The organism is Streptomyces sp. NBC_01012 (assembly GCF_045162755.1).
Lineage (GTDB): Bacteria > Actinomycetota > Actinomycetes > Streptomycetales > Streptomycetaceae > Streptomyces.
Window position 1 is genome coordinate 6,396,098 of the sequence record NZ_CP108688.1, and the last position, 57,102, is coordinate 6,453,199.

Annotated in this window: 53 protein-coding genes, 1 tRNA gene and 1 pseudogene (2 of these 55 only partly in view); 37 read left to right on the plus strand and 18 right to left on the minus strand. The window is 70.5% G+C overall.

Annotation, left to right across the window (positions count from 1 at the left end):
• Positions 1-384: the 3' portion of an MBL fold metallo-hydrolase gene (locus tag OG623_RS28785; RefSeq protein WP_406150431.1), read on the plus strand. The gene continues 246 nt to the left of window position 1, outside the view; only the last 384 of its 630 coding nucleotides appear in the window; its start codon lies beyond the left edge, outside the window; its stop codon occupies positions 382-384.
• Positions 385-403: 19 nt separating this feature from the next.
• Here the strand turns inward: OG623_RS28785 and OG623_RS28790 are convergent, their stop codons facing one another.
• Together OG623_RS28790 and OG623_RS28795 are read right to left on the minus strand one after the other, a co-directional pair.
• The gene (locus OG623_RS28790; RefSeq protein WP_406150433.1) at positions 404-1,342 is read right to left on the minus strand and encodes a pseudouridine synthase; all 939 of its coding nucleotides are present in this window, start codon (positions 1,340-1,342) and stop codon (positions 404-406) included.
• A gap of 50 nt (positions 1,343-1,392) precedes the next feature.
• Positions 1,393-1,480, minus strand: a tRNA-Leu gene (locus OG623_RS28795).
• A gap of 184 nt (positions 1,481-1,664) precedes the next feature.
• Here OG623_RS28795 and OG623_RS28800 point away from each other — a divergent pair.
• The 3 genes from OG623_RS28800 (at position 1,665) to OG623_RS28810 (ending at position 4,276) form a co-directional block, all read left to right on the plus strand.
• Positions 1,665-2,999: a M20/M25/M40 family metallo-hydrolase gene (locus OG623_RS28800; RefSeq protein WP_406150434.1), complete on the plus strand. Its 1,335-nt coding sequence runs from the start codon at positions 1,665-1,667 to the stop codon at positions 2,997-2,999.
• 145 nt (positions 3,000-3,144) lie between these two features.
• Positions 3,145-3,378 carry a chaplin ChpH gene (chpH, locus tag OG623_RS28805; RefSeq protein ID WP_406150435.1) on the plus strand — a complete coding sequence of 78 codons (234 nt, stop codon included), beginning with the start codon at positions 3,145-3,147 and terminating at the stop codon, positions 3,376-3,378.
• Positions 3,379-3,517: 139 nt separating this feature from the next.
• Positions 3,518-4,276, plus strand: coding sequence for a chaplin (locus OG623_RS28810; protein WP_406150436.1), 759 nt, complete (start codon positions 3,518-3,520; stop codon positions 4,274-4,276).
• A 51-nt stretch (positions 4,277-4,327) separates the two neighbouring features.
• Here the strand turns inward: OG623_RS28810 and OG623_RS28815 are convergent, their stop codons facing one another.
• The gene (locus tag OG623_RS28815) at positions 4,328-4,516 is read right to left on the minus strand and encodes a DUF5703 family protein (RefSeq protein ID WP_362889366.1); all 189 of its coding nucleotides are present in this window, start codon (positions 4,514-4,516) and stop codon (positions 4,328-4,330) included.
• Between the two features lie 47 nt (positions 4,517-4,563).
• Between OG623_RS28815 and OG623_RS28820 the strand changes: the two genes are divergently transcribed.
• A complete protein-coding gene (locus OG623_RS28820; protein ID WP_406150438.1) occupies positions 4,564-5,226 on the plus strand; it encodes a hypothetical protein in 663 nt (220 codons plus the stop codon).
• 37 nt (positions 5,227-5,263) lie between these two features.
• Here OG623_RS28820 and OG623_RS28825 read toward each other — a convergent pair whose 3' ends face one another.
• Together OG623_RS28825 and OG623_RS28830 are read right to left on the minus strand one after the other, a co-directional pair.
• The gene (locus tag OG623_RS28825; protein WP_406150439.1) at positions 5,264-7,504 is read right to left on the minus strand and encodes a helix-hairpin-helix domain-containing protein; all 2,241 of its coding nucleotides are present in this window, start codon (positions 7,502-7,504) and stop codon (positions 5,264-5,266) included.
• Entirely contained in the window at positions 7,501-8,484 is a 984-nt protein-coding gene (locus OG623_RS28830) for an aldo/keto reductase (protein WP_406150441.1), read from the minus strand. Before OG623_RS28830 ends, OG623_RS28825 begins: the two co-directional genes overlap by 4 nt.
• Positions 8,485-8,627: 143 nt before the next feature.
• Here OG623_RS28830 and OG623_RS28835 point away from each other — a divergent pair, with 143 nt between their 5' ends.
• Both OG623_RS28835 and OG623_RS28840 read left to right on the plus strand, forming a co-directional pair.
• Complete coding sequence (locus OG623_RS28835) at positions 8,628-9,680, plus strand: LLM class F420-dependent oxidoreductase (protein ID WP_406150442.1); 1,053 nt, start codon at positions 8,628-8,630, stop codon at positions 9,678-9,680.
• A gap of 287 nt (positions 9,681-9,967) precedes the next feature.
• A complete protein-coding gene (locus tag OG623_RS28840) occupies positions 9,968-10,762 on the plus strand; it encodes a ferritin-like domain-containing protein (RefSeq protein WP_406150444.1) in 795 nt (264 codons plus the stop codon).
• Positions 10,763-10,790: 28 nt separating this feature from the next.
• Here the strand turns inward: OG623_RS28840 and corA are convergent, their stop codons facing one another.
• On the minus strand, positions 10,791-11,777 hold the full coding sequence (corA, locus tag OG623_RS28845; RefSeq protein WP_406152041.1) for a magnesium/cobalt transporter CorA: 987 nt from the start codon (positions 11,775-11,777) through the stop codon (positions 10,791-10,793).
• Between the two features lie 52 nt (positions 11,778-11,829).
• Between corA and OG623_RS28850 the strand changes: the two genes are divergently transcribed.
• The 4 genes from OG623_RS28850 to mshC all read left to right on the plus strand — a co-directional run bounded on the left by OG623_RS28850 (position 11,830) and on the right by mshC (position 15,446).
• Positions 11,830-12,540, plus strand: a complete 711-nt coding sequence (locus OG623_RS28850; protein WP_406150446.1) for a histidine phosphatase family protein — start codon at positions 11,830-11,832, stop codon at positions 12,538-12,540.
• Between the two features lie 107 nt (positions 12,541-12,647).
• The gene (locus tag OG623_RS28855) at positions 12,648-13,238 is read left to right on the plus strand and encodes a DUF3090 domain-containing protein (RefSeq protein WP_406150447.1); all 591 of its coding nucleotides are present in this window, start codon (positions 12,648-12,650) and stop codon (positions 13,236-13,238) included.
• The gene (locus OG623_RS28860; protein WP_406150449.1) at positions 13,202-14,074 is read left to right on the plus strand and encodes an SCO1664 family protein; all 873 of its coding nucleotides are present in this window, start codon (positions 13,202-13,204) and stop codon (positions 14,072-14,074) included. The genes OG623_RS28855 and OG623_RS28860 overlap by 37 nt, the downstream gene beginning before the upstream one ends.
• A 142-nt stretch (positions 14,075-14,216) precedes the next feature.
• The gene (gene mshC / locus OG623_RS28865; protein WP_406150450.1) at positions 14,217-15,446 is read left to right on the plus strand and encodes a cysteine--1-D-myo-inosityl 2-amino-2-deoxy-alpha-D-glucopyranoside ligase; all 1,230 of its coding nucleotides are present in this window, start codon (positions 14,217-14,219) and stop codon (positions 15,444-15,446) included.
• 92 nt (positions 15,447-15,538) lie between these two features.
• On the opposite strand, the gene OG623_RS28870 is transcribed toward mshC, so the two are convergent.
• A complete protein-coding gene (locus tag OG623_RS28870; RefSeq protein WP_406150452.1) occupies positions 15,539-16,579 on the minus strand; it encodes a PAC2 family protein in 1,041 nt (346 codons plus the stop codon).
• Positions 16,580-16,808: 229 nt separating this feature from the next.
• On the opposite strand from OG623_RS28870, the gene OG623_RS28875 reads away from it, so the two are divergent.
• Both OG623_RS28875 and OG623_RS28880 read left to right on the plus strand, forming a co-directional pair.
• Positions 16,809-18,131, plus strand: coding sequence for an L-fuconate dehydratase (locus OG623_RS28875; protein WP_406150453.1), 1,323 nt, complete (start codon positions 16,809-16,811; stop codon positions 18,129-18,131).
• A complete protein-coding gene (locus tag OG623_RS28880) occupies positions 18,128-18,916 on the plus strand; it encodes an SDR family NAD(P)-dependent oxidoreductase (RefSeq protein ID WP_406150454.1) in 789 nt (262 codons plus the stop codon). Before OG623_RS28875 ends, OG623_RS28880 begins: the two co-directional genes overlap by 4 nt.
• On the opposite strand, the gene OG623_RS28885 is transcribed toward OG623_RS28880, so the two are convergent.
• Both OG623_RS28885 and OG623_RS28890 read right to left on the minus strand, forming a co-directional pair.
• Positions 18,905-19,576 (minus strand): FadR/GntR family transcriptional regulator, encoded by a 672-nt coding sequence (locus OG623_RS28885; protein WP_406150455.1) that lies wholly within the window; start codon positions 19,574-19,576, stop codon positions 18,905-18,907. The two genes, OG623_RS28880 and OG623_RS28885, sit on opposite strands and share 12 nt — an antisense overlap.
• 79 nt (positions 19,577-19,655) lie before the next feature.
• Complete coding sequence (locus tag OG623_RS28890; protein WP_406150457.1) at positions 19,656-20,552, minus strand: LysR family transcriptional regulator; 897 nt, start codon at positions 20,550-20,552, stop codon at positions 19,656-19,658.
• A 121-nt stretch (positions 20,553-20,673) separates the two neighbouring features.
• Here OG623_RS28890 and OG623_RS28895 point away from each other — a divergent pair, with 121 nt between their 5' ends.
• The 6 genes from OG623_RS28895 (at position 20,674) to OG623_RS28920 (ending at position 26,371) form a co-directional block, all read left to right on the plus strand.
• The gene (locus tag OG623_RS28895; protein ID WP_352265432.1) at positions 20,674-20,757 is read left to right on the plus strand and encodes a putative leader peptide; all 84 of its coding nucleotides are present in this window, start codon (positions 20,674-20,676) and stop codon (positions 20,755-20,757) included.
• A 255-nt stretch (positions 20,758-21,012) separates the two neighbouring features.
• Positions 21,013-22,134: a dimethylsulfone monooxygenase SfnG gene (gene sfnG, locus OG623_RS28900; RefSeq protein WP_406150458.1), complete on the plus strand. Its 1,122-nt coding sequence runs from the start codon at positions 21,013-21,015 to the stop codon at positions 22,132-22,134.
• 30 nt (positions 22,135-22,164) lie between these two features.
• Entirely contained in the window at positions 22,165-23,382 is a 1,218-nt protein-coding gene (locus tag OG623_RS28905) for an acyl-CoA dehydrogenase family protein (RefSeq protein WP_406150460.1), read from the plus strand.
• An 80-nt stretch (positions 23,383-23,462) separates the two neighbouring features.
• Positions 23,463-24,017: an NADPH-dependent FMN reductase gene (gene ssuE / locus OG623_RS28910; RefSeq protein WP_406150461.1), complete on the plus strand. Its 555-nt coding sequence runs from the start codon at positions 23,463-23,465 to the stop codon at positions 24,015-24,017.
• Positions 24,010-25,191, plus strand: a complete 1,182-nt coding sequence (locus OG623_RS28915) for an SfnB family sulfur acquisition oxidoreductase (protein WP_406150463.1) — start codon at positions 24,010-24,012, stop codon at positions 25,189-25,191. Before ssuE ends, OG623_RS28915 begins: the two co-directional genes overlap by 8 nt.
• Before the next feature lie 22 nt (positions 25,192-25,213).
• Complete coding sequence (locus OG623_RS28920) at positions 25,214-26,371, plus strand: LLM class flavin-dependent oxidoreductase (protein WP_406150465.1); 1,158 nt, start codon at positions 25,214-25,216, stop codon at positions 26,369-26,371.
• 34 nt (positions 26,372-26,405) lie between these two features.
• Here OG623_RS28920 and OG623_RS28925 read toward each other — a convergent pair whose 3' ends face one another.
• The 5 genes from OG623_RS28925 to OG623_RS28945 form a co-directional block, all read right to left on the minus strand.
• Complete coding sequence (locus OG623_RS28925; protein WP_406150466.1) at positions 26,406-27,464, minus strand: LLM class flavin-dependent oxidoreductase; 1,059 nt, start codon at positions 27,462-27,464, stop codon at positions 26,406-26,408.
• A gap of 216 nt (positions 27,465-27,680) precedes the next feature.
• Positions 27,681-29,291: an FAD-dependent oxidoreductase gene (locus OG623_RS28930; protein ID WP_406150467.1), complete on the minus strand. Its 1,611-nt coding sequence runs from the start codon at positions 29,289-29,291 to the stop codon at positions 27,681-27,683.
• A gap of 12 nt (positions 29,292-29,303) precedes the next feature.
• Entirely contained in the window at positions 29,304-30,833 is a 1,530-nt protein-coding gene (gene glpK, locus OG623_RS28935) for a glycerol kinase GlpK (RefSeq protein WP_406150468.1), read from the minus strand.
• 40 nt (positions 30,834-30,873) lie between these two features.
• A complete protein-coding gene (locus tag OG623_RS28940; protein ID WP_406150469.1) occupies positions 30,874-31,665 on the minus strand; it encodes an MIP/aquaporin family protein in 792 nt (263 codons plus the stop codon).
• A gap of 258 nt (positions 31,666-31,923) precedes the next feature.
• Positions 31,924-32,688, minus strand: a complete 765-nt coding sequence (locus OG623_RS28945; RefSeq protein ID WP_406150471.1) for an IclR family transcriptional regulator — start codon at positions 32,686-32,688, stop codon at positions 31,924-31,926.
• Between the two features lie 240 nt (positions 32,689-32,928).
• Between OG623_RS28945 and metH the strand changes: the two genes are divergently transcribed.
• From metH to OG623_RS28960, 3 genes are all read left to right on the plus strand, one after another.
• Complete coding sequence (gene metH, locus OG623_RS28950) at positions 32,929-36,441, plus strand: methionine synthase (protein WP_406150473.1); 3,513 nt, start codon at positions 32,929-32,931, stop codon at positions 36,439-36,441.
• Between the two features lie 140 nt (positions 36,442-36,581).
• Complete coding sequence (locus OG623_RS28955; protein ID WP_406150475.1) at positions 36,582-37,280, plus strand: HAD-IA family hydrolase; 699 nt, start codon at positions 36,582-36,584, stop codon at positions 37,278-37,280.
• A gap of 366 nt (positions 37,281-37,646) precedes the next feature.
• Positions 37,647-39,236: an ABC transporter substrate-binding protein gene (locus OG623_RS28960; RefSeq protein WP_406150476.1), complete on the plus strand. Its 1,590-nt coding sequence runs from the start codon at positions 37,647-37,649 to the stop codon at positions 39,234-39,236.
• A 78-nt stretch (positions 39,237-39,314) separates the two neighbouring features.
• On the opposite strand, the gene OG623_RS28965 is transcribed toward OG623_RS28960, so the two are convergent.
• Together OG623_RS28965 and OG623_RS28970 are read right to left on the minus strand one after the other, a co-directional pair.
• On the minus strand, positions 39,315-39,986 hold the full coding sequence (locus tag OG623_RS28965; protein WP_329421941.1) for a response regulator transcription factor: 672 nt from the start codon (positions 39,984-39,986) through the stop codon (positions 39,315-39,317).
• A gap of 9 nt (positions 39,987-39,995) precedes the next feature.
• Positions 39,996-40,841, minus strand: a complete 846-nt coding sequence (locus OG623_RS28970) for a RecB family exonuclease (protein ID WP_406152043.1) — start codon at positions 40,839-40,841, stop codon at positions 39,996-39,998.
• A gap of 172 nt (positions 40,842-41,013) precedes the next feature.
• On the opposite strand from OG623_RS28970, the gene OG623_RS28975 reads away from it, so the two are divergent.
• The 3 genes from OG623_RS28975 to OG623_RS28985 all read left to right on the plus strand — a co-directional run bounded on the left by OG623_RS28975 (position 41,014) and on the right by OG623_RS28985 (position 44,006).
• Positions 41,014-42,264 carry a site-2 protease family protein gene (locus OG623_RS28975; protein WP_406150477.1) on the plus strand — a complete coding sequence of 417 codons (1,251 nt, stop codon included), beginning with the start codon at positions 41,014-41,016 and terminating at the stop codon, positions 42,262-42,264.
• A gap of 41 nt (positions 42,265-42,305) precedes the next feature.
• Positions 42,306-43,211, plus strand: a complete 906-nt coding sequence (locus OG623_RS28980; RefSeq protein ID WP_406150479.1) for a tRNA (adenine-N1)-methyltransferase — start codon at positions 42,306-42,308, stop codon at positions 43,209-43,211.
• A 198-nt stretch (positions 43,212-43,409) separates the two neighbouring features.
• The gene (locus OG623_RS28985; protein ID WP_406152045.1) at positions 43,410-44,006 is read left to right on the plus strand and encodes a hypothetical protein; all 597 of its coding nucleotides are present in this window, start codon (positions 43,410-43,412) and stop codon (positions 44,004-44,006) included.
• A gap of 39 nt (positions 44,007-44,045) precedes the next feature.
• Here the strand turns inward: OG623_RS28985 and OG623_RS28990 are convergent, their stop codons facing one another.
• Positions 44,046-44,357 (minus strand): ferredoxin, encoded by a 312-nt coding sequence (locus tag OG623_RS28990; RefSeq protein WP_362889304.1) that lies wholly within the window; start codon positions 44,355-44,357, stop codon positions 44,046-44,048.
• 241 nt (positions 44,358-44,598) lie between these two features.
• On the opposite strand from OG623_RS28990, the gene arc reads away from it, so the two are divergent.
• From arc to prcA, 6 genes and pseudogenes are all read left to right on the plus strand, one after another.
• Positions 44,599-46,365: a proteasome ATPase gene (gene arc, locus OG623_RS28995; protein WP_406150481.1), complete on the plus strand. Its 1,767-nt coding sequence runs from the start codon at positions 44,599-44,601 to the stop codon at positions 46,363-46,365.
• 227 nt (positions 46,366-46,592) lie between these two features.
• Positions 46,593-48,104: a depupylase/deamidase Dop gene (dop, locus tag OG623_RS29000; protein ID WP_406150483.1), complete on the plus strand. Its 1,512-nt coding sequence runs from the start codon at positions 46,593-46,595 to the stop codon at positions 48,102-48,104.
• A gap of 120 nt (positions 48,105-48,224) precedes the next feature.
• Positions 48,225-48,443, plus strand: a complete 219-nt coding sequence (locus OG623_RS29005) for a ubiquitin-like protein Pup (RefSeq protein WP_277334824.1) — start codon at positions 48,225-48,227, stop codon at positions 48,441-48,443.
• Positions 48,444-48,556: 113 nt separating this feature from the next.
• Positions 48,557-48,734: pseudogene (locus tag OG623_RS29010) on the plus strand (endonuclease domain-containing protein); the annotation flags it as partial.
• A complete protein-coding gene (gene prcB / locus OG623_RS29015; protein ID WP_406150484.1) occupies positions 48,686-49,531 on the plus strand; it encodes a proteasome subunit beta in 846 nt (281 codons plus the stop codon). The pseudogene OG623_RS29010 and the gene prcB, both read left to right, overlap by 49 nt.
• Before the next feature lie 55 nt (positions 49,532-49,586).
• Positions 49,587-50,435, plus strand: a complete 849-nt coding sequence (gene prcA, locus OG623_RS29020; RefSeq protein WP_406150485.1) for a proteasome subunit alpha — start codon at positions 49,587-49,589, stop codon at positions 50,433-50,435.
• Between the two features lie 46 nt (positions 50,436-50,481).
• Here prcA and OG623_RS29025 read toward each other — a convergent pair whose 3' ends face one another.
• The gene (locus OG623_RS29025) at positions 50,482-51,510 is read right to left on the minus strand and encodes a LacI family DNA-binding transcriptional regulator (RefSeq protein ID WP_406150487.1); all 1,029 of its coding nucleotides are present in this window, start codon (positions 51,508-51,510) and stop codon (positions 50,482-50,484) included.
• A gap of 141 nt (positions 51,511-51,651) precedes the next feature.
• On the opposite strand from OG623_RS29025, the gene OG623_RS29030 reads away from it, so the two are divergent.
• From OG623_RS29030 to OG623_RS29055, 6 genes are all read left to right on the plus strand, one after another.
• Entirely contained in the window at positions 51,652-52,911 is a 1,260-nt protein-coding gene (locus tag OG623_RS29030) for an MFS transporter (RefSeq protein ID WP_406150488.1), read from the plus strand.
• A 9-nt stretch (positions 52,912-52,920) separates the two neighbouring features.
• Positions 52,921-54,282 (plus strand): Pup--protein ligase, encoded by a 1,362-nt coding sequence (gene pafA / locus OG623_RS29035; protein WP_406150489.1) that lies wholly within the window; start codon positions 52,921-52,923, stop codon positions 54,280-54,282.
• Between the two features lie 130 nt (positions 54,283-54,412).
• Positions 54,413-55,348, plus strand: coding sequence for an FKBP-type peptidyl-prolyl cis-trans isomerase (locus OG623_RS29040; RefSeq protein ID WP_406150491.1), 936 nt, complete (start codon positions 54,413-54,415; stop codon positions 55,346-55,348).
• 44 nt (positions 55,349-55,392) lie between these two features.
• Positions 55,393-55,767, plus strand: a complete 375-nt coding sequence (locus OG623_RS29045) for an FKBP-type peptidyl-prolyl cis-trans isomerase (protein WP_406150493.1) — start codon at positions 55,393-55,395, stop codon at positions 55,765-55,767.
• A 116-nt stretch (positions 55,768-55,883) separates the two neighbouring features.
• A complete protein-coding gene (locus OG623_RS29050; protein WP_406150495.1) occupies positions 55,884-56,837 on the plus strand; it encodes a helix-turn-helix transcriptional regulator in 954 nt (317 codons plus the stop codon).
• 14 nt (positions 56,838-56,851) lie between these two features.
• Positions 56,852-57,102, plus strand: partial view of a helix-turn-helix transcriptional regulator gene (locus OG623_RS29055; protein WP_406150496.1) — the 5' portion only. Its footprint extends 706 nt past the window's final position; the window shows 251 of its 957 coding nt (coding positions 1-251); it begins with the start codon at positions 56,852-56,854; the stop codon falls past the right edge of the window.

The following is a 57,102-nucleotide window of genomic DNA, read 5'->3' on the forward strand; positions in this document are numbered from 1 at the left end:
CCGATCCTGCTGCACCCCGACGACCTGGAGCTGTGGCGGCAGACCCATCCGGACCGCACCCCCGACGCCGAACTGGCCGACGGGCAGGAGCTGGAGGTCGCCGGAACCCGGCTGACGGTCCTGCACACCCCCGGCCACGCCCCGGGAGCCGTCTGCCTCCACGCTCCGGAGCTCGCCACCGTCTTCACGGGCGACACCCTCTTCCAGGGCGGTCCCGGAGCCACCGGGCGGTCCTTCTCGCACTTCCCGACGATCATCGACTCGATCAGGGACCGGCTGCTCACCCTGCCGCCGGAGACCGCCGTACGCACCGGACACGGGGACCCCACCACCATCGGAGCCGAGGCCCCGCAGCTTCAGGACTGGATCGCCCGCGGTCACTGAACAGCGACCGCGGCGGGGTTCACCGGTCCGGCCACCCGGAGAGCCGCAGGGCGCTCTCGAAGCGGTGCGCGGCGCCCGTGACCGGATCGGTGAACTCCAGGACCTTCGCCAGCAGTTGCAGGGGGTGCCCGTGGTCCACCCGCTCGGGATCGGGCTCCACCACCGGATAGACCGGATCGTTCGCCAACGGCAGCCCCAGCGCGTTCATATGGACCCGCAGCTGATGGGTGCGGCCGGTCGCGGGCAGCAGTCGGTAGCGGCCCAGGCCGCCCCGGTGTCCGATGAGCTCGATCCGGCTCTCGCTGTTCGCCGGGCCCGGCTCCTCGCGCGCGGCGATGACCCCGCGCTCCTTCACGATCCGGCTGTGCACGGTGCGCGGGAGCGTGACCTCCGGGTCGTACGGAGCCACCGCCTCGTACTCCTTGCGCACCAGCCGGTCCCGGAACAGCGTCTGATAGGCGCCCCGGTCCGCCGCCCGTACGACGCAGAGCACCAGGCCCGCCGTGAGCCGGTCCAGCCGGTGCGCGGGCTGGAGCTCCGGCAGCCCCAGCCCGTCGCGCAGCCGGGCGACCAGGGTCTCGGTGACATGCCGGCCACGTGGAGTGGTGGCCAGGAAGTGCGGCTTGTCCGCGATCAGCAGACGCTCGTCGCGGTACACGATGCCGACGGGGAAGGGCACCGGCTCCTCGGGTGCGAAGTCCCGGTGGAACCAGAGATACCGCCCGGCCGTATACGGCTCGTCCGCGCCCACCGCACCGCCGTCGGCCCCGACGAACCGGCCGTCGGCCAGCATGGTGTCCACCCTCGCGGCGCCGATCGCCCCCGCGAACCGGTCCAGCAGATGGTCCCGCACGGTGGGCCAGGCCGCCGCCGGATCCACCGGGAGCCGCACCCGCACCGGGTCGACGCCCGCACGCTGGGGGAGCGGGGCGGCGGGAGGTCTCGCCCGTCCTCTCATCTTCCCTCCGGAAAAGGCGAAAACCCCCAGGTGACCTGGGGGTTTTCCGCTGGTGTCCGAGGGGGGACTTGAACCCCCACGCCCGATAAAGGGCACTAGCACCTCAAGCTAGCGCGTCTGCCATTCCGCCACCCGGACCGGGTGTCGTCGTCCGGGCCTGGCCCGTTCCGACGTGGAAAACCATAGCAAACATTCGGGGGTGCTCGATCACGCCCTCGGTCATGTGAAGGGCGCATGACGGGAGGCGGGCGGTCTTGGGTGCGCGGGGTCGGGCGCGCGAGTATGAGGGGGGAGCACCACCGCGACAGTGGAAGGAAGCAGCGTGAGCGAGACCAAGACGGCCCGGGCCGGCATCGGCGAGACCGCCGAGAACGAGGTCGTGGACCTCTGTCGTGACCTGATCCGGATCGACACCAGCAATTACGGCGACCACTCGGGCCCCGGCGAGCGGGCCGCCGCGGAGTACGTGGCCGAGAAGCTCGCCGAGGTCGGGCTCGAACCGCAGATCTTCGAGTCCCACAAGGGCCGTGCCTCGACGGTGGCCCGGATCGAGGGCGAGGACCCCTCCAAGCCGGCCCTGCTGATCCACGGGCACACCGACGTCGTGCCGGCCAACGCGGCGGACTGGACGCACGACCCGTTCTCCGGTGAGATCGCGGACGGCTGCGTCTGGGGACGTGGCGCGGTCGACATGAAGGACATGGACGCGATGACCCTCGCGGTGGTCCGTGAGCGCATGCGCAGCGGCCGTAAGCCCCCGCGCGACATCGTGCTGGCCTTCCTGGCCGACGAGGAGGCGGGCGGCACGTTCGGCGCGCGCCACCTCGTCGACAACCACCGTGACCTCTTCGACGGCGTCACCGAGGCGATCGGTGAGGTCGGCGGCTTCTCGTTCACCGTCAACGAGAACCTGCGCCTCTACCTGGTGGAGACCGCGCAGAAGGGCATGCACTGGATGCGGCTCACGGTGGACGGCACCGCCGGGCACGGCTCGATGACCAACGACGACAACGCCATCACCGAGCTCTGCGAGGCCGTCGGCCGGCTGGGACGGCACAAGTGGCCGGTCAGGGTGACCAAGACCGTGCGGTCCTTCCTCGACGAGCTGTCCGACGCCCTGGGCACCCCGCTGGACCCCGAGGACATGGAGGCCACGCTCGCCAAGCTCGGCGGGATCGCCAAGATGGTCGGCGCCACCCTGCGGAACTCCGCGGCCCCCACCATGCTCGGCGCCGGCTACAAGGTGAACGTGATCCCCGGACAGGCCACCGCACACGTGGACGGCCGCTTCCTGCCCGGTTACGAGGAGGAGTTCCTGGCCGACCTCGACCGGATCCTCGGACCGCGGGTGCGGCGTGAGGACGTGCACGGCGACAAGGCGCTGGAGACCGGCTTCGACGGATCGCTGGTGGACGCCATCCAGCTCGCGCTCAAGGCCGAGGACCCGATCGCCCGCGCCGTGCCGTACATGCTGTCCGGCGGTACCGACGCCAAGTCCTTCGACGACCTCGGGATCCGCTGCTTCGGCTTCGCCCCGCTGAAGCTGCCGCCGGAGCTGGACTTCGCGGGCATGTTCCACGGCGTCGACGAGCGGGTGCCGGTGGACGGCCTGAAGTTCGGCACCCGGGTGCTCGACCGGTTCATCGACCACTCCTGAGCCCCGGGTCCACCAAAATCGCCAGCCTGTACGTATCTCACCGGAAAGGGTGAAAGGGGTCGCGCACTCGTAGCCCCGTCACTTCCTCCTCGTTACACGTGATGCGGTCCGCGGCTGGGACCGCACTTGTCAACCAGGAGGAATAATGATCAAGAAGGTCGTCGCAATCGCGGCTGCTACCGGTGGTCTCGTGCTCGCGGGTGCGGGTATGGCTGCCGCCGACTCCGGTGCCCAGGGTGCCGCCATCGGCAGCCCCGGCGTGCTCTCGGGCAACGTCGTTCAGGTTCCGGTCCACGTTCCGGTGAACCTGTGCGGCAACACCGTTTCCGTGATCGGGCTGCTGAACCCCGCCTTCGGCAACACCTGCGTCAACGCGTGACGATGCGCGTCAACCCGTGAGGGTTTGAGTCCGGTCGGCCTCGGGGTGCGCGCCATGCGCCCCGGGGCCGCTGGGCATTCGGCCCCCCGCACGGCTGTGCCCGGGGCATTTCGGTAGGCAGAAGGCAGGAAGACAACCTATGCGACAGGTCACACGTAAAGGCCTGATCACCATGGCAGCGGCGGGCGGAGTGCTCGCGCTCGGCGGCGGTTACGCGCACGCCGACGCGGGTGCGGCCGGCGCCGCGTCGAATTCCCCGGGAGTGCTCTCGGGCAATTCGATCCAGGTCCCGATCGATGTACCCGTCAACGCCTGCGGAAACTCCGTGGACGTCGGCGGTCTGCTCAACCCCACGAGCGGAAACGACTGCGGGAACGGCTCGTCGGAGGCCGCCCAGGACTCCGGACACGGAGCCGCCCGGACGTCAGGACACGGCGCCGCCCAGGCGTCAGGACACGAGGAGGCCGCCGACAGCGGGGCGGGCACCGGTCGGCACCGTGCCCCGGGCACCTCGGGCACCTCGGCCCAGGCGGTGACGAAGGGGTCACCCGGGATCCTCTCCGGCAACCAGGTCCAGGCGCCGGTCGAGGTCCCCCTCAACGTCTGCGGCAACAGCGTCACCGTCGGCGGACTGCTCAACCCGGTCTTCGGCAACGACTGCGAGAACGACACGGGGACGGTCCCGCCCCCCGTCGTCCCGCAGACGCCGCACACCCCGGAGAAGCCGGCCACGCCGGACGCCCCTCCGGCTCCTGAGCCCCAGATCGTGGGCGAACAGCTGGCGCACACCGGTGCGGGCGGGCTCGACCTGCTCATCCCGGCGAGCGCGGGTCTGCTGCTCGCAGGCGCGGGCACGGTCCTGTACCGGCGTTCGCGCGGCGCCGCCGCACAGCGGTAGCGCGGGGCAGGTACGACGAGCGGGTTCCGCGCACGCGGGACCCGCTTTCCCTTACCAGGTGGGCCGCAGCTGGCGGATGATGCGGCGGCGCAGCCGTACCCTGCGGCTGCCGTCGCGGCGCAGCGTCAACCGGTCCAACTCCCAGTGCCCGTACTCGGCATGGTCGGTCAGCAGGCGGGCCGCCTCCTTGCGGGACACCCCGCGCGGCACGTACACATCGACAAATTCGTATTCCGGCATCGCATCTATTGTGCGGGCAGACCCCCGGTACGGATAGCGTCTGTCCTATGTCTGATGCTGCGCAGCCCACCGCTGCCGAGGTACGCGCCGCCGCCGATGCAGTCAAAACCGCGCTCGACCGCCACCTCCAGGCAGTCGAACGCCGTACCGGGGACGACGACCCCGCCGTCTACGACGCGTTCAACGCACTGGCCGCTGCGGCCGAGGTCTACGACGAACTCCTCTACGACCGTCACGACGAGGTCACCCCCTTCGAGATCCCGGCCGCGCAGGACTCCCTCCCGCCCTACGCGGGACCCGAGGAACCCCATGCGGTCAGCGTGCTGATCAGGCGCGACTACGCGGTGGCGGAGCCCACCCGGCTGCTCGCCCAGGCGCAGCGGCTCGCCGACCTCGATCCGGAGGGGCAGGAGGACGGCGTGGTGGCGACCGCGGGCGCCGGTGTGCATGCCGCGCTCGGCGTGGTGTTCGGCGAGTACGAGGCGGACGAAATCGCCTCCCGGCACAAGGAGTTCGGCCTGGAGGAGGGGGACTCCACCCTCTGGGTCTGTGCCGTGGACGAGCTTCCGGAGCCGGGGGAGTGGCTCGGGGCGCCCTTCGACGAGGCGGACCCCGCGATGGTGGTCTGCCGCTTCGATGTCAGCTCGGTCTTCGACGAGGAGGACGAGCTGGACGAGGAACCGGAGGACGTCGTCGCGGATCTCACCTGATCCCGCCGCCCTCCGGGCCCGGTCCTGACGAAACCCCCTACGAGGCGTCCGGGGTCGGCAGCGCCTCCAGCAGGGGGCGCAGCCGGGTCGTCCGCTCCTGGGCGGGCACATCGGCCACCGCGCGGGGCAGGGCCTGGTCCACGCCGTGCACCACGGACAGGTGCCGCTCCCCGCGGCTGAACGCGGTGTACACCCAGGGCCTGCTGAGCCCCTGCGCGGCGTCGCCGGGCAGGACGACGACCACGGCGGGCCAGCGCATCCCGGCCGCCTGGTGGGCGCTGAGCGCCCAGCCGTGGCGCACCGAGGCCTCCACCCGGTCCTGGGGGATGACGACCGGAGTGCCCGCGCAGTCCAGGCGCAGGCCGTCGGCGTCGGCCGAGACGACCGTGGCGGGCACCACCCTGCCGGGTGCCGGTACGTGGACCACCCGGTCGCCGGGGTCGAAGCCGCCGAACCGGCCGGGCCCGGGGTTGAGCCGCTGCTTGAGCGCGGCGTTCAGCGCGGTCGTGCCCGCGGAGCCGCCGTGCCCGACCGTGATCACCTGGGTGTCGGACGTGGGTACGCCGATGGCGCGCGGCACCGAGTCGGCCACCAGCTGCACGGTGCGGTGGACGGCCTCGCCGGCGTCCCGGACGGGCACGATCACCACTTCCTTGCCCGGCGCCTCGACCTGGCCGAGCTCGCCGACGCCGATCCCGGAGACCAGCTCGCCGATCGGGCCGGGGTCGGGGGTGCGCGAGACCACGTGCGGGCAGGCGCGCGCCGCGACGACATCGGCGAAGACCCGGCCCGCACCGGCGGACCCGAGCACGCCCGGGTCGCCGCTCAGGATCAGCCGCGTCCCGTCGCCGAGCGACTCCACCAGCATCGCGGCCGTCTCGACGTCGACCTGCGGGGCGTCCAGCACCACCAGCAGGTCCACGGCGAACGCGCCCTCCGGGTCCCGGCCCGGCCCGTCCTCGCCCGAGAGCAGGGCGGAGAGTGTGACGGCGGCCCCGGGATCACCGGCAGCGGCCGCGAGCCTGCGCTGCCCGTCCGCGCTGTGGGTGGTGCCCAGCGCCCGCAGCCCGAGACCGCGGGCCGCCGCGATGAGGGCCGCCGGCTCGTCCCGGGCGCACTCGCCCCCGCTGTGGACCACCAGACCGGCGGTCGCCGCGGCTCTGATCAGCTCCCCCGCCGACGGGGTCGGGGCAGCGGCAGCCGCATCCGTCCAGTCGGCGCCCTTCTCGCAGGAATTGACCAGCCGGGCCAGTCCGTCGGCGAGGCTCTCCTCCGCCAGGGCGTACCGGTCGAGACCGAGCAGGACCCGCACCGGCTCCGTGTCGCTCCGCGTCCCGTCCCCGGCCTCGTACCCGTCGCCGCCCCCGGACGGCTCTCCGGCGTCCTGCGCCCCCTCGGGCTCCATGACAGCGTCCTCGGCTTCGTCCTCCTGGAAGACAAGGACGACGCCTTCGGCCACGGCGTGCTGGACGGCTTCCCCGGGATCGCTCACAGCGAAGCCGGCCAGTGCCGTCCGCACCTCGTCGGCGTCCATCGCGGTGTGGCCCCGCAGCGCCGCCTGCTCCAGCAGCCGGCCCACCAGGGCCGCGGTGCGCCGCCCGTCGTCGGGGCCGCACCCGGCACCCAGCAGCGCCCGCGCGAAACCGTCCGCCTGCTCGGGCCGTACACCGGGCAGGGACAGCAGCTGCCAGGGGTCGTCGCGCAGGCGGGCGGCGGCGCCCTCGCCGAGCGTCGCGGCGGCCGGGCGTGCCAGGGCCTCGGGGGCCCCGCCCTCGGCGAGCACCTCCGCGACCGCCGCGGCGGCCTCGAGGGAGGCACCCCGCTGCGCGGGCCGCTCCGGGGCGGGCGCGGGACGGGCGGGCGCGGCAGCGGCCGCGGGGGCCGTCCTGCGGGGCGCGGGCGCCGACGCCGGGGAGTCGAAGAAGGCGTTGGCCGGCTTCTCGCCGCTCTCCACCGCGCGCACCGCCGCGAGCAGATCGGCCGCAGGGCCGCTCAGCTTCGCACCGGCCGCGATCGGCCCTTCCTTCTCGGCCTTGCGCTGTTCGATCCGCTCACGGAGCTCGCGCTGCGCGGCCAGCTCCGCCTCGGCCTCCGAAGGAGCGCTCTCCGCGCTCTTCGCGCCGTCCGTGGCCCCCTCCGCGCTCCCCGCGCCGCCTTCGGCGTGGCTGCCGGGCGTGTCGGCGGCCTCGGTACCGGCGTCGTCGACGCCCTCGACGCCCTCGGCCGTGGTGTCATCGGCCGTGAGGTCCGGGGTCTCTCCCCGGGGGTGCGCAGTCACAGCGTGCTCCAGTCCTGGTCGGGATAGCGGTGCACGGGCGCCGACACATCGTCGAGCGCCTGGCAGATCTCGTCAGGAAGACTAAGCGCCTCCACTGACAACGCCTCGGTCAGCTGCTGCGCGTTCCGCGCGCCGACGACCGGGGCCGTCACCCCGGGCCGGTCCCGCACCCAGGCGAGCGCGACCTGGAGGGGCGTCGTGGCGAGCCCGTCGGCGGCCGTGGCCACCGCGTCCACGATCCGGCCCGCCGCCTCGTCGAGGTAGGGCTCGACGAACGGAGCCAGCTGCTCCGATGCCCCCCGGGAGTCGGACGGTGTGCCCGTGCGGTACTTGCCCGTCAGCACCCCACGGCCCAGCGGGGACGAGGGGAGCAGTCCCACCCCGAGGTCGAGCGCGGCCGGCAGCACCTCACGCTCGACCCCCCGCTGGAGCAGCGAGTACTCCATCTGCGTGGAGGCCAGCCGGGTCCGGGGTCCGGGCGCGGCGAGCTGCCAGGTGGCCGCCTTGGCCAGCTGCCATCCGCTGAAGTTGGACACTCCCGCGTACCGGACGCGCCCCGACGAGACGGCCAGGTCCAGCGCCTGGAGGGTCTCGTCCAGAGGCGTCACGGGATCGAAGGCATGGACCTGCCACAGATCGACGTAGTCGGTCCCGAGCCTCCGCAGGGACGCGTCGAGCGCCGCGATCAGGTGCCCGCGCGATCCGTCGAACCTGCGGTAGGGGTCGGGCACGCTGCCCGCCTTGGTCGCGACGATCAGATCCTGCCGGGGCACCAGACTGTCCAGGAGGCGCCCCAGCAGGTATTCGGCCTCCCCGCCGCCGTAGACGTCGGCGGTGTCGACGAGGGTGCCGCCCATGTCCCAGAAGACCTTGAGCTGGTCGGCGGCGTCGTGTTCGTCGGTGTCCCGGCCCCAGGTGAGGGTGCCGAGACCGATCCGGGACACGCGAAGGCCCGTACGGCCGAGATGCCTCTGCTCCATGGGCGCTGAGATTACTGGCCAAGGCCCCACGGGGTGGAGGCCCCTGGGCAACGGCTGTCTCCTCCGGGAGCCTGCCGCAATCCGGAACCCCGCGCTAGAGTCCCGGTCAAAGGAACGTTACTGATCAGTAGAGGAGCGTGGGTATGCGGCTCGGCATCAATCTCGGTTACTGGGGTGCGGGGATGGACGACGACAATCTCGCCGTCGCCCAGGAGGCCGACCGGCTCGGCTACGACGTCTGCTGGGCGGCGGAGGCCTACGGCTCCGACGTACCGACCGTGCTCGCCTGGGTCGCGGCCAGGACCGAGTCCATCGACGTGGGCTCCGCGATCATGCAGATCCCGGCCCGTCAGCCGGCCATGACGGCCATGACGGCCGCCACCCTCGACTCGCTCTCCGGAGGCCGCTTCCGCCTCGGCCTCGGCGTCTCGGGACCGCAGGTATCCGAGGGCTGGTACGGCGTCAAGTTCGACAAGCCGCTGGCCCGCACCCGTGAGTACGTCGAGATCGTGCGCAAGGCCATGTCCCGGGAGCGGCTGTCCTACGAGGGCGAGCACTGGACGCTGCCGCTGCCGGACGGCCCCGGCAAGCCCATCAAGCTGACCGTCCACCCGCAGCGCGAGCACATCCCGCTCTACATCGCGGCGATCGGCCCGAAGAACCTGGAGCAGACCGGCGAGATCGCCGACGGAGCCCTGCTGATCTTCCCGTCGGCCGACCACCTGGAGGAGACCGCGGTCAAGCACCTGCGGGCCGGGCGGGAGAAGGCGGGCAGGACGATGGACGGCTTCGACGTCTGTCCCACCCTGCCGCTCGCGGTCGGTGACGACATCAACGGCCTCGCCGACATGTTCCGCCCGTACACCGCGCTCTACGTCGGCGGCATGGGCAGCAGGAAGCAGAACTTCTACAACCAGCTCGCCCAGCGCATGGGCTACGAGAAGGAGGCCGCCGAGATCCAGGACAAGTACCTGGCCGGCGACAAGTCCGGCGCCGCAGCCGCCGTACCGCACCAGCTCATCGACCAGACCACGCTGCTCGGCCCGGTGGACCGGATCGCCGACCGGATGCAGGCGTACGCCGCCGCGGGTGTCACGACGCTGACCCTCGCCCCGGCCGGCTTCACGCTCGACGAGCGGATCGCCGCCCTGCGCGCCGGAACCGACGCCCTGGAGCGCTCCGGCCTCGCCGCGTGACCGTCCGAGCCGCTCCCCGTCCCGCCGGGGCGTGGGTGCCGGCGGCAGTTTGACGACACACCCTACGGCCGTGGTGGGGGCTCGGGGGTCCTCCCCGCCACGGCCGTCACACGGAACAACGTGCCGCGGGCCGACGGGTTACGCCCCGTACTCCTCCCGGGACGCCCGGGCAGGTCCGGCCGCCGGGAGGCGCCCGTTCGGCCCTGGCGGGCCCTGCTCCTGTTGCCTACCGACGCGTACCGAATTTGACTGTGCCTCTGCGGACACCGGTGCGAAAGGTGACAGTCATGCTCTCGGCAAAGAGCCTGTTCCAGGAGATCCTCGACAACGACGAGTCGTTCCGGCTCTTCTGCTCGATCGCCGCCGGCGGAGAGACACAGGGCGGCTGGGAGAACGGGCGTATCGCCGCACTCGTCCCCCCGGGACTGCGCGAGCTGGCACCCAAGATCGCCCGGCACGGCGCCGACGAGGACAAGCACGGCCGCATCTTCAACGCCCTGCTGAAGCAGCGCGGACTCCAGCCCGTGGTCGTGCCGTACGAGACCGACTACACCCTCCTGCTGGAGCGCCGGGGCATCGGCCTGGCCCATGACCGGCTCAGCCGCGACGAGCCGCTCACCGAGCGGGAGATCATCGTCTACCTGGCCCACAGCAGGGTCACCGAGCAGCGGGCGTCGGAAGAGATGCGGCTCCTGCTCAAGCACTTCGCCGCGCACCCCGCGCTCGGCCGCGCCGTGAGGATGATCTCGCGGGACGAGGACACCCATCTCGCCTACTGCCACGAGGAGCTCCTGCGCTTCGCCCGCGCCGGACACGGCCGGACGATCCAGTCCGTCCTGCGGGAGTGCGCACGGGCCGAGATCCGCGTGTACCGCGACGTCAGCCTCGCCGTGATGAGCCAGATGGGCACCGTGCTGCGCTGGCCCCGCCCCAAGGCCGCCGCACTCGCCGCCGGCATCCACGCGATGTACGCCTACGAGCGGCTCGGCGGCTGGCGGCGCATGGTCAGCCTCGAACAGCCCGCCCCCGCCCTGCGCGACGCACTGGGCGGCCCCGCCCTGCCCGAGACCGAGTACGCCTGAGGCGGCCCGGCCCCGCATCCGGCCCGCCCTACATCCAGCCGCGGCGCTTGAACAGCCGGTACAGACCGATGACCGCGATGCCCATCAGCGCGATCACCGCCGGATACGTCCACACCCAGTCGAGCTCCGGCATGTGGTGGAAGTTCATCCCGTAGATCCCGGCCACCATGGTCGGCACGGCGGCCATGGCGGCCCACGCCGAGATCTTCCGCATGTCGTCGTTCTGCCGGACGCCGACCTGAGCCAGGTGCGCCGACAGAATGTCCGAGAGCAGCCGGTCGAGCCCCTCCACATGCTCGACGGCCCGCGTCAGGTGGTCGTCCACGTCCCGGAAGAACGGCTGCGAACCCGTGTCGACGAACGGCACGCCCGCGCTCGACAGCCGCGCCATCGGAGCGCCCAGCGGATTGGTCGCCCGGCGGAATTCGAGCACCTGCCGCTTGAAGGTGTAGATGCTCGCCGCCGTGTTCGTGGAGTCCCCGGACCCGGTCGGGGCGAAGACCTGGGCCTCCAGCTCCTCCAGGTCGGACTGGAGCTCCGACGCCACCTCCAGGTAGTGGTCCACCACCGCGTCGCTGACCGCGTAGAGCACCGATGTGGGGCCGTGCCTGAGGACCTCGGGCTCCGCCTCGAGACGGCGGCGTACCGCCGTGAGGGGAGCGCCCTCGCCGTGCCGCACCGTCACCACGAAGGAGTCGCCCATGAACAGCATCAGCTCACCGGCGGTCACGGTGTCGCTCTCCGGCTCGTAGACCACCGGCTTGATGACCACGAACACGGAGTCGTCGTAGATCTCCAGCTTGGGCCGCTGGTGGGCGCGCAGGGCGTCCTCCACCGCCAGCGGGTGCAGCCCGAACTCGGCGCTGACCCGGCCGAACTCCTTCTCCGTCGGCTCGTGCAGCCCGATCCAGACGAACGCGTCCCCGGTGGCACGTGCCTCGTCGAGGGCGTCGGAGAAGTCGGCGGGGCCCTCGGTCCTGCGCCCGTCCCGGTAAATTCCGCAGTCGACGATCACCCGCGCATTCTTCCCTGCCGCGAAGTGTTCACGCACCTCTACGCTGGCAGGTATGCCCACGCTCATCCTTGTACGTCACGGACGCTCGACCGCCAACACCTCCGGGGTGCTCGCCGGCCGGACCCCCGGTGTCTCCCTCGACGAACGCGGCGCGGAACAGGCCGCCGCGCTCCCCGGCCGACTGTCGGCCCTCACGTTCGCGGCGGCCGTCAGCAGCCCGCTCCAGCGGTGCCACGAGACGCTCCAGCCCCTGCTGGACGCCCGCCCGGACCTCCCGCTGCACACCGAGGAGCGGATCAGCGAATGCGACTACGGGGACTGGTCGGGCCGCAAGCTCGCCGAGCTCTCCGACGAACCGCTGATGAGGGTCGTCCAGCAGCACCCCTCGGCCGCGGCCTTCCCCGGCGGTGAGTCCATGCGGGCCATGCAGGCCAGGGCGGTCGAGGCCGTACGCGACTGGAACGCCCGGATCGAGGCGGAGCACGGCGAGGACGCCACCTATGTGATGTGCTCGCACGGCGACATCATCAAGGCGCTCGTCGCCGACGCGCTCGGCATGCACCTCGACCTCTTCCAGCGCCTGCACGCCGACCCGTGTTCGGTCACCGCGATCCGCTACACCCCGCTGCGGCCGTTCCTCCTCCGGCTCGGCGACACCGGCGACTTCGCGTCACTCGCCCCACGCGAACAGGCCATCGGGGCCGACGCCACGGGGGACACGGCGGCGGACGCGGCCGTGGGGGGCGGCGCTGGGGCACCGTGATCGCTCGGCGCAGTAGGGTGGACGCGCCGTAGAGGCCTTGTGGGGCATCCCACCGGGCCCCCGGGCCCGCGCCCCATCCGCCATCACATTCTCAAGGGAGACAGGACGTGTCCCGTCAGGTGTTCCTCTACGACCCACCGGACCGTTTCGTGGCCGGCACGGTCGGGCTGCCTGGCCGCCGTACGTTTTTCCTCCAGGCGACCCAGCTCGGCCGGGTCACCAGCGTGGCCCTGGAGAAGACCCAGGTCGCCGCGCTCGCCGAACGGATCGACGAGCTTCTCGACGAGGTCGTCCGGCGGACCGGCGGCAACTCACCGGTGCCCGCGGTGGCGCCCATGGACGTCGCCGACACAGCGCCCCTGGACGTCCCCGTCGAGGAGGAGTTCAGGGTCGGCACGATGGCGCTCGCCTGGGACGGCGAGGAGCAGCGCATGATCGTCGAGGCGCAGGCACTCGTCGAGCTGGACGCCGACTCCGAGGACGACCTCGCCGAGGCGGAGGAAAGGCTCCTGCAGGACGAGGAGAACGGCCCGCCGATGCTGCGCGTCCGGCTGAGCGGCGCCCAGGCGCGGGCGTTCGCCAAGCGCGCGCTGGACGTCGTGAACGCGGGCCGCCCGCCCTGCCCGCTGTGCAGCCTGCCGCTCGACCCGGAAGGACACGTATGCCCGCGCCAGAACGGATACCGTCGCGGGGCCTGACGGAGGAGGGGCTGCGCACCCTGCTCGCCGAGGGGGAGCTCACGGTCCTCGGACAGGTCCGTGGCGCCTCGAACGCCGTGCTGTACTGCACGGTCGCCCACGAGGGCGAGGTACGCCACTGCGTCTACAAGCCGGTCGCGGGCGAGCAGCCGCTGTGGGACTTCCCGGACGGCACACTCGCCCGGCGCGAGGTCGCCGCGTACGAGATCTCCGAGGCCACCGGCTGGGGTCTCGTACCGCCGACGGTGCTGCGCGAGGGCCCCTACGGCGAGGGGATGTGCCAGCTGTGGATCGAGGCGGAGCCCGAGGCCGGCGAGGGCGACGAGGCCACCGCGGCGTCCTCCCAGGGTCTGCCGCCCCTGCTCGCGCTCGTCGAGGACGAGGAGCCGGGCGAGGGCTGGAAGGCCGTCGGCTTCGCCGATGTGGGGGAGGGCAGAACGGCCCTGCTGGTGCACGCCGACGATCCCCGGCTGCGCAGGCTCGCGGTGCTGGACGCGGTGATCAACAACGGTGACCGCAAGGGCGGGCACCTGCTGCCCGCACCCGGCGGGCGGCTGTACGGCATCGACCACGGGGTCACCTTCAACGCGGACGACAAGCTGCGGACGCTGCTGTGGGGTTGGGCGGGAGAGCCGCTGACACCGGAGGCCGCCGAGGTGCTCGGCCGGCTGTCCACCGCCCTGGAACCGGGCGCGGCGCTCGCCACCCGGTTGGCGGAACTGATCACCACCGCGGAGACCGAGGCCCTGCGCGGCCGGGTGGAGAGCCTGCGCACGTCCGGCCGCCACCCTCAGCCGAGCGGCGACTGGCCGGCGATCCCGTGGCCGCCGGTGTGAGACCGGGCGGACCGGCGGCCCGGCCATGACCCGCCGGCGAAGGCGACGTAGAGGATGACCGTCCGGAGCGCAAGACCGCCTCTTCGGCCATGATCTGGCATCCGGTTCGTATCCGGATGCGTCGTCCGGTTACGCTCATGACATGCATGCCTGGCCCGCTTCTGAGGTCCCCGCCCTGCCTGGCAAGGGCCGCGACCTTCGGATCCACGACACCGCGACCGGCGGACGGATCACCCTTGACCCCGGTCCCGTCGCCCGCATCTACGTCTGCGGCATCACGCCGTACGACGCGACCCACATGGGTCATGCGGCGACCTACAACGCGTTCGACCTCGTTCAGCGCGTGTGGCTCGACACCAAGCGGCAGGTCCACTACGTCCAGAACGTGACCGACGTGGACGATCCGCTGCTGGAGCGGGCCGTCCGCGACGGCGAGGACTGGACCGCGCTCGCGGAGCGCGAGACGGCCCTCTTCCGGGAGGACATGACCGCCCTGCGCATGCTCCCCCCGAAGCACTACATCGGGGCCGTCGAGGCGATACCCGGCATCGTCCCGCTCGTCGAACGTCTCCGTGACGCGGGCGCCGCCTACGAACTCGACGGCGATGTGTACTTCTCCGTCGACTGCGACCCGCACTTCGGCGAGGTCGCCGGCCTCGACGCCGGGACCATGCGGGCGCTCTCCGCCGAGCGGGGCGGTGACCCGGACCGTCCGGGCAAGAAGAACCCGCTCGACCCGATGCTCTGGATGGCCGCCCGTGAGGGTGAGCCGAGCTGGGACGGCGGCACCCTCGGCCGCGGCCGGCCCGGCTGGCACATCGAGTGTGTGGCCATCGCGCTCGACCACCTCGGAATGACCTTCGACGTACAGGGCGGGGGCTCCGACCTCGCCTTCCCGCACCACGAGATGGGTGCGTCGCACGCTCAGGCGCTGACCGGCGAATACCCCTTCGCCCGTGCCTATGTGCACGCCGGCATGGTCGCCCTGGACGGCGAGAAGATGTCCAAGTCCAAGGGCAACCTCGTCTTCGTGTCGGCACTGCGCCGCGACGACGTGGACCCCGCGGCGATCAGGCTCGCCCTGCTCGCGAACCACTACAGGTCCGACTGGGAGTGGACCGACCAGGTGCTGGCCGATGCCGTCGAGCGTCTCGCCCGGTGGCGTGCCGCCGTCTCCCGGCCCGACGGGCTCTCCGCCGACGCCCTGGTCGAGGAGGTGCGTGAGGCCCTGGCCGACGATCTGGACTCCCCGGCCGCACTCGCCGCCGTGGACCGCTGGGCCGAGCGCCAGACCGCCGCAGGCGGTACGGACGAGGGCGCGCCCGGACTGGTCTCGCGCACCGTCGACGCCCTCCTGGGCGTCGCGCTCTGACCCGCACCCCCTGACAGCACAGGACGGCCCCGGACCTCGCGAGAGACCTGCGAAGTCCGGGGCCGTCCTGTGTCATGTCCCGGAAGTGGGGTTCAGTCGTCCGACGCGTCCTCGTCGGGCCCGGAGGCCGGCGGATCCTCGGGCGGTGGGCCGCCGTCGGAGTCCTTCGGCCTGCCCTTGTCGGGACGCTTCGGCTTCGGCGGCCTCGTACGGTCGCTGGGGGTGTCCCGCAGGAAGGGCAGATCGCCGCCGCTCTCCGTGGCATGACCGCCCGGCGGCTGGCCGGGGCCTCCGACGTCCCTGCGGCGCAGATAGCGCTCGAACTCACGGGCGATGGCCTCGCCGGACGCCTCGGGCAGCTCGGCGGTGTCCCGCGCCTCCTCCAGCGTCTGGACGTACTCGGCGACCTCGCTGTCCTCCGCCGCCAGCTGATCGACCCCGAGCTGCCAGGCGCGGGCGTCCTCGGGCAGCTCGCCCAGCGGGATCCGCAGCGAGAGCAGGTCCTCCAGCCGGTTCAGCAGCGCCAGCGTCGCCTTCGGGTTCGGCGGCTGCGACACGTAGTGCGGCACCGCGGCCCACAGGCTCACCGCGGGCACCCCCGCGTGCGTACAGGCCTCCTGGAGGATGCCGACGATGCCGGTCGGCCCCTCGTAACGCGTCTCCTCCAGATCCATGGTCCTCGCGAGGTCCGGATCCGAGGTGACCCCGCTGACCGGCACCGGCCTGGTGTGCGGGGTGTCGCCGAGCAGCGCCCCCAGGACGACGACCATCTCCACGCCCAGCTCATGGGCGAAGCCCAGGATCTCGTTGCAGTACGAACGCCAGCGCATGGAGGGCTCGATGCCACGGATCAGCACCAGGTCACGGGGCTTGTCGCCGCCGACCCTGACGACCGAGAGCCGCGTGGTGGGCCAGGTGATCCTGCGTGTCCCACCGTCCAGCCACACCGTGGGCCGGTTGACCTGGAAGTCGTAGTAGTCCTCGGCGTCGAGCGCCGCGAAGACCTCGCCCTTCCACTCCCGGTCCAGATGCGCGACCGCTGTGGAGGCGGCGTCACCGGCGTCGTTCCAGCCCTCGAACGCGGCCACCATGACCGGGTCGATCAGCTCGGGTACCCCCTCGAGCTCGATCACCCAGGCCTCCTTCCGAAGTTCCCTTGTGTACGGACCAACCTTACGGCTTCCGTCCGGTCCGACCCCAGCCGTTTGCATGCGGAGATGAAGCGTGCCACCTCATGATTCATCCGAGCTGTATCGAGCGAAACCGTCTCTGATCGTCCGGACCCCTGGACTCCGAGGCCGCCGGGAGGCTATACATCGGATGACCATGCAGAGATCCGATGTTATTTCCCTGGGGGCGCACATGAGTCTGACCGTCGTGGATGTCGAGGTCGACGACATCCGGTTCTCCACCTCGGAACAGCTGGACGGCTCGGACGCCATGAACCCCGACCCCGACTACTCCGCCGCCTATGTCGTCCTGCGTACGGACGGCGCGGGTGCGCAGGGGTACGGCTTCTGCTTCACCATCGGCCGCGGCAACGACGTCATGGCCGCGGCCATCGAGGCGCTCAGGTCCCATGTGGTGGGGCGCCCCGCCCCACGCACCGCCGCGGACCTGGCCGCCCTGTACCGGACGCTCACGCACGACTCCCAGCTGCGCTGGCTCGGCCCCGAGAAGGGCGTGATGCACATGGCGGCCGGAGCGGTCGTCAACGCGGCCTGGGACCTCGCGGCGCGGCTGGCGGGGAAGCCCGTGTGGCGCTTCCTCGCCGAGATGACGCCCGAAGAACTCGTCTCCCTCGTCGACTTCCGCTACCTCACGGACGCCCTCACCCCGCAGGAGGCGCTCGGCATCCTGCGGGCCGCCGAGCCCGGACGCGCGGAGCGCACCGAGCGGCTGCTGGCCGAGGGCTACCCGGCGTACACGACGTCGCCCGGCTGGCTCGGGTACGACGACGACAAGCTCGTACGGCTGGCCGAGGAGGCCGTCGCGGACGGTTTCACCCAGATCAAGCTGAAGGTCGGCGCCGATCTGGACGACGACATCCGCAGACTCGCGCTCGCCCGCCGGGCCGTCGGCCCCGGCATCAGGATCGCCGTCGACGCCAACCAGCGCTGGGACGTGGCCGGGGCGGTGGAGTGGATGACGGCGCTCGCCCCGTACGACCCGTACTGGATCGAGGAACCCACCAGCCCCGACGACATCCTTGGACACGCCGCCGTGCGCGCGGGCCAGCCCGTCAAGGTCGCCACCGGCGAACACATCGCCAACCGGGTGGTGTTCAAGCAGCTGCTCCAGGCAGACGCGGTCGACTTCGTCCAGATCGACGCCGCACGCGTCGCCGGGGTCAACGAGAACCTCGCGGTCCTGCTGCTCGCCGCCAGGTACGGCGTCCCGGTGTGCCCCCACGCCGGCGGCGTCGGACTGTGCGAACTGGTCCAGCACCTCGCGATGTTCGACTACATCGCGGTCTCGGGCAGCTGGGAGGACCGGGTCGTCGAGTACGTCGACCACCTCCACGAACACTTCGCCGACCCGGCCGTCGTCGAGAACGGCCGTTACGTCACCCCACGCCGGCCGGGCTTCTCGGCCCGGATGCTCCCCGAATCGATCGCAGGACACCGCTACCCGCAGGGCCGCGTCCGGCAGGCCCGCCACACACCGGAGGAGACCGACCGATGAGCTCTGCACAGGATTTCGACGGGCTGTCCGCCCTGGTGACGGGCGGTGCGTCCGGCATCGGGGCCGCGGTGACGGCCCTGCTGCTCGCCAGGGGCGCACGCGTCGCGGTACTCGACCGCGAGCCCCAGGGAGCCCCCGACGGCGCACTCGCCCTGGAGGCCGACGTCACGGACGACGACGCCGTACGCGAGGCCGTCGGCCGGGCCGCCGCCGAACTGGGCGGCCTGCACACCCTGGTGTCCAACGCGGGCATCGGCTCGATCGGCACCGTCGAGGACAACCCCGACGCGGAGTGGACGCGCGTACTGGACATCAATGTGCTCGGCATGGTCCGCACCGCCCGCCACGCGCTGCCCCATCTGCGGCGGTCCGCGGCCGAGCGGCCCGGCGCCGTCTCGATCACCCAGACCTGTTCGATCGCGGCGACCGCCGGTCTGCCGCAGCGCGCGCTCTACAGCGCCAGCAAGGGTGCTGTGCTCTCCCTCACCCTCGCGATGGCCGCCGACCACGTCCGCGAGGGGATCAGGGTCAACTGCGTCAACCCGGGGACCGCGGACACCCCGTGGATCGGCCGGCTGCTCGACCGGGCCGACGACCCGGTCGCCGAACGCGCCGCCCTCGACGCCCGCCAGCCGCTGGGCAGGCTGGTCTCCGCCGACGAGGTGGCCGCGGCCGTGGTCTATCTGGCGAGCCCGGCGGCCGCGTCCGTCACCGGCACCGCACTGGCCGTCGACGGTGGGATGCAGGGTCTGCGCCTGCGCCCCGCCGCCTCCTCACAGGGTTGAACGCAGCCACTGCTCCACGCTCGCCACGTGCACCGTCGCCCAGGACCTGGCCGCCTCCGGGTCCCGGTCCCGCAGCGCCGCCAGGATCGCCCGGTGCTCGTGCAGGGTGCGGCTGACCGCGTCCTGTTGGGTCAGCCCGCGCCACACCCTGGCCCGGGTGGTCGGACCCGACAGGCCGTCCAGCAGGGAGCACAGCACCGAGTTGCCGGAGTGCTGGACGATGCCGCGGTGGAACTCCAGATCGCCCGCGACCAGCGTCTCCACCGACGGGTCGGGGCCCAGCGCGTCCAACTGGGCTTCCAGCGTGTCCAGTTGCTCCTCCCCGATCCGCAGCGCCGCCATCGCCGTGGCCGCCGGCTCCAGGATCCGGCGCACCGCGAGGAACTCGAGCACCGTGTCGTCGCGGTGGAAGTCCACCACGAAGCTGAGTGCCTCCAGGAGCAGCTGCGGGTCCAGGCTGGTGACATAGGTGCCGTCGCCCTGACGGACGTCGAGGATCCGGATCAGTGACAGCGCGCGCACCGCCTCGCGCAGCGAGTTGCGCGAAAGGCCCAGTTCGGCCGCGAGTTCACTCTCCTTGGGGAGCCGGTCCCCGGGCGCCAGCGCACCCGAGACGATCATTCCCTTGATCTTCTCGATCGCTTCGTCGGTGACGGCCATACGGGCCTCCTCGCGCGCAATACATCCGATGTATGGACCTCATTATGCGCGCCCTCGCGTGACGCCGTGCCCCCGAGGGTCACAGGTCCCGCGCCCGCTCCACCAGGAGGCGGTGGAGGTCGTGTGCCGCGCGCGGGACGGAGCCCGACCTGCGGCGTTGCAACACCAGGAGAACGGCGGCGCCGTCGTCGTCGAGCGGCCGCCACACCAGCGTGCCGCTGCGCTCCAGTGGGTCGCCGACGACGCTGAAGTCGGGCAGCACGGTCGCGCCGAGCCCCTCGGCCACCATCAGCTTGCCCATCTCCGCGCCGTCCGTCGAGTACGAGAAGGCCGGGGCGCGGCCCGCGAGGAGCCGGTGCATGAAGCGGTGCATGACATATCCGGAGCGCATCACGATCAGCGGCTGCGCGAGCAGATCGCTCACCCGGACGGTCTCCCTGGCCGCCAGGGGGCTGTCGGGGCGCATGCAGACCACGGCCCGTCCGCGCAGCAGCTCCGTCGTCTGGAAGTCGGGTGGCAGGTCGTCGCCCTGGAGGTAGTTGACGAGCCCGAGGTCGAAGCTGCCTTCGAGGAGCGAGCGGTGGATCTCGGCCTGCTGAGCCCCGACGACCTCCACCTGGGTCATGGGATGGCTCGCACGGAACTCGCGTACGGCAGGCACCAGCAGGGGGACCGTCGCCGCGTTGACCGTCCCGAGCCGGATCATCCGGCTGGTCCGGTGCTGATGGTCGGCGGCCTGCCGCAGCCGGTCGACCGCGTCGATCACGCCGACGATGTGCGGCAGCAGCTCCCGGCCCTCGTCGCTGATCTTCGCCCCGGAGCGTCTGCGGTCCAGCAGGTCCACCCCGAGCTCGCGTTCGAGGTTGCGCACGGTCTCGCTCAGCGCCGGCTGGGAGAGATGGAGCTCCTCGGCGGCCCGCCGCAGCGAGCCCAGCCGTGTCACCGCCTCGATGTATTCGAGCTGTTCCACGCGCATGGGCACACACCCCCGGGAGCGGGACGGATCCACCGGCAGAGCCGCGTTGAAGGGAAACCCTATCAATGCCTCGCGATTGCCTACTCGACTGCCCGCCTCGGGAATGGCTACTGTGACGTGCATGAAGGACCGACGGAATCTCACGCAGCGACGTCATATCGACCTCGCACGTGTCGCCAGCGCGTTCTGTTGCCGCGAAGTCTGAGGGACCCCTCCTTCGCGCGCTGTCCCACGCCGTCCTGACCAGGACGGGCCTGCCCGATTCCGGGACCCCTCCCCGCCGGTGCCCCGGCGTTCCCCACCGACGCCCGTAGCGCCACGTGCCGCCCCGGCGCGCTGTGCGGCTCCGTGCCGCTCCGGGGCCGCCGTCGCACCGCCGTGCGCCGCGCCGTGCCGTCCTGTGCCCAGGGCCGCCGGGCGCTCCCCGCCCATGCCCGCTTCCCCGTCTCCGGGAGTCCTCATGTCCCTTCCCCCGTCCGCCGACCCCGTGCGCTTCGCGTACTGGGTGCCCAACGTCAGCGGTGGTCTGGTCACCAGCCGGATCGAACAACGCACCGACTGGGGTTACGACTACAACCGCGAGCTCGCTGTGCTCGCCGAGAACAACGGCTTCGACTACGCGCTCAGCCAGGTCCGCTACATGGCGAGTTACGGCGCCGAGTACCAGCACGAGTCGACGTCCTTCAGCCTCGCCCTGCTGCTGGCCACCGAGCGGCTCAAGGTCATCGCCGCCGTCCATCCCGGGCTGTGGCATCCGGGAGTGCTGGCCAAGCTCGGCGCGACCGCCGACCAGCTGTCCCAGGGGCGGTTCGCGGTCAACGTCGTCAGCGGCTGGTTCAAGGACGAGTTCACCGCGCTCGGCGAACCGTGGCTGGAGCACGACGAACGCTACCGCCGCTCCGAGGAGTTCATCCGGGCCCTGCGCTCCGTCTGGACCGAGGACCACGCCGAGCTGGCCGGGGACTTCTACCGGATCCGGGACTTCTCCCTCAAGCCCAAGCCGCTCAACACCGCCGAGCGCCCCCACCCGGAGATCTTCCAGGGCGGCAACTCCACGGCCGCCCGCGCCATGGCGGGCCGGGTCTCCGACTGGTACTTCAGCAACGGCAAGGACTTCGACGGCGTCACCGACCAGATCCAGGACGTGGCCCGGTCCGCGGCCGCCGCGGGCCGCACCGCGCCGAAATTCGGGCTCAACGGCTTCCTCATCGCCCGTGACACCGAGGCCGAGGCGAGGGAGACCCTCCGGGAGATCGTCGCCGAGGCCGACTCCGAGGCGGTCGAGGGCTTCGGCTCCGCCGTCAAGCAGGCCGGGCGGTCCGCGGCCGACGGCAAGGGCATGTGGCAGGACTCCTCCTTCGAGGACCTGATCCAGTACAACGACGGCTTCCGTACGGGCCTGATCGGCACCCCGGAACAGATCGCCGAGCGGATCGTCGCCTACAAGCGGCTCGGCGTCGACCTCCTCCTCCTGGGCTTCCTGCACTACCTGGAAGAGGTCGAGTACTTCGGCAAGAAGGTGCTGCCCCTCGTCCGCGAGCTGGAGGCGCAGCAGCCCGTTCCCGAACCCGCCCGCTCCTGACCCCCCCGCACGGAAGAGAAGAGGTCCACGATGAGCACCGTCGCACCCACCGACTGGCAGACCCTCCCCACCCCCCAGGACGCCGAGGGCTGGATCGCCCGCGCCACCGAGGTCGCCGCCGTCCTCGCCACCGACGCCGCGGCCCGTGACAAGGCCGGCGCCACACCCCACGCCGAGGTACGGCTCCTGAAGGACTCCGGCCTCGTCACCCTCCTCGGTCCCACCGGGCACGGCGGCGCCGGCCAGGACTGGACGACCGCCTACCGCGTCGTGCGCGAGGTCTCCAAGGCCGACGGCTCCATCGGCCAGCTCCTGGGCTACCACTACCTCTGGAACTGGGCCGCCCGTCTCGTCGGCACCAGGGAACAGTGGGAGCACGTCGAGGCCGAAGCCGCCCGCAACCGGTGGTTCTTCGGCGGCGCGGTCAACCCACGCGACAACGACGTGACCGTCACCGAGGACGGCGACGACCTCCTCTTCACCGGCCGGAAGACCTTCTCCACCGGCAGCCGGGTCTCCGACGTCACCGTGCTGGAAGGAGTCCTGGAGGGCACCGACAAGCACGTCTTCGCCATCGTCCCCTCCGACAGCGAGGGACTCACCTTCCACGACGACTGGGACAACATCGGCCAGCGGCTCACGGAGAGCGGCGGCGTCACCCTCGACCACGTACGCACCCCCTGGGCGTCGGCCGCCGGGTTCGTCGACAAGGAGTTCAGGCCCCGGACGTACAACACCCTCAACGTCCCCGTCATCCAGCTGGTCTTCGTCAGCTTCTACCTCGGCATCGCCGCCGGGGCCCTGGAGACGGCCGCCACCTACACCCGCACCAAGTCCCGCTCCTGGCTGCACGGCGGGTACGACAGGGCCGTCGACGAGCCGTACGTCATCGACATCTACGGCGACCTCACCGCGAAGCTCTGGGCCGTCGAGGCCCTGGCCGACGCCGTCGCACTCGAAGGGCAGGCGCTGCACGAGGACCCCGACGCCGTCACCGAGCGGACCCGCGCCGCTTTCGAGGTCCGCGTCGCCGCCGTCAAGGCCCGTGCCACCGATGTCGCGCTGGAGGTCACCAGCAAGATCTTCGAGGCAACCGGCGCTCGGGCCACCGCGTCCGCCGAGGGCTTCGACCGGTTCTGGCGCAATGTCCGCACCCACACCCTGCACGACCCGGTCGCCTACAAGCGGCGCGAGGTCGGCCGGCACGTCCTCACCGGAGAACTGCCCCAGCCCACCTGGTACTCCTGACCGCCCGCCCGGCGTGCCCGTACCGCACGGGCACGCCGGGCCCCGGGGTCTTTTCGACCGCCACCACGAAAGGAGAGCCCATGGCCACCGTCCTGTCCGTCTCGGGAAGTCCCTCCGCCACCTCCCGCACCGCCCGGTTGCTGCGCCACCTCGACACACAGCTCGCCGACCGGGGCCACACCGTCGTACCGCTCGACGTCCGCACACTCCCCGCGGACGCCCTGCTGCGCGCCGACTTCGGCCATCAGGCCCTGGCCGGGGCCCTGGACCTGTTCGCCGCAGCCGACGGCGTCGTCATCGGCACACCCGTCTACAAGGCCGCCTACTCGGGACTGCTGAAGTCCCTCCTCGACCTGCTGCCGCAGTACGCCCTCACCGGGAAGACCGTCCTGCCCCTGGCCACCGGCGGCAGCACCGCGCACGTCCTGGCCATCGACTACGCGCTGCGCCCCGTGCTCAGCTCGATGGGCGCCGCCCACATCACCCAGGGCTGGTTCGTCCTGGACCGGCACCTCACGGTGTCGGCCGACGGGACGCTCACCGTCGACGCGGCCGCGGCCGAGGCGCTCGGCACGGTCGTCGACAGCTTCGCGACCGCACTGGAGAACCGCGCACCGGTGGCCCTCCATGGCTGAGATCATCCGGGACGATGCCCAGGCGCTGAAGAAGGCCGCCGAACTGGCCGCGGAGTTCCGCACGGGAGCCCCGCGGCGCGACGCGGAGCGCCTGCTGCCCCGCGCCGAACTCGACAGGCTCTCCTCATCGGGCCTGCTGGCCGTGACCGTCCCCGCTGACCACGGCGGCGCCGACATCGGCGCCGTCACCCTCGCCCGGATCTTCCGGCTGCTGGCCTCGGCCGACGCCAGCCTCGCGCAGATCCCGCAGAGCCACTTCGCCTACGTCAACGTGATCCGCCGACAGGGCACACCGGAGCAACAGGCGTTCTTCTACGGCGAGCTGCTGGCCGGCAAGCGGCTCGGCAACGCCCAGTCGGAGGCCGGGACCAAGCACATCCAGGACATCCGCACCCGTCTCGAGCCCGCCGCCGACGGCTCGTACCTGCTGACCGGCGTCAAGAACTACGCGACCGGCGCCCTCTTCGCCGACTGGATCCCGGTGCTCGCCGTCGGCGCGGACGAGAAGCTGTACGCCGCCTACGTCCCGGCCGGTGCACCCGGCGTCACCGTCGTCGACGACTGGGACGGCATGGGCCAGCGCACCACCGCCAGCGGCACGGTGCGCCTGGAAGGGGTGCGGGTGCCCGCCGACCGGGTGTTCGCCCACCATCTGACCTTCGAAGGGCCGCAGCTGCACGGCGCTGTGGCGCAGCTGCTGCACGCCGCGATCGACGCCGGGATCGCGGCCGGGGCCCTGGCCGAAGCGGCGGAGTTCGTCCGGACGAAGAGCCGCCCCTGGTTCGAGAGCGGTCACGCCACCGCGTCCGATGACCCGCTGCTCATCCAGCGGTTCGGCGAACTCGACCTGCGGGTACGGGCAGCCGACGCGCTCCTGGACACCGCGGCCCGCGCCGTCGACACCGCAGGGGCCACCCTGACGGAGGAGACCGCGGCCGAGGCGTCCCTCGCGGTCGCGGCGGCCAAGGCGTACGCGGCGGACGCCGCCGTCGAGGTCGCCGGGGCCCTCTTCGATGTGGCGGGCACCCGTTCCGCGCTCGACTCGCTCAATCTGCACCGGCACTGGCGGGACGCCCGCACCCACACCCTGCACGATCCGGCCCGCTGGAAGATCCAGCACCTCGGTCGCCACGCACTCAACGGCACCCGCCCGCCCCGCCACGGCCTGCTGTGACGCCCCAGATCGGAGACCACAGGTGACCCTCACCTTCCACTGGTTCCTGCCCACCAACGGCGACAGCCGCCATGTCGTCGGAGGCGGCCACGGCACCCCCGTCACCGCGGCCGGCGGAGACCGTCCGCCCACCGTCCGCTACCTCGCCCAGATCGCCCGCGCCGCCGAGGACCTCGGCTTCGAAGGGGTCCTGACCCCGACCGGCGCCTGGTGCGAGGACGCCTGGCTGACCACGGCCATGGTCAGCCAGCACACCGAACGGCTGAAGTTCCTGGTCGCCTTCCGCCCCGGCTTCGTCTCGCCCACGCTCGCCGCGCAGATGGCCGCCACCTATCAGCGCCAGACCGGGGGACGGCTCCTCCTGAACGTCGTGACCGGTGGGGAGAGCCACGAGCAGCGCGCCTACGGGGACTTCCTCGACAAGGACGCGCGCTACGCCCGCACCGGAGAGTTCCTGGAGATCGTCCGGGAGCTGTGGGACGGCGGGACGGTGAATCTGAAGGGGGAGCACCTCACCGTCGAGGACGCCAGGCTCGCCCGGGTTCCCGACCCGGTGCCCGAGGTGTACTTCGGCGGCTCGTCGCCCGCCGCGGGGGAGGTCGCGGCCCGGCACGCCGATGTCTACCTCACCTGGGGCGAACCGCCCGCCCAGGTCGCGGAGAAGATCGCCTGGGTACGGGGGCTGGCCGCGCGCGAGGGCCGGACCGTGCGCTTCGGCATCCGTCTCCATGTCATCGCCCGGGACACCTCCGAGCAGGCCTGGGCCGAGGCGGACCGCCTCCTGGCGGGCTTCGACCCCGCCACTGTCCGCTCGGTGCAGGAGGGCCTGGCCCGCAGTGAGTCCGACGGGCAGAAGCGGATGCTCGCGCTGCACGGCGGCGGCCGCGACGGCCTGGAGATCCACCCCAACCTGTGGGCCGGCATCGGTCTGGTCCGCGGCGGCGCGGGCACCGCGCTCGTCGGCAGCCACGAGGAGGTCGCCGAGCGCATCGAGGAGTACCACCGTCTTGGCATCGACGAGTTCGTCCTGTCCGGCTATCCGCACCTGGAGGAGGCGTACTGGTTCGGCGAGGGCGTCCTGCCCCGGCTCACCGCCCGCGGTCTCTGGGCGCACCCCGACGGGCCGGCCGACCCCGGCCCCGCCCAGGTGCCCTTCGGCGCGCCCCGGGCCGAGGCCTGAGCCCCGCGCCCGAGCAGCCCGGCCCCTGCCCCGGTCACTCCCAGAGCGTGGAGGGTGCCTCACGCCGGATGACCGGGGCGATCTCCTCGGCGAACCGCTGCAAGGTCTCCAGCTGTTCGCCGAGGGGCAGGCCGTAACCGTCCACGGTGACCGACTGCAGGTCGTGGCGGTACACCGCGTGGTAGCCGAGGATCTTGTCGATGATCTGCTGCGGGGACCCGATGAGCTGGGGCCCGTCGGCCATCGCGTCCTCGATCGTGCGGAACGGCGTGTTGTAGCCGGCCCTGCCCTCCAGATGCGGCTTGAAGGACTGGGCGACCCTGGCCTCGTACAGGTCCTTGTAGCGCGCGACGGCCTGCTGTGCGGTGTCCGCGATCAGCAGGCCGCCCGACCCCGCGGCCACCCGTGCGCCGGCCGGGTCGTGTCCGTACGCCTCGAACCGCTCGCGGTAGTGGGCGATCAGCCGGGCGTACGCCTCCCTGGGCTGGATCGCGTTGGCCGTGAAGAGCGGATCACCGTGCTTCGCCGCCAGCTCGGGGGAGTTGAGGCTCGTCGCGGAGCCGTGCCAGACGCGCGGGGGACCGGCGTACGGACGCGGCACGGTCGTCACGTTCTTCAGCGGCGGACGGAACTCGCCCTCCCAGTCGACCCCCTCCTCGGTCCACAGCCGCCGCAGCAGCTCGTACTTCTCCTTCTGCAGATCCCACTGCCGCTCCTCGTCGAGCCCGAACAGGCTGAAGTGACCGGCCTCCGCGCCCTTGCCCACGACGAGTTCGAGCCTGCCGCGCGCGATCTGGCCGACCGTCGCGAACTCCTCCGCCACGCGCACGGGGTCGAGGATCGCGACGACCGTGACCCCGGTGAGCAGCCGGATGGTGGAGGTCCTGGCGGCCAGCGCGCCCAGGACCACACCGGGGCTCGACGAGAGGAACGGCCCGGCGTGCCGCTCCCCGATCGCGTACGCGTCGAAGCCGAGCCGCTCAGCGGCCACACCGGTCTCGATCACCTCGTGGAACCGCTCGGCGGCCGAGGGGAGTTCGCCCGTCAGCGGATGCGGGGCACGGCCGACGAGGGAGAGTACGGAGAACTTCAAGGGGGGCCTTCCTTCGATGCCGTGCGGCTTCGGCGGGCCGGGTGCGGCGCGTGGCGAGGCCGCCGGTGTGCGGATGGTCCCTCCACTGTCCCCGTGTCACATTGCACCCGTATGGCGGCGGCATGGCACGTCCCGTGGGAGCGCCCCTCCGCCGGGAACGCCGCAGGGGCGGCCTCCCGACCGGGAGACCGCCCCTGCTTCCGTGTGCCGGCGCCGTCAGCGCCCCTCGGCCAGCATGTCATCGACCGCGGACCTGATGCCGTCCGTCGCCAGGCCCCTGATCGTCAGCGTCGTCCGGCGGCGCAGCACGTCGTCCGCCGTCTCGGCCCACTCGCGGTCGCGCGCGTACGCCACCTGCGCCCAGATCTCCGGGGCGTCGGGGTGGATGCGCTCGGCCAGTGCCGGGTTCTCGTTCGCCATCCGTACGACGTCGAAGGAGAGCGAGCCGTAGTGGGTCGCGAGGTGCCGTGCCGTGTCGGCGGACATCCGCGGCCCCGGCGTACCGCCGTCGACCAGCAGCCGGTGCGCGACCGCGTTCGGGTTGGCGATACCGGGCAGCGGCACCTTCTTCGGCAGCCGTGCCATCGGCTCCATGTCCTCGGCGAGCGGGTGCCCGGGAAGTTCGGCCAGCTTGTTCATGACCGTACGGCCGATGTGGCGGAACGTCGTCCACTTGCCGCCCGCGACCGACAGCATCCCGCCGCGGCCCTCGGTCACGACCGTCTCGCGCTTGGCCTTGGAGGTGTCGCCCGGTCCGCCGGGGAGCACCCGCAGCCCCGCGAAGGAGTAGGTGATCAGATCGCGGGACAGCTGCTGGTCCCGGACGGAGAACGCCGCCTCGTCGAGGATCTGCGCCGTGTCCTTCTCGGTGACCGCGACATCGGCCGGGTCACCCTCGTACTCCTCGTCGGTCGTACCGAGCAGCAGCATGTCCTCCCACGGCAGGGCGAACGTGATCCGGTACTTGTCGATCGGCGTCGCCAGCGCCGCCTTCCACGGGCGGGTGCGCTTGAGGACGAGGTGGGCGCCCTTGGACAGACGGATGGAGGGGGCCGAGTCCGGGTCCTCCAGCTTCCGCAGGTGGTCGACCCACGGGCCGGTGGCGTTCAGTACGAGGCGGGCGTTCACACCGAACTCCGTACCGTCCTGGCGGTCCTCCAGCTCGGCCCCGGTGACCCGGCCCTTGGTGAACCGCAGCCCGGTCACCGCGGCGTGGTTGAGGACGACCGCGCCCGCGTCGACGGCCGCGCGGACCGTCATCAGCGCCATCCGGGCGTCGTTCATCTGGTCGTCGCCGTAGACCGCCACGGCCTTGAGGCTGTCCGTACGCAGCTCGGGCACGTCGCGCTGGGCGCGGGCCGGGCTGATCACATGGCCGACGCCGTCACCGAACGCGGACAGCGCCGAGTAGGCGAAGACACCCGCGCCGAGCTTGGCGGCACCGTGCGGCCCGCCCTTGTAGACGGGCAGGTAGAAGGTGAGCGGGTTGGCCAGGTGCGGGGCGACCTGGCGGGAGACCGCGCGCCGCTCGAAGTGGTTCTCGGCGACCAGCTTCACCGCGCCGGTCTGGAGGTAGCGCAGACCGCCGTGGAGCAGTTTGGAGGAGGCCGAGGAGGTGGCGCCGGCGAAGTCGCCGGCGTCCACCAGGGCCACCCGCAGTCCGGACTGCGCGGCGTGCCAGGCGGTGGAGATGCCCAGGATGCCGCCGCCGATCACCAGGAGGTCGTACGTCGCCTTGGACAGCTGCTCCCGGGTCTCGGCGCGGCTCGGGAGGGAGCCGGAGGCCGGATGCGTCCCGAGGGCGGGGACGCTCTGCAGGGTGGTCATGTCGTGTGCTCCTCAGCTCTCTTCGTCGTCGATCCAGCTCATGGTCCGTTCGACGGCCTTGAGCCAGCTCTTGTACTCGCGGTCACGGGTGGCCGCGTCCATGCGGGGTGTCCACTCGGCGGCGCGGCGCCAGTTGGCGCGCAGCGCGTCGGTGTCCGGCCAGAAGCCGACGGCGAGACCGGCGGCGTAGGCGGCGCCGAGGCAGGTGGTCTCGGCGACCATGGGGCGCACCACGGGTGCGTCCAGGAAGTCCGAGAGCGTCTGCATCAGCAGGTTGTTGGAGGTCATGCCGCCGTCGACCTTGAGCGCGGTCAGCTCGACGCCGGAGTCCTTGGTCATGGCGTCGCTGATCTCGCGGGTCTGCCAGGCGGTGGCCTCGAGCACGGCACGGGCGATGTGCGCCTTGGTGACGTAGCGGGTGAGACCCGCGATGACACCGCGGGCGTCGGGGCGCCAGTACGGGGCGAACAGGCCGGAGAACGCGGGCACGAAGTAGGCGCCGCCGTTGTCCTCGACGGAGAGGGCGAGCGTCTCGATCTCGGCCGCGGACTTGATCAGGCCCATCTGGTCGCGCATCCACTGCACCAGCGAACCGGTGACGGCGATGGAGCCTTCGAGGGCGTAGACCGGCTTCTGGTCACCGATCCGGTAACCGACGGTCGTCAGCAGTCCGTTGTACGAGTTGACCGGGTTGTCGCCGGTGTTCATGAGCATGAACGTGCCCGTGCCGTAGGTGGACTTGGCCTCGCCCTCGGCGAAACAGGTCTGCCCGAACAGCGCGGCCTGCTGGTCGCCGAGCGCGGAGGCCACCGGCACGCCGTCGAGTACGCCGCCCTTGGCGGTGCCGTACACCTCGGCGGAGGACCGGATCTCCGGCAGGACGGCCGCCGGGATCTCCATCGACTGGACGATCTTGTCGTCCCACTCCATCCTGTGCAGGTTCATCAGGAGGGTGCGGGAGGCGTTGGTGACGTCGGTGACATGGACGCCGCCGTCGGTGCCGCCGGTCAGGTTCCAGATGACCCAGGAGTCCATGGTGCCGAAGAGGATGTCGCCCCGCTCGGCCCGCTCGCGCAGCCCCTCGACGTTGTCGAGCAGCCAGCGGACCTTCGGTCCCGCGAAGTACGACGCGAGGGGCAGGCCCGTCTCGCGGCGGAAGCGGTCCTGGCCCACGTTGCGGCCGAGCTCCTTGCAGAGCGCGTCCGTGCGGGTGTCCTGCCAGACGAGGGCGTTGTACACCGGCTCACCGGTGTGCCTGTCCCAGAGCAGGGTGGTCTCGCGCTGGTTGGTGATGCCGATGGCCTTGACGTCGGCGGAGGTGATGCCCGCCTTGACGACGGCCCCGGCGACGACCTCCTGGACGTTCTCCCAGATCTCTTTCGCGTCGTGCTCGACCCAGCCCGGCTTGGGGAAGATCTGCTCGTGTTCCTTCTGGTCGACCGAGACGATCCGGCCGTCCTTGTCGAAGACGATGCAGCGGCTCGATGTGGTGCCCTGGTCGATGGCCGCGATGAACGGCCCGGTGGTGTGTGCGTCGGTCACGGTTGGCTCCCGGAAGTCTGTGTGGTGGTGAGGTGGGGTCTCAGGCGAAGGCGACGTTGTAGAGCCCGCCGGCCAGCGCGCCCCCGACGAGCGGTCCTACAACAGGTACCCAGGCGTAGCCCCAGTCGGATCCGCCCTTGTTCGGCAGGGGCAGCAGCGCGTGCACGATCCGCGGACCGAGGTCGCGCACCGGGTTGATCGCATAGCCGGTCGGGCCGCCGAGCGACAGACCGATACCGACGACGACCAGGGCGGTGATCAGGGCACCGAGCGCGCCGAGGCCGTTGCCCTCGTCGTTCAGGCCCTGGGTCAGGATCGCCAGGATCAGCACGAAGGTGGCGATGATCTCCGTGACGACGTTCTGCACCGCGTGCCGGATCTCCGGGCCCGTGGTGAAGATGCCGAGCACGGGGCCGGCCTTGGGTGCCGCCGCCTGGTCGACCATGCCGTCCTCGGACGGCTGGTCCTTCACGATCTCGGGATCGGTGAGGTGCGCGTGGAACTGGCCGTAGTACACGGCCCAGACGAGCACGGCACCGATGATCGCGCCGAGCAGCTCGGAGGCGAGGTACAGGGGCACGTCGCTCCACGCGGTGCCCCCCTCGATCGCGAGACCGATCGTGACGGCCGGATTGAGGTGGGCGCCGGACACGCCCGAGGCTATGTAGGCACCGGTGAGCACGGCGAAGCCCCACCCGAAGGTGATGGCGAGCCAGCCCGCGTTGTGCGCCTTGGAGCGCTTGAGTGTGACGGCGGCACAGACACCGCCGCCGAGCAGTACGAGAACGGCGGTACCGATGGTCTCGCCGATGAAGATGTCGGAGCTGGACACCGCGACTCCTTTGTCCTTCGTCCAGGGGAAGGCGAAACACCGGGTCCCTCCGGTGATCGCGCCCCCAGGGGGTACCCGCTGAGTGCGGCCACCTCACCTGTAGGGCTTGACCGGCCCTCGGCACTGTCACACTCTAACGCTTATTGCCGTTAAGTGTTCGGCAATGCCGACCGGTGAACGGCAATGTTTCTCCCCGAGGGTGGGTGCGTCAAGAGCTCTGTGATGAGCGACTCGATCGTTACCGGTGGAGCGGACGGCTCAGAAGCGCCCGGCGCCCAGGTCCCGGGAGACGGCGCGGGCGCAGTCGCGTACGGCCGCGACGAGTTCGGGCCGCAGCTCGCCGCCGGAGCAGACGCGCTCCACGGCGCCCGTCACGGCGACGGCGCCGACCGGCATCCTGCGTCGGTCGTGGATGGGGGCAGCGGCCGCCGCCACGCCCTCCCAGGTCTCCTCGACATCGGCCGCCCAGCCCTGTGCGCGGGTCAGGGCGAGCAGCGACTCGAACTCCTCGTCGCCGGTGACGGTCCGCGGGGTGAACGACCGGCGCTCCACCTCGGTGGCCTCGCTGTGCGCGACCGGGTCGTAGGCGGCGAGTACCTTGCCCAGGGCCGTGGAGTGCAGCGGCTGCATGGCTCCGACCTCCAGCACCTGGCGGCTGTCGTCGGGCCGGAAGACATGGTGGACGATCAGCACCCCGTGCTGGTGCAGCACGCCCAGGTGGACGCTCTCGCCGCTGGAGCGGGCCAGGTCGTCGGTCCACACCAGCGCGCGGGCCCGCAGTTCGTGCACGTCGAGATAGCTGTTGCCCAGGCGCAGCAGCTCGGCGCCCAGCTGGTAGCGGCCGGACGCGGGGTCCTGTTCGACGAAGCCCTCGTGCTGGAGGGTGCGCAGGATGCCGTGCGCAGTACCCTTGGCCAGGCCCAGCGAGGACGAGATGTCGGACAGGCCGAGGCGGCGCTCGCCACCGGCCAGCAGACGCAGCATCGCGGCTGCCCGCTCGAGCGACTGGATGTTCTTCGCCATCGCGCCGTACTCCTCCACCTCGGTTCGACAATGCTGAACACTATCGGTCCATGCCGACCTCTGTCCGGTGGCGCGACGATTATCCGTCATCCCGCGGGGAGGGCCCGTCACCCGCACAGCATGCAGTCCGCCCCGTGGGACACGACGACCGGCCCGGCCGCCTCCCCGCTAGGCTGGCCGCGTGCCCCTTCCCATGAAGGGCTCAAAGCCGACAGCCGTCGCATCCCAGGGAGAACATCCATGGCCTCGTCGCCGACCCCCTCCGCTGACAGCCGCAACCGAGCCGCAGCGCTCCGTGAGGCGCTCGCCACCCGGGTGGTGGTGGCCGACGGTGCCATGGGCACCATGCTTCAGGCCCAGGAGCCCACGCTCGACGACTTCGAGAACCTCGAAGGCTGCAACGAGATCCTGAACGTCACCCGGCCCGACATCGTCCGCTCGGTGCACGAGGAGTACTTCGCGGTCGGTGTGGACTGCGTCGAGACGAACACCTTCGGAGCCAACGCCTCCGCCCTGGGCGAGTACGACATCCCCGGCAGGATCCACGAGCTGTCCGAGTCCGGCGCCGCCATCGCGCGCGAGGTCGCCGACCGGTTCACCGAATCCACCGGACAGCAGCGCTGGGTGCTCGGCTCCATCGGCCCCGGCACCAAGCTGCCGACGCTGGGCCACGCCCCCTACACGGTGCTGCGCGACGGCTTCCAGCAGAACGCCGAGGGGCTGATCGCCGGCGGCGCGGACGCCCTCATCATCGAGACCACCCAGGACCTCCTGCAGACCAAGGCCGCCGTGCTGGGTGCGCGACGCGCCCTGGAGGCGCTGGGCAGCGACCTGCTGGTGCTGTGTTCCCTGGCCTTCGAGACCACCGGCACCATGCTGCTCGGGTCCGAGATCGGGGCCGCGCTGACCGCGCTCGAACCGCTCGGCGTCGACATGATCGGCCTCAACTGCTCGACCGGCCCCGCCGAGATGAGCGAGCACCTGCGCTACCTCACGCGCCACTCCCGTATCCCGCTGCTCTGCATGCCGAACGCCGGGCTGCCTGTGCTCACCAAGGACGGCGCGCACTTCCCGCTCGACGCGGAGGGCCTGGCCGACGCCCAGGAGACCTTCGTCCAGGAGTACGGCCTCTCGCTCGTCGGCGGCTGCTGCGGCACCACACCCGAGCACCTGCGCCAGCTCGTCGACCGCGTCCGCGGCTCCGACATCACCGCCAGGGCCCCGCACCCCGAGCCCGGCGCCGCCTCGCTCTACCAGACCGTCCCCTTCCGCCAGGACACCTCGTACCTGGCGATCGGCGAGCGTACGAACGCCAACGGATCCAAGAAGTTCCGCGAGGCCATGCTCGACGCCCGCTGGGACGACTGCGTGGAGATGGCCCGCGACCAGATCCGCGAGGGCGCCCACATGCTCGACCTCTGCGTCGACTACGTGGGACGCGACGGCGTCGCCGACATGGAGGAGCTGGCCGGCCGCTTCGCCACCGCCTCCACCCTGCCGATCGTCCTGGACTCCACCGAGGTGCCCGTCCTGCGCGCCGGCCTGGAGAAGCTGGGCGGCCGGGCCGTACTCAACTCCGTCAACTACGAGGACGGGGACGGCCCCGAGTCCCGCTTCGCCAAGGTCAGCGCCCTGGCCTCCGAGCACGGCGCCGCGCTGATCGCGCTGACCATCGACGAGGAGGGCCAGGCCCGCACCGTCGAGCACAAGGTCGCCATCGCCGAACGGCTCATCGAGGACCTCACCACCAACTGGGGCATCCACGAGTCCGACATCCTCATCGACTGCCTGACCTTCACCATCTGCACGGGCCAGGAGGAGTCCCGCAAGGACGGGATCGCCACGATCGGGGCCATCCGCGAGCTGAAGCGGCGCCACCCCGAGGTGCAGACCACCCTCGGCCTCTCCAACATCTCCTTCGGCCTCAACCCCGCCGCCCGCGTCGTCCTGAACTCCGTGTTCCTGGACGAGTGCGTCAAGGCCGGTCTCGACTCCGCGATCGTGCACGCCTCCAAGATCCTGCCGATCGCCCGGCTGGAGGAGGAGCAGGTCAAGGTCGCCCTCGACCTCATCCACGACCGCCGGGAGGAGGGCTACGACCCGCTGCAGCGGCTCATGGAGCTCTTCGAGGGCGTCAACATGAAGTCGATGAAGGAGGGCAAGGCCGAGGAGCTCCTCGCCCTGCCGCTGGACGAGCGGCTCCAGCGCCGCATCATCGACGGCGAGAAGAACGGTCTGGAGGCCGACCTCGACGAGGCGCTGCTGACCAGGCCGGCGCTGGAGATCGTCAACGACACCCTGCTGGCCGGCATGAAGGTCGTCGGCGAGCTCTTCGGCTCAGGGCAGATGCAGCTGCCGTTCGTGCTCCAGTCCGCCGAGGTCATGAAGAGCGCGGTGGCCCATCTGGAGCCGCACATGGAGAAGACCGACGACGACGGCAAGGGCACCATCGTGCTCGCCACGGTCCGCGGTGACGTCCACGACATCGGCAAGAACCTCGTCGACATCATCCTGTCCAACAACGGCTTCAACGTGGTCAACCTGGGCATCAAGCAGCCCGTATCGGCGATCCTGGAGGCGGCCGAGGAACACCGCGCCGATGTCATCGGCATGTCGGGCCTCCTGGTGAAGTCCACCGTGATCATGAAGGAGAACCTGGAGGAGCTGAACCAGCGCAAGCTGGCGGCCGATTACCCGGTGATCCTGGGCGGGGCCGCCCTCACCAGGGCCTACGTCGAACAGGACCTGCACGAGATCTACGAGGGCGAAGTCCGCTACGCCCGCGACGCGTTCGAGGGCCTGCGGCTGATGGACGCCCTGATCGCCGTCAAGCGCGGTGTCCCCGGCGCCGGCCTCCCCGAGCTGAAGCAGCGCCGTGTACCCAAGCGGGACACCCCGGTGGTCGAGGTGGAGGAGCCGGAGGAGGGCGTGCGGTCCGACGTCTCGGTCACCAACCCGGTGCCCGAGCCGCCCTTCTGGGGGACCAGGGTCGTCAAGGGCATCCAGCTCAAGGAGTACGCCTCCTGGCTGGACGAGGGCGCGCTCTTCAAGGGCCAGTGGGGCCTCAAGCAGGCCCGCGCCGGTGACGGTCCGACGTACGAGGAGCTCGTGGAGCGGGAGGGCAGGCCGCACCTGCGCGGCTGGCTCGACAAGCTGCACACCGAGAACCTGCTGGAAGCCGCCGTCGTCTACGGCTACTTCCCCTGCGTCTCCAAGGGCGACGACCTGATCCTGCTGCACGAGGACGGCTCGGAGCGCACTCGCTTCACCTTCCCGCGCCAGCGCCGCGGCCGCCGCCTCTGCCTCGCGGACTTCTTCCGGCCCGAGGAGTCGGGCGAGACGGACGTGATCGGCCTCCAGGTGGTCACGGTCGGCTCGAAGATCGGCGGGGCCACCGCCGAGCTGTTCGAGGCGAACGCCTACCGCGACTACCTGGAGCTGCACGGGCTGTCCGTGCAGCTGGCCGAGGCGCTCGCCGAGTACTGGCACGCACGGGTCCGCAGCGAGCTCGGCTTCGCCGGCGAGGACCCGTCCGGGGTCGAGGACATGTTCGCGCTGAAGTACCGCGGGGCGCGCTTCTCGCTCGGCTACGGTGCCTGCCCCGACCTGGAGGACCGGGCGAAGATCGCCGGGCTCCTGGAGCCCGAGCGGATCGGCGTGAAGCTCTCCGAGGAGTTCCAGCTGCACCCCGAGCAGTCCACGGACGCGATCGTCATCCACCACCCGGAGGCGAAGTACTTCAACGCACGGTAGGGCACTGTTCAACGCGCGGTAAGGCACCGCTCCGCGCGCCGTGGAGACACGAGTCGTAGAATTGTCGGTCCAGTGCAGGCCGGTCGCCGTTCCCACCGGGAAGGCGGCCGGCCTTCTCGTCCCTCATGGAGGTGTGCCGGATGACCAGTACGGTCCCCGCGTCCCTGACCCGTACGACCGAAGGGTCGGCGCTGCAAGCCGTCCTGCTCGACATGGACGGCACACTGGTCGACACCGAGGGGTTCTGGTGGGACGTGGAGGTCGAGGTCTTCGCCGACCTCGGTCACCGGCTGGAGACGGCCTGGCGCGAGGTGGTGGTCGGCGGGCCGATGACCCGTAGCGCCGGCTATCTCATCGAGGTCACCGGCGCCGACATCGCCATGGAAGAGCTCACGGTGCTGCTCAACGACCGCTTCGAGAAGCGCATCGGACGCGGCGTCCCGCTGATGCCGGGCGCCGCCCGGCTGCTCGCCGAGCTCGCCGCGCACGAGGTGCCCACCGCCCTGGTCTCCGCATCGCACCGGCGCATCATCGACCGGGTCCTGGACTCCGTGGGCCGTCACCACTTCGCGCTCACGGTCGCGGGCGACGAGGTGACCCGCACGAAGCCCCACCCCGAGCCCTATCTCACGGCGGCGGCGGGCTTCGGCGCGGATCCCGGGCGCTGCGCGGTCATCGAGGACACCGCCACGGGAGTCGCCGCTGCCGAGGCCGCGGGCTGCAAGGTCGTCGCCGTACCCTCCGTGGCGCCGATCGCCGCCGCGCCGGGCAGGACGGTCGTCACCTCTCTGGAGCAGGTCGATCTCGCATTTCTCCGGGGCTTTGTCGCCGGTGAGTGACAGCCGTCATACCGAGCGTATTTCGTCGAAGACCGACAACAATTCGCGCCCGAATTCTGTTCGTTCCCCGCTTTCGCGCGCCGTTTAAATCAGGTCCATGTCAATGCATCCCGTCGGTCGACGGGGTGACGTTCGTCACTCGATGTAACGTTCCAGGGGTCTTGAATTCAGCCAGGTCGGCTGATTCGAGACCCCTTTACGTCCGTATTCATGAAGGCGTGTACGAAACATTCCCGAGCGTGACATGGACAACCCGTCATCGGTGATCACCGAGCGAATACGGGCCCGATCCGCACCGGTCAAGTCCCCCTGCGGCGCCTACTAATCTCGGTTTTCTCACATGCCGGAATGAGGGAGAACGTCCAGATGAACCGCAAGACGCTGGTGCTGCCGGCCGTAGTGGGCCTGCTCGTACCCGTGCTCGCCGCCTGCGGCGGGTCGGACGACGGGGGCGATGCCATCGTTGTCGGGACCACGGACCAGTTCATCGCCTCGAAGGACAACCCGGCCCCCCTCGACCCCGCCATCGGCTACGACGCCGGCATATGGAACCTGCTGCGCCAGACGGTGCAGACCCTGACGCACATCCCGCGCGGTGGCGGCGAGCCCGTGCCCGAGGCGGCCAAGAGCTGCGCTTTCACCGACACGGAGAACGAGAGCTACCGCTGCACGCTGCGCGACGGGCTCACCTTCGCCGACGGCACCCCCGTCACCCCGGAGGACGTCAAGTACTCCTTCCAGCGGGTCATCGACATCAACTACGGCAGTGGTCCCGTCGGCCTGCTCACCAACATCGACACGATGGAGACCAAGGGCGAGAACGAGATCGTCTTCCATCTGAAGAGCTCGGACGCGACCTTCCCCTACAAGCTCGCCACGCCGCCCGCCGGGATCGTCCAGAAGGACAAGTACCCGGCGAAGGAGGCCCGTGAGGGCTTCCAGATCGACGGATCAGGCCCGTACATGATGGAGCCCGAGGTCAAGGGCGACAAGGTCGTCAAGGTGGTCTTCACCAAGAACCCGAAGTACAAGGGCGATCTGAAGGTCAGGAACGAGAAGGTCGAGATGGATCTCTTCCCCGACGCGAAGGCGATGGGCAAGGCTCTCGACGACAAGAAGATCGACATGATGACGCGCACCATGTCGCCCGAGCAGGCACAGGAGATGCTGGCGGAGCCGAAGGAGGGCGTGAAGCTCACCGAGATGCCCGGCTTCGCCATCAGCTACGTCGCGTTCAACACCGAGGACCCCACGGTGAAGGACAAGGCCGTCCGTCAGGCCGTGGCCCAGATCATCGACCGCGGGGCCGTCGCCAGCAAGGTGTACGGCAGCACCGCCGAGCCGCTCTACTCGCTGATCCCGTCCGGCATCACCAACCACACCAACTCCTTCTACAACAAGTACGGTGAGCCCGACGCGAACGCGGCCGCCGAGACCCTGGACAAGGCCGGTATCAGCACACCGGTGAAGTTCACGCTGCACTACACGACCGACCACTACGGCCCCGCCACCAAGGCGGAGTACGAGACACTGGCGAAGCAGCTCAACGAAACGAAGCTGTTCGACGTCGACGTGCAGGGCACGCCCTGGGACGAGTTCCGGCGCCACCAGAGGAAGGGTGACTACGCCGTCTACGGCATGGGCTGGTTCCCCGACTTCCCGGACCCGGACACCTACATCGCGCCGTTCATCGACAAGGGCAACTTCCTCAACGCGCCCTACCGTTCGGCCCAGGCGGACACGCTCATCCCGCAGTCCCGCCGCGAGGCCGACCGCAGCGCCGCGGCGCCCACCTTCGAGAAGCTCCAGAACATCGTCGCCGACGACGTCCCCGTGCTCCCCGTCTGGCAGGGCAAGCAGTACGTCGCCTCGCTCGACGAGCTGGCCGGTGTGGAGTACGCCGTCACCTCGTCGGCCGACCTCCAGCTCTGGGAGCTCGAACAGAGCGGGTCCTGACGCCGCTTCGCGTACGAACCGGCGCGGTCCGGGCCCCATCGGCCCCGGACCGCGCCGGTTCTGCGTCTCCGCCCCGTCTCACTGGGCGCCGGGACGCACCAGTCCGCTCTCGTACGCGTAGACGGCGGCCTGCACACGGTCGCGCAGGCTCAGCTTCGTCAGCACATGACCCACGTGTGTCTTGACCGTCGTCTCGCTGACGAACAGGTCGGCGGCGATCTCCGCGTTGGACAGGCCGCGCGCCACCAGCTTCAGCACCTCCACCTCGCGCTCGGTGAGGGTGTGCAGGGCGTCGGGGACGGGGTCCTCGCCCGAGGGCAGATGGTCGGCGTACTTGTCGAGCAGCCGGCGCGTGATGCTCGGCGCCAGCATCGCCTCTCCCGCCGCCACCACCCGGATGGCCTGCACCAGCTCGTTGGCCGGGGCGTCCTTCAGAAGGAAGCCGCTGGCGCCGGCGCGCAGCGCCTCCACCACGTACTCGTCGAGATCGAACGTCGTCAGCACCAGAACCTTCGCCGGGCCGTCCCGCCCCGGGCCCGTGATCTGGCGGGTCGCCTCGACCCCGTCCATCCGCGGCATCCGGATGTCCATGAGCACGACATCGGGCTGAAGGGCCCGCACCTGCTCGATGGCCTGCAGGCCGTCCCCGGCCTCACCGACCACAGCCAGATCGCCCTCCGCCTCCAGGATCATCCGGAAACCGGTGCGCAGCAGTGGTTGGTCATCGACGAGCAGGACGCGGATAGCCACGTAATCTCCTTAAGGGCCTTCGAGGGCCACGGACGGGCCGGCCTCGGCCCTGGCCGGCTCCATTCTGCCCTGCACAGCCTCCACCGATTCGGGCGGGCGCACGGACAGCGGATAGACCGGGGGAGTCCCGCCGAATTCGGGGCAGACCGCCTGGTGGTCGCACCAGCCGCACAGCTTCGTCGGCCTCGGCCGCCAGTCGCCCGTCTCGGTGGCCAGCCGGATCGCCTCCCACAGCGCCAGCAGCTTGCGCTCGACCCGCTCCAGATCGGCCGGGACCGGGTCGTACGTCAGGACGTCACCACTGCCGAGATAGACCAGCTGGAGCCGGCGCGGCACCACGTTCTTCAGACGCCACACCACCAGGGCGTAGAACTTCATCTGGAACAGCGCACTCTCCGCGTACTCCGGGCGCGGCGCCTTGCCCGTCTTGTAGTCCACGATGCGCACATCACCCGTCGGGGCCACATCGACCCGGTCGATCACCCCACGCAGCCGCAGACCCGAATCCAGCTCCGTCTCGACGAACAGCTCCCGCTCCGCCGGCTCCAGGCGGGTCGGGTCCTCCAGCGAGAACCACCGCTCCACGAGCCGCTCCGCCTCGCCCAGCCACCCCGCGAGCCGCTCGCCCCCCGGATCCCCCTCGAAGAGCTCCGTCAGCTCGGGCTTCGACTCCAGCAGCCGGTCCCACTGCCCGGGGATCAGCGCCTTGGCCCGCGGCGCCGTACGGTCCGTCGCCGGGGCGTCGAAGAGCCGCTCGAGCACCGCATGCACCAGCGTGCCCCGGGTAGCAGCCTCACTGGGCTTCTCGGGGAGCTTGTCGATGACGCGGAAGCGGTACAGCAGGGGGCACTGCATGAAATCGTTCGCGCGCGACGGCGACAGGGACGAGGGTGGCTGAGGCGGGCGCGGTACGGACGTCATGTCGCAGACCCTACGGCCCGCCACCGACACCCGTCGGCATACCATCGACGGCAGAGCCCGCACACAGCATGATCGTGGCAGAAGAGCCACCGACCGGAGGGACCCCGTGGACGAGAGCGGCGACAGCGGGCGCCCGCGGCCCGGCACAGGGGGCAAGGACCCCGGCACCGGCCCCGACAAGGGCAAGCAGCGGCGACCCGCGGAGCCCGGCGGCGGCCTGCTCATGGGCCGCCCCTTCGGCGTGCCCGTGTACGTGGCTCCCAGCTGGTTCGTCGTCGCCGCCCTGATCACCTGGGTGTTCGGCGGACAGCTCGACCGGGTGCTGCCCGAGCTCGGCGGCCTCCGCTATCTGGTCGCGCTCTTCTTCGCGATCGCCTTCTACGCGTCCGTACTCGTCCACGAGCTCGCCCACACCGTCGCCGCACTGCGCTACAAACTGCCGGTGCGCCGCATCCAGCTCCAGTTCTTCGGCGGAGTCTCCGAGATCGAGAAGGAGTCCGAGACCCCCGGGCGCGAGTTCGTCCTCGCCTTCGTGGGACCCCTGCTCTCCCTCGTGCTCGGCGGTGTCTTCTACATCCCGCTCCAGTTCGTCGAGGCGGGCACCGTCCCCGGCGTGCTCCTCGCCGGCCTGATGATCTCCAACCTCATCGTCGCCGCCTTCAACCTGCTGCCAGGGCTGCCCTTGGACGGCGGCCGCATGCTCCGCGCCGTCGTATGGAAGATCACGGGCAAGCCGATGAGCGGCACCGTCGCCGCCGCGTGGGTCGGCCGGGGCCTCGCCGTCACCGTCCTCGTCGGACTGCCCCTGCTCACCCACACCGGCGCCCTCGGCAACTCCACCAGCGACATCAGCGGCATGGAGACCGTCACCGACGCGCTGCTCGCCGCGATCCTCGCCGGCATCATCTGGACCGGCGCGGGCAACAGCCTGCGCATGGCCCGCCTGCGGGAGCACCTCCCCGACCTCCGGGCCCGCACCCTCACCCGGCGGGCCGTGCCCGTCGAGTCCGCCACCCCGCTCTCCGAGGCACTGCGCCGCGCCAACGAGGCCGGTGCCCGCGCCCTGGTCGTCGTCGACGGACAGGGCAGCCCCAAGGGCGTCGTCCGGGAGGCGGCCATCGTCGGCGTCCCCGAACACCGCCGGCCCTGGGTGGCCGTCAGCGGTCTCTCCCAGGACATCACCGACGGCATGAAGGTCCCCGCGGAACTGGCCGGCGAAGCCCTCCTGGACCGGCTCAAGGCCACCCCCGCCACCGAGTACCTGGTGGTCGAGGAGACCGGCGAGATCTACGGCGTACTCTCCACCGCCGACGTCGAGCGCGCCTTCGTCAAGGCCATGGCCAGACCGTCGGCCTGACACCCGGAAGGCGGCGCGCCAAATACCGGTAGGCTGTTCACATGTCCGAACCGACCGGTGCCGCCCGCCGTCGCGGCCCATTCAAAGTCGGGGACCAGGTCCAGCTCACCGACCCCAAGGGACGCCACTACACCTTCACGCTCGAAGCCGGAAAGAACTTCCACACCCACAAGGGTTCTTTCCCGCACGACGAGCTGATCGGTGCTCCCGAGGGCAGTGTTGTCCGTACCACGGGAAACGTCGCCTATCTCGCGCTGCGCCCCCTGCTCCCCGACTACGTCCTGTCCATGCCCCGCGGTGCCGCCGTGGTCTACCCGAAGGACGCGGGCCAGGTCCTCGCCTTCGGCGACATCTTCCCCGGCGCGCGCGTCGTCGAAGCCGGCGTCGGCTCGGGTGCGCTGAGTACCTTCCTGCTGCGCGCCATCGGCGAGCAGGGCATGCTGCACTCCTACGAGCGCCGCGAGGACTTCGCCGAGATCGCCCAGCAGAACGTCGAACGCTACTTCGGCGCGCCGCACCCGGCCTGGGAACTCACCGTCGGCGACCTCCAGGACAACCTCTCGGACACCGACGTCGACCGCGTGGTCCTCGACATGCTCGCCCCGTGGGAGTGCCTGGAGGCCGTCTCCAAGGCCCTGGTGCCCGGCGGCATCCTCTGCGCGTACGTCGCGACCACGACCCAGCTCTCGCGGACCGTCGAGTCCATCCGCGAGATCGGCTGCTTCGCGGAACCGCAGCCCTGGGAGTCGATGATCCGCAACTGGCACGTCGAGGGCCTGGCCGTCCGCCCCGACCACCGGATGATCGGCCACACCGGCTTCCTCGTCACCGCCCGCCGCCTCGCGGACGGCGTCGAGCCGCCCCTGCGCCGCCGCCGTCCCTCCAAGGGCGCCTACGGCGAGGACTACAGCGGTCCCGGCGGCCGGAGCGGCTCCGCCACCGACTGACCCCCTGACACGCACCGGCGCCGCCGCCGAGTTCCCGGACCGACCCGGGAGCTTGGCGGCGGCGCCTTTCCACGCGCGGTGACGACCCCGCCGTTCCCCTGGAGTGTGAGGTGTGGCACGATGCTGGCCACCCCCGCCCGCCGACGTGTGTTCGGCACCGCCTACCCAGGCCTCCAGGAACCACAGGAGACATACCGCGTGCAGACCTCCGCGCTCCCGGACCTCGCGCACACCGACGCCAGGCCGGTGCACTGGCTCGCCACGGCGACAGTGATGGCCGCGGTCGTCGCCGCCGCGGGACTGCTCCAGCCCGACGCAGGCACCGCGACAGCCTCGGCGTCCGAGCACCACGTCACCACGCGGCACGGAAGCGCACCCGCCGCGACGGCGCCCGACCCGGCCACCGTCACCTTCCCCCTCGACTGCGGTGCGGCAGGGCACACCGTGGCCGACAGCGCCCCCGGAGACCTCGACGGGGACGGCGGGCCCGAGACCGTCGCCGTCGTGCACTGCGCCGCCGGGTCGGGCACCCCGCCCAGCGGCATCTACGTCGTCACACAGCCGAGCGGGGCCGCACCCAGGGTCGTGGCGACCCTGGTGGACCCCGCTCAGAAACTGACCGTCACCGACTTCACCGTCAGCGACGGCCGGGTGTCGGCGACCCTGCTCGGCTACTCGTCGACCGACGTGCCGCGCTGCTGCCCCGACGAACTGGAGAACGCCTCCTGGCGGTGGCAGGGCAACGCCTTCATCAAGACGGCGGGCCCGGCCGGCAGCAGCACACGCAGTACCTGAGCCACTGCCGCGGCCACCGCCGTGCCGTCGCCCGCGCTGTCACTCCGCGTCGGGACCGAACACTTCCACGTTGTCCGAAACGCGACGCACATGGATGCAGTCGCCCGGACACTCCTTCGCCGAATCCACGACGTCCCGGAGCAGCGGCAGCGGAACCGGTGTGGTGGCGCCCTTGTCCTGGAGGAGCTCGTCCTCGTCGCTCTTGACGTACGCGAGCCCGTCGATGTCCAGCTCGAACACCTCAGGGGCGTACTGCACACAGATACCGTCGCCCGTACAGAGGTCCTGGTCGATCCAGACCTCGAGATCCTGCGCGTCACTGCCGCCCGGAGCATCCTGCTGCACGGTCATATGTCCTGCCGTTCCCTGCGTATCTGCACCAATTGAAGCCAGCCCTGACGGGTGTTGAACGCTTCGACGATACAACCGCCTGCTTTCCGGTGACGAAGGGTGGGTATTCCCTTGGCGTGAGGGAGAGCGCAAGGGTGAAGATCGGACACACTCCCGGGTCTTTGTGATCTAGGGGTTTCAATCACCACCCACCCAGGTAGGGTCAGGAAGCGTCCAGCTCCCCTTGGAGGAGGTGAGGACCGTGGCAGCCCACGACGACGACATCAACCGCGGCATCCGGCCCGGGCGGGGGTCAGAAGACCCAGCCGGCCAGGTCGCCTATCTCGAGCAGGAAATCGCCGTCCTGCGACGTAAGCTCGCCGACTCTCCGCGTCATACGAGGATTCTCGAAGAGCGGATCGTCGATTTGCAGACCAACCTGGCAGGCGTGTCCGCACAGAACGAGCGGCTCGCCAACACACTCCGGGAGGCCCGCGACCAGATCGTGGCCCTCAAGGAGGAGGTCGACCGGCTCGCGCAGCCGCCGGCCGGCTTCGGTGTCTTCCTGCAGGCCAACGAGGACGACACCTGTGACATCTTCACCGGGGGCCGCAAGCTCCGGGTGAACGTCAGTCCGAGCGTCGAGCTCGAAGGCCTCAGGCGAGGCCAGGAAGTCATGCTCAACGAGGCGCTCAACGTGGTCGAGGCCATGGAATTCGAGCGGGCCGGGGACATCGTCACCCTCAAGGAGATCCTCGAGGACGGCGAGCGCGCCCTGGTCATCGGGCACACCGACGAGGAACGGGTGGTGAGGCTCGCCGAGCCTCTGCTGGACATCACCATCCGCCCCGGCGACGCCCTGCTGCTCGAACCCAGGTCCGGCTACGTCTACGAGGTGGTCCCCAAGAGCGAGGTCGAGGAGCTCGTTCTCGAAGAGGTCCCGGACATCGACTACGACAAGATCGGCGGCCTGGGCGACCAGATCGAACTGATCCGCGACGCGGTCGAGCTCCCGTACCTCCACCCCGACCTCTTCAAGGAGCACGAGCTCCGCCCGCCCAAGGGCATCCTGCTCTACGGACCTCCCGGCTGCGGCAAGACACTCATCGCCAAGGCCGTCGCCAACTCGCTGGCCAAGAAGGTCGCCGAGGTCACAGGACAGCCCGCGGGGAAGAGCTACTTCCTCAACATCAAGGGCCCCGAGCTCCTCAACAAGTACGTCGGTGAGACCGAGCGGCACATCCGCCTCGTCTTCCAGCGTGCCCGGGAGAAGGCGAGCGAGGGCACCCCCGTCATCGTCTTCTTCGACGAGATGGAATCCCTCTTCCGCACCCGTGGTTCCGGTGTCAGCTCGGACGTGGAGAACACCATCGTCCCCCAGCTGCTCGCCGAGATCGACGGTGTGGAGGGCCTGGAGAACGTCATCGTCATCGGTGCCTCCAACCGTGAGGACATGATCGACCCCGCGATCCTGCGGCCCGGCCGTCTCGATGTGAAGATCAAGATCGAGCGTCCGGACGCGGAGGCGGCGAAGGACATCTTCGCGAAGTACCTCACGCCCTCGCTGCCGCTGCACTCGGACGACCTGACCGAGCACACAGGATCCAGGGAGTCCGCCGCCCACGCGATGATCCAGTCCGTCGTGGAGCGGATGTACACGGAATCCGAGGAGAACCGCTTCCTCGAGGTCACCTACGCGAACGGCGACAAGGAAGTCCTGTACTTCAAGGACTTCAACTCCGGAGCGATGATTCAGAACATCGTGGACCGGGCAAAGAAAATGGCCATCAAGGCATTCCTCGAGCAGGGCCAGAAGGGCCTGCGCGTCTCCCATCTCCTCCAGGCATGCGTGGACGAGTTCAAGGAGAACGAGGACCTGCCCAACACCACCAACCCGGACGACTGGGCCAGGATTTCCGGAAAGAAGGGCGAGCGGATCGTGTTCATCCGCACACTCGTCACCGGAAAGCAGGGCGCAGACACCGGTCGCTCCATCGACACGGTGGCAAATACCGGACAGTACCTGTAAAACGCAGACCGGCTGCGGATGCCCGGCAGGGTATCCGCAGCCGGCCGTTTTCCCGGCGGCTCCGGCCACACCCGAACAATGACGCAATTGATCTCCCCACCGGCGCAGAGGCGCTCTAGGCTCTGCCGTACCGCCGAGTCGCGCAGTGCGGGGACGGGCACCGCGGACCAGCAGCGGTACTTGAGCGCCGCTCCCGGAGGGGAGCGACGCCGGGCAAGGAGGGCCGCATGACCGTACGGCGAGTGATGGGCATCGAGACGGAGTACGGAATCTCCGTCGCCGGTCAACCCAACGCCAATGCCATGCTCACCTCGTCCCAGATCGTCAACGCCTACGCGGCGGCGATGCACCGGGCGCGCCGCGCCCGCTGGGATTTCGAGGAGGAGAACCCGCTGCGTGACGCGCGAGGCTTCGACCTCGCCCGCGAGACCGCGGACTCCAGCCAGCTCACGGACGAGGACATCGGCCTGGCCAATGTGATCCTCACCAACGGTGCGCGGCTGTACGTCGACCACGCGCACCCCGAGTACAGCTCACCCGAGATCACCAATCCGCTGGACGCGGTGCTCTGGGACAAGGCCGGTGAGCGGGTGATGGCCGAGGCGGCCGAGCGGGCCGCCGCGATCCCCGGCGCCCAGCCGATCCATCTGTACAAGAACAACACCGACAACAAGGGCGCGTCCTACGGCACGCACGAGAACTACCTGATGAAGAGGGAGACCCCCTTCTCGGACATCGTGCGCCATCTGACCCCGTTCTTCGTCTCCCGCCAGGTCGTCACCGGCGCAGGCCGGGTCGGGATCGGCCAGGACGGCCATGAGCACGGGTTCCAGATCAGTCAGCGCGCCGACTACTTCGAGGTCGAGGTCGGCCTGGAGACGACCCTCAAGCGCCCCATCATCAACACCCGCGACGAGCCGCACTCGGACGCCGAGAAGTACCGCAGGCTGCACGTGATCATCGGCGACGCGAACCTCTCCGAGATCTCGACCTATCTGAAGCTCGGCACCACCTCACTGGTCCTGGCCATGATCGAGGACGGCTTCATCAACGTCGATCTGGCCGTCGACCAGCCGGTCCGTACGCTCCACCAGGTCTCGCACGATCCGACACTGAAGCAGCTGGTCACGCTCCGTAGCGGCCGGACACTCACCGCGGTACAGCTCCAGATGGAGTACTTCGAGCTGGGCAGGAAGTACGTCGAGGAGAAGTACGGGGCGGACGCCGACGAGCAGACCAAGGATGTCCTGGCCCGCTGGGAGGACACCCTGAACCGCCTGGAGAGCGACCCGATGAGCCTGTCGGGCGAGCTGGACTGGATCGCCAAGCGGGAGCTCATGGAGGGCTACCGGCGCCGGGACGGCCTGGACTGGGACGCCCCACGCCTGCACCTGGTCGACCTCCAGTACGCCGACGTACGGCCCGACAAGGGCCTGTACAACCGTCTGGCCGCACGCGGGAAGATCAAGCGGATCCTCGACGAGAGCGACGTCGAGCGCGCCCGTACGCAGCCTCCCGAGGACACCAGGGCCTATTTCCGGGGCCGCTGCCTGGAGCAGTACGCGGACGACGTCGCCGCGGCCTCCTGGGACTCGGTCATCTTCGATCTGCCCGACCGTGACTCGCTCCAGCGGGTCCCCACGATGGAACCGTTGCGGGGTACACGTGCCCACGTCAAGGACCTCCTGGACCGCTGTCGCACCGCGGAAGAGCTGGTCCGGACCCTGACGGGGGGCTGAAAGGCGTCCGGGCTGGGAATCAATCAGATGACCTCCGGACGTTGAGGAAAGTACCGGGCCAATGTCGGACCCCGTAGGTAGGGTCTGATCAAGTGCTTCGAACCGAGCGGGGTGAGCTAGATGGCGACCAAGGACACCGGCGGCGGACAGCAGAAGGCGACACGCTCCACCGAGGGGACCGAGGAGCAGGCGCAGGACGCGCAGGCGTCCGAGGACCTCGCGGAGCGACAGGAGAAGCTCAGCGACGACGTCGACGACGTCCTCGACGAGATCGACGACGTCCTCGAGTCCAACGCCGAGGATTTCGTACGTTCGTTCGTTCAAAAGGGTGGCGAGTAGCAGCCGGGGACCGTCCCAGGCAGCTCGTCGGCGCCCTCGTGTCGCCGGCCGCGCCTTCCGTGGGGTGCCTGCCCACCACAGGGCACCCCACGGAAGTGCTTCTGCACCCGGATCATGTTGATCACCGTCACAGGGCGGGTAGGGTCCGTGGCGTACTGCTTCAACTGCAATTCGGCCATCGGCAAGTTGGGGGATGATCCTGACTCCTTGCGCAGGGCCATCGCATACCTGGAGGGAAACGCGTGGAAGCCAACACTCGTAGCACCGGGCGTCTACCAGCTGCCTTCCTGACGCCGGGATCGTCCTCGTTCATGGACTTCCTGTCCGACCACTCACCCGAGATCCTTCCTGGCAACCGCAGCCTGCCGCCGCTGCAGGGCGCCGTCGAGGCGCCGCACGGCACCACCATCGTCGCGGCCTCCTTCCCCGGCGGGGTCGTCCTCGCCGGTGACCGGCGGGCGACCATGGGGAACATGATCGCGCAGCGCGACATCGAGAAGGTGTTCCCGGCCGACGAGTACTCCGCGGTGGGGATCGCCGGCACGGCGGGTCTCGCCGTGGAGATGGTCAAGCTGTTCCAGCTGGAGCTTGAGCACTTCGAGAAGGTAGAGGGCGCCACGCTCTCCCTGGAGGGCAAGGCCAACCGCCTCTCCACGATGATCCGGAGCAATCTGGCGATGGCCATGCAGGGCCTGGCGGTCGTCCCGCTGTTCGCGGGGTACGACGTCGACCGCGAGAAGGGCCGGATCTTCTCGTACGACGTCACGGGCGGCCGCTCCGAGGAGCGCGGATACGCGGCCACCGGATCGGGCTCCGTCTTCGCGCGCGGGTCGATGAAGAAGCTGTACCGCGAGGACCTGACGGAGGAGCAGACGCTCACCCTGGTCGTGCAGGCCCTGTACGACGCGGCCGACGACGACTCGGCGACGGGTGGCCCCGATGTGGCCCGCCGGATCTATCCGATCGTCACCGTCATCACCGACGAGGGCTTCCGCAGGCTGGACGACACGGATTCCTCGGAGATCGCGCGAGCGATCCTGGAGCGCCGGCTCGAGCAGCCCGACGGCCCCCGTGCCGCGCTGCTCTGACCGGACCGATGCTTCTCCGATGCACTCGTCACTGACAGAAAGGGACGGATAGCCGGTGTCGACGCCGTTCTATGTCTCACCTCAGCAGGCCATGGCCGACCGGGCGGAATACGCCCGGAAGGGCATCGCCCGTGGTCGCAGCCTGGTTGTGCTGCAGTTCGCCGACGGCATTGTGTTCGTCGGTGAGAACCCGTCCCGTGCGCTGCACAAGTTCAGCGAGATCTACGACCGGATCGGCTTCGCCGCCGCCGGCAAGTACAACGAGTACGAGAACCTCCGTATCGGCGGCGTCCGCTACGCCGATCTGCGCGGATACACCTACGACCGCGACGACGTGACGGCCCGTGGGCTGGCCAACGTCTACGCGCAGACGCTCGGCACGATCTTCTCCAGCGCGGCCGAGAAGCCGTACGAGGTGGAGCTGGTGGTCGCCGAGGTCGGTGCCGGGCCCGAGGGCGACCAGATCTACCGGTTGCCGCACGACGGTTCGATCGTGGACGAGCACGGCTCGGTCGCGGTCGGCGGGAACGCCGAGCAGATCAGCACCTTCCTCGACCAGCGCCATCGTGACGGGATGTCGCTCGCCGAGGCGCTGAAGCTGGCCGTGCAGGCGCTCTCCAGGGAGGCCAACGGCAACGAGCGGGAGATTCCCGCCGAGCGTCTGGAGGTCGCGGTCCTGGACCGTACGAGGCCTCAGCAGCGCAAGTTCAAGCGGATCGTCGGCCGGCAGCTGACCAGGCTGCTGGACGCGGACGGCGCGGGGGCGACCCCGACGGACGCTCCGTCCGACACGGAGGAGCCGGAGGGCGGTGCCGCCCCGGCCGCCGATGCCGAGGCCCCCGCCAAGGGCACGGACGGCCCTGAGGAGGGCACGGGCGGCGCTTCGAAGGATTCGAAGGAGTAGCGCGAAAGTCCTGACCTGCCCCCGGGCTCCTGGCCCGGGGGCTTAGTCATGCGGTGGGCGGGGGCGCGGTGGAGCCTCGTACGACCAGGCGGACGGGCAGGTCGCGGTGCTCGACGGGGCGGCCCTCCAGGACGGCCAGCAGAGCCGTCATGCCCCGCTCGCCCACCTGTTCGGCCGGGAGGCGCACGGTGGTGAGCTCCGGCTCCACCGCGGTGGCGAGCGCCAGGTCGTCGAAACCCGTCACCGAGATGTCGTCGGGCACCCGCAGCCCCCGTCGGCGCACCGCCTTGCAGGCGCCGGCGGCCAGGATGTCGTCGTCGCAGACGATGGCCGTGGGCGGCGGTCCGGGGGACGCCAGGACCGTCTCGGCCGCCTCGCGTCCCGCGCGTACGTCGAGCGGTGCCGAGACCGTCCGCAGGACGGCGCCGGGTGTGTCCCGTACGGCCTCCCGCAGCGCGCGGGCGCGCACCGCGAAGGTCCAGGTGTCCACGGCGGAGGCGAGGTGCACGATCCGGCGGTGGCCGAGGCTCAGCAGATGGCCGGTGACCTGGCGCATCCCGTCCGCGATGTCGAGATTCACGCGTGCCGCCGCGCCGTGCTCGTCGGGGTCGCTGTCCAGCATCACCAGGGGCAGGTCCACGCCTCGCAGCGCCCCGACGGCCCCTGCGGCCATCGATGAGGCGATCACCCCGTCGAGCGCCGCGCGTGCCGAGGCGAACGGGTCCCTCGCGGGTCCTGTGCCGTCGGGGGACGGGTAGAGGACCACGCCGAAGTCGTGCTCGGTCGCGACGGCCGCCGCGCCGGTGTACACGCGGGCGAAGAATTCGTTGGTGAGCGCGGGGACGACGAGGAGTGCGGTGCGGGTGCGGCCGAGCCGGAGACTGCGGGCGGCGAGATTCGGCCGGTAGCCGAGTGCCCTGGCGCTGTCGCGGACGCGCTCGGCGGTGGCGGCCGACACCCGGCCACGCCACTTGTCGCCGAGCACCAGCGAGACCGTCGCCTGCGACACCTCCGCGGCCCGTGCCACGTCACGGCTGGTGGGCCGGGGTGGGGCGGGCTGCCGCGTGCTGCTCACTCGTGCCTCCGTGCTGGGCCGGTCGGGTGCGGCCGTGGGTCGCGGCGGGATGGACTGCGTGGTTGTCCACATGGTACGTATGAGCCCGACGTTATACGTAAAACCCCGAGGCTGTGACACCGTCGGGGGAGAGGGGCGGACATGGCCGCGGGCTATCTGGACATCCTCCGGACGCGGCACGCCGCCCGGCTGCTGACAGGCACCCTGGTGGGACGGCTGCCGAACGCCACCGCCCCCATCGCGATCGTCCTGTTCACCCGTGCGGAGGGCGGCAGCTACACGCTGGCCGGCGCCCTCGGGGCGGCGTACGGACTGGCCACGGCGGTGGGGCAGCCGCTGCTGGGCCGGGCCGTCGACCTGTACGGCCAGCCGCGTGTCCAGCTCCCCGCGGCGGTCGTCTCCGCCCTGGGCATGGTCGCGCTCGCCCTGATCGGCCTCGACCCGCTCCCCGCGGCGTACGCGGCGGTCGTCGTCGCCGGTGTGTTCACACCCCCGCTGGAGGGCGGTCTGCGCGCCCTGTGGCCGACGGTCCTCGGCCGGGAGGACCGGGTCCACCGGGCGTACGCCATGGACGCGGTGGCCCAGGAGGTCATGTTCACCGTGGGTCCTCTCCTCGTGACGGTCCTGGTGGCGCTCCGGTCGCCGGCCGCCGCGCTCCTGGTCATCAACGCCGTCGGGGTGCTGGGCGCGCTGTCCGTCGTCCTGTCCGAGCCCTCCAGGACCTGGTGCTCGGCGCCCCGTGAGGCGCACTGGCTCGGCGCCCTGCGCTCGCCGGGGCTGCTCGCCCTGCTGAGCGCGTTCTTCTTCGTCGGGCTCGCGCTCGGCTCGATCACGGTGGCCGGTGTCGCCTACGCCGACGACCAGGGCCGGGAGTCCGTGTACGGCTGGCTGATGGCCGCGCTCGGCCTCGGCGCGCTGATCGGCGGAGCGGTGTACGGGGCGCGGCAGTGGGCCGGGGCGCCCGAGCGCAGGCTGCGGGTGGTCGTCGGGCTGCTCGCCCTCGGCTATCTGCCGCTGACGCTGACGCCGGGGGTGCCCGCCATGACCGCACTGGCGGCGCTCGCCGGGGTGTTCCTGGCACCGGCGATCGCCTGCTCGTTCATCGTCGTGGACCGGCACGCGCCGCGGGGCACGGTCACTGAGGCGTTCTCCTGGCTCGTGACGACGTTCGGGGTGGGCGCCGCGGCCGGAACGGCGGTGGCGGGCCCGGCCGTCGAGCTCGGCGGGACGGCGTGGAGTTTCGCCGTAGCGGGGGCCGGTGGAGTGGCGGCGCTGCTGGTTCTGCTGGCGACCGGGAGGGTACTCGCAGCTCCCGGGCGTACGCCCGAGGTCGTGGCCGGTTCGGAAAATGATCGAAACGGTGCTGCCGAACCCGGTTTCAGCTCAGGCCGTAAGGCGTAATGTTCAGTCATGGACCGCCGCATTTTCGGGCTGGAGAACGAGTACGGCGTCACGTGCACGTTCAGGGGACAGCGCCGACTGTCACCTGACGAAGTGGCGCGCTACCTCTTCCGCCGTGTTGTGTCATGGGGCCGCAGCAGCAATGTCTTCCTGCGGAACGGCGCCCGCCTGTACCTCGACGTCGGATCGCATCCGGAATACGCGACACCCGAATGTGACAACGTGACCGAACTCGTCACGCACGACAAGGCGGGCGAGCGCATTCTCGAAGGTCTGCTCGTCGACGCCGAACGCCGCCTGCACGAGGAGGGAATCGCGGGCGACGTCTATCTCTTCAAGAACAACACCGACTCGGCTGGAAACTCCTACGGCTGCCACGAGAACTACCTCGTGGCCCGGCACGGGGAATTCTCCCGGCTCGCGGACATCCTCATTCCGTTCCTCGTCACCCGTCAGCTGATCTGTGGTGCCGGCAAGGTGCTGCAGACGCCGCGCGGAGCCGTGTACTGCGTGAGCCAGCGGGCCGAGCACATCTGGGAGGGCGTCAGTTCCGCGACGACGCGCTCCCGCCCGATCATCAACACCAGGGACGAGCCGCACGCGGACGCGGAGCGGTACCGCCGCCTCCACGTCATCGTCGGTGACTCCAACATGTCCGAGACGACCATGCTCCTCAAGGTCGGTGCCACCGACCTCGTGCTGCGCATGATCGAGGCGGGCACGGTGATGCGTGACCTGACCCTGGAGAACCCGATCCGGGCCATCCGCGAGGTCAGCCACGACACCACGGGACAGCGCAAGGTGCGCCTGGCCAGCGGCCGTGAGGCCTCGGCCATCGAGGTTCAGCGCGAGTACTACGAGAAGGCCGTCGACTTCGTCGAGCGCCGCGGTATCCGCACCGGCACCGTGGACCAGGTCCTGGAGCTCTGGGGCCGCACGCTGGACGCCATCGAGGCCGAGGACCTCGACCGGATCGACACCGAGATCGACTGGGTCATGAAGTACAAGCTCATCGAGCGGTACCGGGCGAAGCACAACATGACCATGTCGAATCCGCGGGTCGCGCAGATAGACCTCGCCTACCACGACATCCACCGCAGGCGCGGGCTCTACTACCTCCTGGAGCGCAAGGGCCAGGCCGCGCGCATCTGCAACGACCTGAAGATCTTCGAGGGCAAGTCGGTGCCCCCGCAGACGACCAGGGCGCGGCTGCGCGGCGACTTCATCCGGCGGGCCCAGGAACAGCGGCGGGACTTCACCGTCGACTGGGTCCATCTCAAGCTCAACGACCAGGCGCAGCGCACCGTGCTGTGCAAGGACCCCTTCCGGTCCGTCGACGACCGGGTGGAGAAGCTGATCGCGGGTATGTGACGCGGGACGAAATTGCCCCGCCCGTATGCGACAGGGCCCCGTACGTCTCTCGTACGGGGCCTTTCCGTCGGCGGGACAGCCCTTAGAGTGTCGGGGACCATTTACGTGTCGTCTGAGATCTGAGGAACCAGTGCGCCGACTTGCCGGCCTTCTCGTCGTCCCCCTACTGCTGCTGTCCACGGCGGCCTGCGGCGACGACAAGGCCTCCGACTCCACTTCCAAGAGCGAGGTCCCCGCGATCACCGCGGGGGAGAAGTTCGGGGAGAAGCCCACGCTGTCGAAGGGCGCGGGTGATCCACCCAAGAAGCTGAAGACCGAGGTCATCAGTGAGGGTGACGGTGCGAAGCTGAAGAACGGTGACGCGACCGAGGTGAACTACCTCGGTCAGGCGTGGGACTCGGACAAGCCGTTCGACAACAGCTTCGACCGCAAGCAGCCGTTCGGTCTCATCCTCGGTGCCGGGCAGGTCATCCCGGGCTGGGAGCAGGGGCTCGTGGGCCAGAAGGCCGGCAGCCGTGTGAAGCTGACCATCCCGCCGGATCTCGCGTACGGGGAGCAGGGCCAGGGCGAGGACATCCCGCCCAACGCCACGCTCGTCTTCGTCGTGGACGTGCTGAGCGGCAAGGCGGTCCCGAAGACCCCCAAGGGCAGCACGGTCGCCCAGGACAACATCGACCTGCCGAAGGTCGGCGACAACACCGACGGCAAGGCTCCCAAGGTCACGATCCCCAAGAGCGACCCGCCCAAGAAGCTCGTCTCCAACTACGTCATCGAGTCCGACGGGGAGGCCGTGAAGGAGAGCGACACGGTCGTCGTGAACTACGAGGCCTATGTGTGGAAGGGTGCGAAGAAGTTCGACAGCACCTACGACTCGGGCCAGGTCGCGAGCTTCCCGCTCGCGCAGATCACGGTCAAGGGACTGAAGTCCGGTCTCGTCGGCAAGAAGGTCGGCAGCCGCGTCCTGCTCGTCATGCCGCCGGACCAGGGCTTCGGTGACCAGGCACAGCAGACCATTCCCGCCAAGTCGACGCTCGTATGGTCCGTGGACATCCTGACAAAGATGTAAGACTGTCCCGGTTGCCCAGTTCACAGTCAAGAGGAGCAGTTCACGTGAGCATCGAGAAGCCCGAGATCGACTTCCCGGGTGGCGAGCCGCCGGCCGACCTGGAGATCAAGGAAATCTGGGAGGGCGACGGTCCGGTGGCTCAGGCGGGCCAGACCGTCTCCGTGCACTACGTCGGTGTGTCCTTCTCCAGCGGCGAGGAGTTCGACGCCTCGTGGAACCGCGGCACCCCGCTGCAGTTCCAGCTCGGCGCCGGCCAGGTCATCGCCGGCTGGGACAAGGGCGTCCAGGGCATGAAGGTCGGCGGCCGTCGCCAGCTGACCATCCCCGCGCACCTCGCCTACGGCGACCGTGGCGCCGGTGGCGGCCGTATCGCCCCGGGCGAGACGCTGATCTTCGTCTGTGACCTCGTCGGGGTCTGATCCGTCCGTTCACAGCAGGCTGGGGCCCGTGCCGCAAGGCGCGGGCCCTCGCTTTGGTCCGGACACCCCGGAGCGGTACCGTCGACGGTCTCAGAGCACGTCGAGAAAGGGCGTCGATGGCGATTGCCAAGGCCGAACGGCTGATGAACCTGGCACTGTGTCTGCTGGGTACCCGGCGCCCGCTCAGCAAGCGTGAACTCCGCGGGTCCATCGAGGCCTACCTGGAGGCGGGCTCCGACGACTCCTTCAACCGGATGTTCGAGCGCGACAAGGACGATCTGCGTGAACTCGGCCTGATCATCGAGACCGTGGAGAACCTGGACGGCGACACCGGCTATCTCGCGCGCCGCGACAGCAACCGGCTGCCGCCCATCACCCTGGACGCCGAGGAGGCCGCCGCTCTCGGGCTCGCCGCCAAGGTCTGGCAACAGGCCCGTCTCGCGGGTGCGGCCAGCGGCGCCCTGCAGAAGCTGCGGGCCGCCGGCATGCCGGAGACCCAGGACGCCTACGAGGTGCACAGCGCTCTCGAACCCCGTATCCCGGTCCACGAGGCCGCCTTCGAGCCGCTGATGCTCGCCTGCCGTGACCGCCGCCCGGTCACCTTCGACTACCGCAAGGGCAACGCAGCCCGCCCGGAACAGCGCCAGGTCGAGCCCTGGACGCTGGAATGCTGGCGCGGCCACTGGTATCTGGCCGGCTGGGACCGCGACCGTGGCGCCGAGCGGGTCTTCAGGCTGTCGCGGATCTCGGGCCGGGTCCGCTCCCGTACCGGGGCCTTCACCGCCCGGGTCCCGGACGCGGTGACCGTCCGGGAGACCGTGGAGAGCTGGGCGGGGGAGACCGCGACCAGGACCGCCCGTATCAGGCTGCGCAGCGGCTCCGGCTATCCGCTGCGCTCCCGCGCCCTCTCCGTGCGGGAACGCGGTGACGGCTGGGACGAGTTGGAGATCCCGTACGGACACGGCCTCGACGCCTGGCTCGTGGAGTTCGGGCCGGATGTGATCGTGAGCGAGCCCGCCGATCTGCGGGCCGACGTGATGGACCGGCTGCGCGCCGTGGCCAAGGACTGAGGGGACCCGTACTCGTGGCCACGAACGCGATCGACCAGACCCGGCGGATGCTCTCCCTCGTCACCTACCTGCGTGAGCGCCCCGGTGCGCACGTCCAGGACGTGGCACGGGCCTTCGGGATCACCGAGGACGAGCTGATCTCCGACCTGGATGTGCTCCCCATGTGCGGGACCAGCTTCCGCGGGGGCGACCTGCTGGACATCGACACCGACGGCGACCGGATCTGGTGGCACAACCCGGACGACGTCGCGGCGCCGCTGCGGCT

Excerpts from the sequence above, each read along its gene's own strand:
- metH (WP_406150473.1), top strand. The coding sequence starts at position 32,929 with ATGGCCTCGTCGCCGACCCCCTCCGCTGACAGCCGCAACCGAGCCGCA.
- OG623_RS28830 (WP_406150441.1), bottom strand. The coding sequence starts at position 8,484 with ATGGAGCAGAGGCATCTCGGCCGTACGGGCCTTCGCGTGTCCCGGATC.
- OG623_RS28790 (WP_406150433.1), bottom strand. The coding sequence starts at position 1,342 with ATGAGAGGACGGGCGAGACCTCCCGCCGCCCCGCTCCCCCAGCGTGCG.
- OG623_RS29005 (WP_277334824.1), top strand. The coding sequence starts at position 48,225 with ATGGCGACCAAGGACACCGGCGGCGGACAGCAGAAGGCGACACGCTCC.
- OG623_RS28990 (WP_362889304.1), bottom strand. The coding sequence starts at position 44,357 with ATGACCGTGCAGCAGGATGCTCCGGGCGGCAGTGACGCGCAGGATCTC.
- OG623_RS28960 (WP_406150476.1), top strand. The coding sequence starts at position 37,647 with ATGAACCGCAAGACGCTGGTGCTGCCGGCCGTAGTGGGCCTGCTCGTA.
- OG623_RS29030 (WP_406150488.1), top strand. The coding sequence starts at position 51,652 with ATGGCCGCGGGCTATCTGGACATCCTCCGGACGCGGCACGCCGCCCGG.
- OG623_RS28815 (WP_362889366.1), bottom strand. The coding sequence starts at position 4,516 with ATGCCGGAATACGAATTTGTCGATGTGTACGTGCCGCGCGGGGTGTCC.
- OG623_RS28895 (WP_352265432.1), top strand. The coding sequence starts at position 20,674 with ATGAAGGACCGACGGAATCTCACGCAGCGACGTCATATCGACCTCGCA.
- OG623_RS28890 (WP_406150457.1), bottom strand. The coding sequence starts at position 20,552 with ATGCGCGTGGAACAGCTCGAATACATCGAGGCGGTGACACGGCTGGGC.
- pafA (WP_406150489.1), top strand. The coding sequence starts at position 52,921 with ATGGACCGCCGCATTTTCGGGCTGGAGAACGAGTACGGCGTCACGTGC.
- OG623_RS28840 (WP_406150444.1), top strand. The coding sequence starts at position 9,968 with ATGCTCTCGGCAAAGAGCCTGTTCCAGGAGATCCTCGACAACGACGAG.
- dop (WP_406150483.1), top strand. The coding sequence starts at position 46,593 with ATGACCGTACGGCGAGTGATGGGCATCGAGACGGAGTACGGAATCTCC.
- sfnG (WP_406150458.1), top strand. The coding sequence starts at position 21,013 with ATGTCCCTTCCCCCGTCCGCCGACCCCGTGCGCTTCGCGTACTGGGTG.
- OG623_RS28860 (WP_406150449.1), top strand. The coding sequence starts at position 13,202 with ATGCCCGCGCCAGAACGGATACCGTCGCGGGGCCTGACGGAGGAGGGG.
- mshC (WP_406150450.1), top strand. The coding sequence starts at position 14,217 with ATGCATGCCTGGCCCGCTTCTGAGGTCCCCGCCCTGCCTGGCAAGGGC.
- OG623_RS28880 (WP_406150454.1), top strand. The coding sequence starts at position 18,128 with ATGAGCTCTGCACAGGATTTCGACGGGCTGTCCGCCCTGGTGACGGGC.
- OG623_RS28905 (WP_406150460.1), top strand. The coding sequence starts at position 22,165 with ATGAGCACCGTCGCACCCACCGACTGGCAGACCCTCCCCACCCCCCAG.
- OG623_RS28835 (WP_406150442.1), top strand. The coding sequence starts at position 8,628 with ATGCGGCTCGGCATCAATCTCGGTTACTGGGGTGCGGGGATGGACGAC.
- OG623_RS28970 (WP_406152043.1), bottom strand. The coding sequence starts at position 40,841 with ATGCAGTGCCCCCTGCTGTACCGCTTCCGCGTCATCGACAAGCTCCCC.
- OG623_RS28810 (WP_406150436.1), top strand. The coding sequence starts at position 3,518 with ATGCGACAGGTCACACGTAAAGGCCTGATCACCATGGCAGCGGCGGGC.
- ssuE (WP_406150461.1), top strand. The coding sequence starts at position 23,463 with ATGGCCACCGTCCTGTCCGTCTCGGGAAGTCCCTCCGCCACCTCCCGC.
- OG623_RS28955 (WP_406150475.1), top strand. The coding sequence starts at position 36,582 with ATGACCAGTACGGTCCCCGCGTCCCTGACCCGTACGACCGAAGGGTCG.
- OG623_RS28850 (WP_406150446.1), top strand. The coding sequence starts at position 11,830 with ATGCCCACGCTCATCCTTGTACGTCACGGACGCTCGACCGCCAACACC.
- OG623_RS28945 (WP_406150471.1), bottom strand. The coding sequence starts at position 32,688 with ATGGCGAAGAACATCCAGTCGCTCGAGCGGGCAGCCGCGATGCTGCGT.
- OG623_RS28980 (WP_406150479.1), top strand. The coding sequence starts at position 42,306 with ATGTCCGAACCGACCGGTGCCGCCCGCCGTCGCGGCCCATTCAAAGTC.
- OG623_RS28820 (WP_406150438.1), top strand. The coding sequence starts at position 4,564 with ATGTCTGATGCTGCGCAGCCCACCGCTGCCGAGGTACGCGCCGCCGCC.
- OG623_RS28915 (WP_406150463.1), top strand. The coding sequence starts at position 24,010 with ATGGCTGAGATCATCCGGGACGATGCCCAGGCGCTGAAGAAGGCCGCC.
- OG623_RS28875 (WP_406150453.1), top strand. The coding sequence starts at position 16,809 with ATGAGTCTGACCGTCGTGGATGTCGAGGTCGACGACATCCGGTTCTCC.
- OG623_RS28885 (WP_406150455.1), bottom strand. The coding sequence starts at position 19,576 with ATGGCCGTCACCGACGAAGCGATCGAGAAGATCAAGGGAATGATCGTC.
- OG623_RS29050 (WP_406150495.1), top strand. The coding sequence starts at position 55,884 with ATGGCGATTGCCAAGGCCGAACGGCTGATGAACCTGGCACTGTGTCTG.
- OG623_RS28930 (WP_406150467.1), bottom strand. The coding sequence starts at position 29,291 with ATGACCACCCTGCAGAGCGTCCCCGCCCTCGGGACGCATCCGGCCTCC.
- chpH (WP_406150435.1), top strand. The coding sequence starts at position 3,145 with ATGATCAAGAAGGTCGTCGCAATCGCGGCTGCTACCGGTGGTCTCGTG.